At 34.3% G+C, this 55,998-nt stretch carries 76 protein-coding genes (1 of these 76 only partly in view); 64 read left to right on the top strand and 12 right to left on the bottom strand.

The window, feature by feature from the left end; genetic code table 11:
- Positions 1-523 carry the 3' portion of a biotin transporter BioY gene (locus KA845_RS00920; protein WP_210127742.1) on the top strand. Its footprint begins 29 nt before the window's first position, so 523 of the gene's 552 nt are visible here — the last part of the coding sequence; the start codon falls outside the window, past its left edge; it ends in the stop codon at positions 521-523.
- Positions 524-548: 25 nt separating this feature from the next.
- Positions 549-1,301, top strand: coding sequence for a GNAT family N-acetyltransferase (locus tag KA845_RS00915; RefSeq protein ID WP_210127741.1), 753 nt, complete (start codon positions 549-551; stop codon positions 1,299-1,301).
- Between the two features lie 34 nt (positions 1,302-1,335).
- Here KA845_RS00915 and fdhD read toward each other — a convergent pair whose 3' ends face one another.
- Entirely contained in the window at positions 1,336-2,136 is an 801-nt protein-coding gene (gene fdhD, locus KA845_RS00910; protein ID WP_103388508.1) for a formate dehydrogenase accessory sulfurtransferase FdhD, read from the bottom strand.
- A gap of 153 nt (positions 2,137-2,289) precedes the next feature.
- On the opposite strand from fdhD, the gene KA845_RS00905 reads away from it, so the two are divergent.
- The 9 genes from KA845_RS00905 (at position 2,290) to KA845_RS00865 (ending at position 11,083) form a co-directional block, all read left to right on the top strand.
- Positions 2,290-3,291 carry a LacI family DNA-binding transcriptional regulator gene (locus tag KA845_RS00905; RefSeq protein ID WP_210127740.1) on the top strand — a complete coding sequence of 334 codons (1,002 nt, stop codon included), beginning with the start codon at positions 2,290-2,292 and terminating at the stop codon, positions 3,289-3,291.
- 85 nt (positions 3,292-3,376) lie between these two features.
- Complete coding sequence (locus tag KA845_RS00900; protein ID WP_103388506.1) at positions 3,377-4,549, top strand: galactokinase; 1,173 nt, start codon at positions 3,377-3,379, stop codon at positions 4,547-4,549.
- A 26-nt stretch (positions 4,550-4,575) separates the two neighbouring features.
- Positions 4,576-5,574, top strand: a complete 999-nt coding sequence (gene galE / locus KA845_RS00895; RefSeq protein ID WP_103388505.1) for a UDP-glucose 4-epimerase GalE — start codon at positions 4,576-4,578, stop codon at positions 5,572-5,574.
- Between the two features lies 1 nt (position 5,575).
- Positions 5,576-7,066, top strand: a complete 1,491-nt coding sequence (gene galT, locus KA845_RS00890; RefSeq protein WP_167867849.1) for a UDP-glucose--hexose-1-phosphate uridylyltransferase — start codon at positions 5,576-5,578, stop codon at positions 7,064-7,066.
- 140 nt (positions 7,067-7,206) lie between these two features.
- A complete protein-coding gene (modA, locus tag KA845_RS00885; protein WP_371861093.1) occupies positions 7,207-7,980 on the top strand; it encodes a molybdate ABC transporter substrate-binding protein in 774 nt (257 codons plus the stop codon).
- Between the two features lie 18 nt (positions 7,981-7,998).
- Positions 7,999-8,670, top strand: coding sequence for a molybdate ABC transporter permease subunit (gene modB / locus KA845_RS00880; protein ID WP_103388502.1), 672 nt, complete (start codon positions 7,999-8,001; stop codon positions 8,668-8,670).
- Positions 8,670-9,287, top strand: coding sequence for an ATP-binding cassette domain-containing protein (locus KA845_RS00875; protein WP_103388501.1), 618 nt, complete (start codon positions 8,670-8,672; stop codon positions 9,285-9,287). The genes modB and KA845_RS00875 overlap by 1 nt, the downstream gene beginning before the upstream one ends.
- 269 nt (positions 9,288-9,556) lie before the next feature.
- Complete coding sequence (locus KA845_RS00870; protein WP_103388500.1) at positions 9,557-10,561, top strand: ThiF family adenylyltransferase; 1,005 nt, start codon at positions 9,557-9,559, stop codon at positions 10,559-10,561.
- A gap of 15 nt (positions 10,562-10,576) precedes the next feature.
- Positions 10,577-11,083, top strand: coding sequence for a MogA/MoaB family molybdenum cofactor biosynthesis protein (locus KA845_RS00865; protein ID WP_021458961.1), 507 nt, complete (start codon positions 10,577-10,579; stop codon positions 11,081-11,083).
- Positions 11,084-11,123: 40 nt separating this feature from the next.
- On the opposite strand, the gene moaC is transcribed toward KA845_RS00865, so the two are convergent.
- Positions 11,124-11,627: a cyclic pyranopterin monophosphate synthase MoaC gene (gene moaC / locus KA845_RS00860; protein ID WP_002509299.1), complete on the bottom strand. Its 504-nt coding sequence runs from the start codon at positions 11,625-11,627 to the stop codon at positions 11,124-11,126.
- 60 nt (positions 11,628-11,687) lie between these two features.
- Here moaC and KA845_RS00855 point away from each other — a divergent pair, with 60 nt between their 5' ends.
- From KA845_RS00855 to KA845_RS00825, 7 genes are all read left to right on the top strand, one after another.
- Entirely contained in the window at positions 11,688-12,947 is a 1,260-nt protein-coding gene (locus KA845_RS00855; RefSeq protein ID WP_103388498.1) for a molybdopterin molybdotransferase MoeA, read from the top strand.
- Positions 12,944-13,423: a molybdopterin-guanine dinucleotide biosynthesis protein B gene (gene mobB / locus KA845_RS00850; RefSeq protein ID WP_002509297.1), complete on the top strand. Its 480-nt coding sequence runs from the start codon at positions 12,944-12,946 to the stop codon at positions 13,421-13,423. The genes KA845_RS00855 and mobB overlap by 4 nt, the downstream gene beginning before the upstream one ends.
- The gene (locus KA845_RS00845; RefSeq protein WP_002509296.1) at positions 13,420-13,866 is read left to right on the top strand and encodes a molybdenum cofactor biosynthesis protein MoaE; all 447 of its coding nucleotides are present in this window, start codon (positions 13,420-13,422) and stop codon (positions 13,864-13,866) included. The genes mobB and KA845_RS00845 overlap by 4 nt, the downstream gene beginning before the upstream one ends.
- Before the next feature lie 2 nt (positions 13,867-13,868).
- Positions 13,869-14,102, top strand: coding sequence for a molybdopterin converting factor subunit 1 (gene moaD / locus KA845_RS00840; protein ID WP_002509295.1), 234 nt, complete (start codon positions 13,869-13,871; stop codon positions 14,100-14,102).
- A gap of 7 nt (positions 14,103-14,109) precedes the next feature.
- The gene (mobA, locus tag KA845_RS00835; RefSeq protein ID WP_103388497.1) at positions 14,110-14,715 is read left to right on the top strand and encodes a molybdenum cofactor guanylyltransferase MobA; all 606 of its coding nucleotides are present in this window, start codon (positions 14,110-14,112) and stop codon (positions 14,713-14,715) included.
- A gap of 13 nt (positions 14,716-14,728) precedes the next feature.
- The gene (gene moaA, locus KA845_RS00830; RefSeq protein ID WP_103388496.1) at positions 14,729-15,751 is read left to right on the top strand and encodes a GTP 3',8-cyclase MoaA; all 1,023 of its coding nucleotides are present in this window, start codon (positions 14,729-14,731) and stop codon (positions 15,749-15,751) included.
- Positions 15,752-16,166: 415 nt separating this feature from the next.
- Positions 16,167-16,517 (top strand): SarA family transcriptional regulator, encoded by a 351-nt coding sequence (locus KA845_RS00825; protein ID WP_002509292.1) that lies wholly within the window; start codon positions 16,167-16,169, stop codon positions 16,515-16,517.
- 99 nt (positions 16,518-16,616) lie between these two features.
- On the opposite strand, the gene KA845_RS00820 is transcribed toward KA845_RS00825, so the two are convergent.
- Entirely contained in the window at positions 16,617-17,819 is a 1,203-nt protein-coding gene (locus tag KA845_RS00820) for an MFS transporter (protein ID WP_002509291.1), read from the bottom strand.
- A 3-nt stretch (positions 17,820-17,822) separates the two neighbouring features.
- The gene (locus KA845_RS00815) at positions 17,823-18,257 is read right to left on the bottom strand and encodes a MarR family winged helix-turn-helix transcriptional regulator (RefSeq protein WP_021458965.1); all 435 of its coding nucleotides are present in this window, start codon (positions 18,255-18,257) and stop codon (positions 17,823-17,825) included.
- A 205-nt stretch (positions 18,258-18,462) separates the two neighbouring features.
- Here KA845_RS00815 and KA845_RS00810 point away from each other — a divergent pair, with 205 nt between their 5' ends.
- Positions 18,463-19,221 carry a VOC family protein gene (locus KA845_RS00810; RefSeq protein ID WP_167867851.1) on the top strand — a complete coding sequence of 253 codons (759 nt, stop codon included), beginning with the start codon at positions 18,463-18,465 and terminating at the stop codon, positions 19,219-19,221.
- Here the strand turns inward: KA845_RS00810 and KA845_RS00805 are convergent.
- Entirely contained in the window at positions 19,218-19,469 is a 252-nt protein-coding gene (locus tag KA845_RS00805; RefSeq protein ID WP_002509288.1) for a hypothetical protein, read from the bottom strand. The genes KA845_RS00810 and KA845_RS00805 overlap by 4 nt on opposite strands.
- Positions 19,470-19,589: 120 nt before the next feature.
- Between KA845_RS00805 and KA845_RS00800 the strand changes: the two genes are divergently transcribed.
- Entirely contained in the window at positions 19,590-20,840 is a 1,251-nt protein-coding gene (locus KA845_RS00800; protein ID WP_002509287.1) for a lipid II:glycine glycyltransferase FemX, read from the top strand.
- A 144-nt stretch (positions 20,841-20,984) separates the two neighbouring features.
- On the opposite strand, the gene mspA is transcribed toward KA845_RS00800, so the two are convergent.
- A complete protein-coding gene (gene mspA / locus KA845_RS00795) occupies positions 20,985-21,302 on the bottom strand; it encodes a membrane stabilizing protein MspA (protein WP_002509286.1) in 318 nt (105 codons plus the stop codon).
- Positions 21,303-21,365: 63 nt separating this feature from the next.
- The gene (locus tag KA845_RS00790; protein WP_002509285.1) at positions 21,366-21,542 is read right to left on the bottom strand and encodes an SE1832 family protein; all 177 of its coding nucleotides are present in this window, start codon (positions 21,540-21,542) and stop codon (positions 21,366-21,368) included.
- Positions 21,543-21,678: 136 nt separating this feature from the next.
- Here KA845_RS00790 and KA845_RS00785 point away from each other — a divergent pair, with 136 nt between their 5' ends.
- The gene (locus KA845_RS00785; RefSeq protein WP_103388494.1) at positions 21,679-22,587 is read left to right on the top strand and encodes an AEC family transporter; all 909 of its coding nucleotides are present in this window, start codon (positions 21,679-21,681) and stop codon (positions 22,585-22,587) included.
- A gap of 605 nt (positions 22,588-23,192) precedes the next feature.
- Here KA845_RS00785 and KA845_RS00780 read toward each other — a convergent pair.
- From KA845_RS00780 to KA845_RS00770, 3 genes are all read right to left on the bottom strand, one after another.
- Positions 23,193-23,984, bottom strand: coding sequence for a glucose 1-dehydrogenase (locus KA845_RS00780; RefSeq protein ID WP_002509283.1), 792 nt, complete (start codon positions 23,982-23,984; stop codon positions 23,193-23,195).
- Positions 23,985-24,009: 25 nt separating this feature from the next.
- Entirely contained in the window at positions 24,010-24,867 is an 858-nt protein-coding gene (locus KA845_RS00775) for a RhaT/GlcU family sugar-proton symporter (protein WP_021458966.1), read from the bottom strand.
- A gap of 456 nt (positions 24,868-25,323) precedes the next feature.
- Complete coding sequence (locus KA845_RS00770) at positions 25,324-26,193, bottom strand: GNAT family N-acetyltransferase (RefSeq protein ID WP_107380007.1); 870 nt, start codon at positions 26,191-26,193, stop codon at positions 25,324-25,326.
- 137 nt (positions 26,194-26,330) lie between these two features.
- Here KA845_RS00770 and KA845_RS00765 point away from each other — a divergent pair, with 137 nt between their 5' ends.
- Positions 26,331-28,469: a DNA topoisomerase III gene (locus KA845_RS00765; protein ID WP_210127739.1), complete on the top strand. Its 2,139-nt coding sequence runs from the start codon at positions 26,331-26,333 to the stop codon at positions 28,467-28,469.
- Between the two features lie 110 nt (positions 28,470-28,579).
- Positions 28,580-29,914: an NCS2 family permease gene (locus tag KA845_RS00760; RefSeq protein WP_002509279.1), complete on the top strand. Its 1,335-nt coding sequence runs from the start codon at positions 28,580-28,582 to the stop codon at positions 29,912-29,914.
- Between the two features lie 68 nt (positions 29,915-29,982).
- On the opposite strand, the gene KA845_RS00755 is transcribed toward KA845_RS00760, so the two are convergent.
- Entirely contained in the window at positions 29,983-30,372 is a 390-nt protein-coding gene (locus tag KA845_RS00755) for a hypothetical protein (protein WP_002509278.1), read from the bottom strand.
- 360 nt (positions 30,373-30,732) lie between these two features.
- Between KA845_RS00755 and rpsJ the strand changes: the two genes are divergently transcribed.
- From rpsJ to rpsI, 35 genes are all read left to right on the top strand, one after another.
- Positions 30,733-31,041: a 30S ribosomal protein S10 gene (gene rpsJ, locus KA845_RS00750; protein WP_167867853.1), complete on the top strand. Its 309-nt coding sequence runs from the start codon at positions 30,733-30,735 to the stop codon at positions 31,039-31,041.
- A gap of 27 nt (positions 31,042-31,068) precedes the next feature.
- Complete coding sequence (gene rplC, locus KA845_RS00745; protein ID WP_210127738.1) at positions 31,069-31,731, top strand: 50S ribosomal protein L3; 663 nt, start codon at positions 31,069-31,071, stop codon at positions 31,729-31,731.
- A gap of 26 nt (positions 31,732-31,757) precedes the next feature.
- The gene (gene rplD / locus KA845_RS00740; protein WP_002509276.1) at positions 31,758-32,381 is read left to right on the top strand and encodes a 50S ribosomal protein L4; all 624 of its coding nucleotides are present in this window, start codon (positions 31,758-31,760) and stop codon (positions 32,379-32,381) included.
- Positions 32,381-32,656, top strand: coding sequence for a 50S ribosomal protein L23 (rplW, locus tag KA845_RS00735; protein WP_002509275.1), 276 nt, complete (start codon positions 32,381-32,383; stop codon positions 32,654-32,656). Before rplD ends, rplW begins: the two co-directional genes overlap by 1 nt.
- Positions 32,657-32,684: 28 nt before the next feature.
- A complete protein-coding gene (gene rplB, locus KA845_RS00730; protein WP_002509274.1) occupies positions 32,685-33,518 on the top strand; it encodes a 50S ribosomal protein L2 in 834 nt (277 codons plus the stop codon).
- Between the two features lie 64 nt (positions 33,519-33,582).
- On the top strand, positions 33,583-33,861 hold the full coding sequence (gene rpsS, locus KA845_RS00725; RefSeq protein ID WP_002509273.1) for a 30S ribosomal protein S19: 279 nt from the start codon (positions 33,583-33,585) through the stop codon (positions 33,859-33,861).
- A gap of 28 nt (positions 33,862-33,889) precedes the next feature.
- Positions 33,890-34,243, top strand: a complete 354-nt coding sequence (gene rplV, locus KA845_RS00720; protein ID WP_002509272.1) for a 50S ribosomal protein L22 — start codon at positions 33,890-33,892, stop codon at positions 34,241-34,243.
- Between the two features lie 24 nt (positions 34,244-34,267).
- Positions 34,268-34,921 (top strand): 30S ribosomal protein S3, encoded by a 654-nt coding sequence (gene rpsC / locus KA845_RS00715; protein ID WP_002509271.1) that lies wholly within the window; start codon positions 34,268-34,270, stop codon positions 34,919-34,921.
- Positions 34,922-34,923: 2 nt separating this feature from the next.
- Positions 34,924-35,358 (top strand): 50S ribosomal protein L16, encoded by a 435-nt coding sequence (gene rplP, locus KA845_RS00710; RefSeq protein ID WP_002509270.1) that lies wholly within the window; start codon positions 34,924-34,926, stop codon positions 35,356-35,358.
- Complete coding sequence (gene rpmC / locus KA845_RS00705; RefSeq protein WP_002509269.1) at positions 35,348-35,557, top strand: 50S ribosomal protein L29; 210 nt, start codon at positions 35,348-35,350, stop codon at positions 35,555-35,557. Before rplP ends, rpmC begins: the two co-directional genes overlap by 11 nt.
- A 25-nt stretch (positions 35,558-35,582) precedes the next feature.
- A complete protein-coding gene (gene rpsQ / locus KA845_RS00700; protein ID WP_002509268.1) occupies positions 35,583-35,846 on the top strand; it encodes a 30S ribosomal protein S17 in 264 nt (87 codons plus the stop codon).
- 30 nt (positions 35,847-35,876) lie between these two features.
- Positions 35,877-36,245, top strand: a complete 369-nt coding sequence (rplN, locus tag KA845_RS00695) for a 50S ribosomal protein L14 (RefSeq protein ID WP_002509267.1) — start codon at positions 35,877-35,879, stop codon at positions 36,243-36,245.
- A gap of 39 nt (positions 36,246-36,284) precedes the next feature.
- Positions 36,285-36,602, top strand: a complete 318-nt coding sequence (gene rplX, locus KA845_RS00690; protein WP_002509266.1) for a 50S ribosomal protein L24 — start codon at positions 36,285-36,287, stop codon at positions 36,600-36,602.
- A gap of 25 nt (positions 36,603-36,627) precedes the next feature.
- Positions 36,628-37,167, top strand: coding sequence for a 50S ribosomal protein L5 (gene rplE, locus KA845_RS00685; protein WP_002509265.1), 540 nt, complete (start codon positions 36,628-36,630; stop codon positions 37,165-37,167).
- A 22-nt stretch (positions 37,168-37,189) separates the two neighbouring features.
- Positions 37,190-37,375 (top strand): type Z 30S ribosomal protein S14, encoded by a 186-nt coding sequence (locus KA845_RS00680; RefSeq protein WP_002482625.1) that lies wholly within the window; start codon positions 37,190-37,192, stop codon positions 37,373-37,375.
- A 30-nt stretch (positions 37,376-37,405) separates the two neighbouring features.
- On the top strand, positions 37,406-37,804 hold the full coding sequence (gene rpsH, locus KA845_RS00675) for a 30S ribosomal protein S8 (protein ID WP_002509264.1): 399 nt from the start codon (positions 37,406-37,408) through the stop codon (positions 37,802-37,804).
- A gap of 24 nt (positions 37,805-37,828) precedes the next feature.
- Positions 37,829-38,365 (top strand): 50S ribosomal protein L6, encoded by a 537-nt coding sequence (gene rplF, locus KA845_RS00670; RefSeq protein WP_002509263.1) that lies wholly within the window; start codon positions 37,829-37,831, stop codon positions 38,363-38,365.
- 31 nt (positions 38,366-38,396) lie between these two features.
- Positions 38,397-38,759 carry a 50S ribosomal protein L18 gene (gene rplR, locus KA845_RS00665; protein WP_002509262.1) on the top strand — a complete coding sequence of 121 codons (363 nt, stop codon included), beginning with the start codon at positions 38,397-38,399 and terminating at the stop codon, positions 38,757-38,759.
- A gap of 20 nt (positions 38,760-38,779) precedes the next feature.
- Positions 38,780-39,280 carry a 30S ribosomal protein S5 gene (rpsE, locus tag KA845_RS00660; RefSeq protein ID WP_002509261.1) on the top strand — a complete coding sequence of 167 codons (501 nt, stop codon included), beginning with the start codon at positions 38,780-38,782 and terminating at the stop codon, positions 39,278-39,280.
- Positions 39,281-39,295: 15 nt separating this feature from the next.
- A complete protein-coding gene (gene rpmD, locus KA845_RS00655) occupies positions 39,296-39,475 on the top strand; it encodes a 50S ribosomal protein L30 (RefSeq protein WP_002482630.1) in 180 nt (59 codons plus the stop codon).
- Between the two features lie 16 nt (positions 39,476-39,491).
- Entirely contained in the window at positions 39,492-39,932 is a 441-nt protein-coding gene (gene rplO, locus KA845_RS00650) for a 50S ribosomal protein L15 (protein WP_002509260.1), read from the top strand.
- Positions 39,932-41,224 (top strand): preprotein translocase subunit SecY, encoded by a 1,293-nt coding sequence (gene secY / locus KA845_RS00645; RefSeq protein WP_002509259.1) that lies wholly within the window; start codon positions 39,932-39,934, stop codon positions 41,222-41,224. Before rplO ends, secY begins: the two co-directional genes overlap by 1 nt.
- 17 nt (positions 41,225-41,241) lie before the next feature.
- Positions 41,242-41,892 (top strand): adenylate kinase, encoded by a 651-nt coding sequence (locus KA845_RS00640; protein WP_002509258.1) that lies wholly within the window; start codon positions 41,242-41,244, stop codon positions 41,890-41,892.
- A 201-nt stretch (positions 41,893-42,093) separates the two neighbouring features.
- Complete coding sequence (gene infA / locus KA845_RS00635) at positions 42,094-42,312, top strand: translation initiation factor IF-1 (protein ID WP_001118443.1); 219 nt, start codon at positions 42,094-42,096, stop codon at positions 42,310-42,312.
- A 31-nt stretch (positions 42,313-42,343) separates the two neighbouring features.
- Positions 42,344-42,457, top strand: coding sequence for a 50S ribosomal protein L36 (gene rpmJ, locus KA845_RS00630; RefSeq protein WP_002509257.1), 114 nt, complete (start codon positions 42,344-42,346; stop codon positions 42,455-42,457).
- Between the two features lie 22 nt (positions 42,458-42,479).
- Positions 42,480-42,845, top strand: a complete 366-nt coding sequence (gene rpsM / locus KA845_RS00625) for a 30S ribosomal protein S13 (protein ID WP_002509256.1) — start codon at positions 42,480-42,482, stop codon at positions 42,843-42,845.
- A 23-nt stretch (positions 42,846-42,868) separates the two neighbouring features.
- Positions 42,869-43,258 (top strand): 30S ribosomal protein S11, encoded by a 390-nt coding sequence (rpsK, locus tag KA845_RS00620; RefSeq protein WP_002509255.1) that lies wholly within the window; start codon positions 42,869-42,871, stop codon positions 43,256-43,258.
- Between the two features lie 75 nt (positions 43,259-43,333).
- Entirely contained in the window at positions 43,334-44,278 is a 945-nt protein-coding gene (locus KA845_RS00615) for a DNA-directed RNA polymerase subunit alpha (protein WP_002509254.1), read from the top strand.
- 19 nt (positions 44,279-44,297) lie between these two features.
- Positions 44,298-44,666, top strand: a complete 369-nt coding sequence (rplQ, locus tag KA845_RS00610) for a 50S ribosomal protein L17 (RefSeq protein WP_021458972.1) — start codon at positions 44,298-44,300, stop codon at positions 44,664-44,666.
- A gap of 287 nt (positions 44,667-44,953) precedes the next feature.
- Positions 44,954-45,766, top strand: coding sequence for an energy-coupling factor transporter ATPase (locus KA845_RS00605; protein ID WP_103388490.1), 813 nt, complete (start codon positions 44,954-44,956; stop codon positions 45,764-45,766).
- Positions 45,763-46,626: an energy-coupling factor transporter ATPase gene (locus tag KA845_RS00600; protein WP_167867854.1), complete on the top strand. Its 864-nt coding sequence runs from the start codon at positions 45,763-45,765 to the stop codon at positions 46,624-46,626. The genes KA845_RS00605 and KA845_RS00600 overlap by 4 nt, the downstream gene beginning before the upstream one ends.
- Positions 46,616-47,422 (top strand): energy-coupling factor transporter transmembrane component T family protein, encoded by an 807-nt coding sequence (locus KA845_RS00595; protein WP_002509250.1) that lies wholly within the window; start codon positions 46,616-46,618, stop codon positions 47,420-47,422. The genes KA845_RS00600 and KA845_RS00595 overlap by 11 nt, the downstream gene beginning before the upstream one ends.
- 3 nt (positions 47,423-47,425) lie before the next feature.
- Positions 47,426-48,229 (top strand): tRNA pseudouridine(38-40) synthase TruA, encoded by an 804-nt coding sequence (gene truA, locus KA845_RS00590; protein ID WP_002509249.1) that lies wholly within the window; start codon positions 47,426-47,428, stop codon positions 48,227-48,229.
- A gap of 210 nt (positions 48,230-48,439) precedes the next feature.
- A complete protein-coding gene (gene rplM, locus KA845_RS00585; RefSeq protein ID WP_021458974.1) occupies positions 48,440-48,877 on the top strand; it encodes a 50S ribosomal protein L13 in 438 nt (145 codons plus the stop codon).
- Between the two features lie 19 nt (positions 48,878-48,896).
- Positions 48,897-49,289 (top strand): 30S ribosomal protein S9, encoded by a 393-nt coding sequence (rpsI, locus tag KA845_RS00580; RefSeq protein WP_021458975.1) that lies wholly within the window; start codon positions 48,897-48,899, stop codon positions 49,287-49,289.
- Positions 49,290-49,411: 122 nt separating this feature from the next.
- Here rpsI and KA845_RS00575 read toward each other — a convergent pair whose 3' ends face one another.
- Positions 49,412-50,410 carry an LLM class flavin-dependent oxidoreductase gene (locus KA845_RS00575; protein WP_103388488.1) on the bottom strand — a complete coding sequence of 333 codons (999 nt, stop codon included), beginning with the start codon at positions 50,408-50,410 and terminating at the stop codon, positions 49,412-49,414.
- A 139-nt stretch (positions 50,411-50,549) separates the two neighbouring features.
- Between KA845_RS00575 and KA845_RS00570 the strand changes: the two genes are divergently transcribed.
- The 6 genes from KA845_RS00570 (at position 50,550) to KA845_RS00545 (ending at position 55,917) form a co-directional block, all read left to right on the top strand.
- The gene (locus tag KA845_RS00570) at positions 50,550-51,557 is read left to right on the top strand and encodes an NADP-dependent oxidoreductase (RefSeq protein ID WP_002509245.1); all 1,008 of its coding nucleotides are present in this window, start codon (positions 50,550-50,552) and stop codon (positions 51,555-51,557) included.
- A 17-nt stretch (positions 51,558-51,574) separates the two neighbouring features.
- Entirely contained in the window at positions 51,575-52,591 is a 1,017-nt protein-coding gene (locus tag KA845_RS00565) for a zinc-binding alcohol dehydrogenase family protein (protein ID WP_103388487.1), read from the top strand.
- A gap of 225 nt (positions 52,592-52,816) precedes the next feature.
- Entirely contained in the window at positions 52,817-54,361 is a 1,545-nt protein-coding gene (locus tag KA845_RS00560) for a BCCT family transporter (protein ID WP_167867855.1), read from the top strand.
- A gap of 188 nt (positions 54,362-54,549) precedes the next feature.
- Positions 54,550-55,086: an alkaline shock response membrane anchor protein AmaP gene (gene amaP / locus KA845_RS00555; protein WP_002509242.1), complete on the top strand. Its 537-nt coding sequence runs from the start codon at positions 54,550-54,552 to the stop codon at positions 55,084-55,086.
- A 12-nt stretch (positions 55,087-55,098) separates the two neighbouring features.
- Entirely contained in the window at positions 55,099-55,338 is a 240-nt protein-coding gene (locus KA845_RS00550; RefSeq protein WP_002509241.1) for a DUF2273 domain-containing protein, read from the top strand.
- A gap of 66 nt (positions 55,339-55,404) precedes the next feature.
- Positions 55,405-55,917, top strand: coding sequence for an Asp23/Gls24 family envelope stress response protein (locus tag KA845_RS00545; protein ID WP_103388485.1), 513 nt, complete (start codon positions 55,405-55,407; stop codon positions 55,915-55,917).
- The last annotated feature ends 81 nt before the right edge of the window (positions 55,918-55,998 follow it).

The following is a 55,998-nucleotide window of genomic DNA, read 5'->3' as shown; positions in this document are numbered from 1 at the left end:
ACTCATGACTGCTATAATTGCAGTAATGGGGGCGATCCCATCAATTCCTTTACCATTTATGCCTGTTCCAATTGTTTTACAAAATATTGGAATCTTTTTAGCTGGTATTATATTAGGGCGTAAATACGGTACGATTAGTGTATTGATTTTATTATTATTAGTTGCTACAGGGTTACCGTTATTATCAGGCGGTAGAGGTGGTATAGGCGTATTTGTCGTACCATCTGCAGGTTTTTTATTTATGTATCCTGTCGTCACATTTTTAATAGGATTACTGCGTGATTTGTATTTTGACAAAATAAATTTTGTCGTACTGTTAATAATTACTTTAGTAGTAGGTGTTTTACTATTAGATATTGTGGGAACTATGATTATGGGTCTTATTACTAATATTCCGGTAACGAAATCATTAACTTTAGCATTAGTGTTTATGCCAGGAGATATTATTAAAGCTATTTTAGCTAGTCTATTAGGTAATATTTTATTAAATCATAGTAGATTTAAACAATTATTGAAACAATAGTATATTTGGCGGGGAGAGAACATAGATGAAGCATATTTCAATGAAGGATATTTATCAAGGTGGACTAGTTTATAGTACAGATATGATGAAAACAATTTATTTAACACCGGAAGATAGTATCATTTTCGATGAAAATAAATGGATGTATCATCGCATGCCTTCATTACAACAATGGCTATCTGATATTGATACGCAATTACAAATGCATCATGTTCAAGGTTCGCATCATTTGTCGTTTACCTTTCCGGAAAATATAGATTTAAATGAACAGTTTAAAGCTGAAATAAAAAACAGAGGTTTTGAATTAGGTTGTTTAGAAATGTATGCGATTGATTCCAACCAAGTTCAATATGCTGAACACCCTGATATTACCGTGAAATTTGTATCTCATTCAGAAGTGGAAGACTATCTGAAAGTGTATCAAGTTTTTGCAGAACCTTTTGGCGATACATACGTACAACATAGTAGCCAAATGATTCGTAACACTCATGATTTGGACCATGTAGATCGTGTTATTGCTTATTACAATAACAAACCAGTAGGTATTTTAGATTTGATTATCACTTCAAAATGTGTGGAAATTGACGGTTTTGGCGTCATCCCTGAATTTCAACGACGCGGCATTGGCACAATAATGCAAAGTTTTGTCGCAGATGTTGCTCAAAATAAAATAATAATCTTAGTTGCTGACGGTGAAGATACAGCCAAAGATATGTATGTTAAGCAGGGCTACAGCTATATTGGCTTTTGCCAGCAAGTGTTAAAAGAAGATGTATAATAAATATAAAAGCTATTGAATCTAATGTGATTACTTAATTAGATTCAATAGCTTTTATACGTTCTGGATGACTATAAATATTAAAATTACCATCTCTTATAAACCCAACAGCTGTAATATTTAAATCTTTCGCAAGTTGTACAGCTAATGTAGTTGGAGCAGATTTTGATAATATCACCCCTACACCTATTTTAGTTGCTTTAATTAATATTTCTGATGAAATACGGCCACTAAAAATAAGTACTTTATCTCGAATAGATATATGGTTATAAATACAGTAGCCATAAAGTTTATCAAGTGCATTATGACGCCCGATATCTTGTCTATGTTCAAAGAAGTTGTCACCATCGCTAATAGCAGCATTGTGCAAGCCGCCTGTTTGTTTAAATACAGTGCTGGCGTTTTGTAAACCTTTCATCATTTCTAATACTTGGTGTGGAGAGATTGTAATATTGGACATGGAAGTTTTGGCGATGGCTGCATCATTCTTGAAATAAAATTCTCTACTTTTACCACAACATGAAGCAATCATTCGTTTAGTAGAATACTCGACGCGCTCACCTAAGTCTTTGGTAAGTTCAACGTGTGCAAACCCCTTACTATCGTCAATTTGTATTGATTTTAATTCATCTCTTTTTAGAATAACACCTTCAGATGCGAGAAATCCTACCACGAGCTCTGTTAAATTGTTAGGACTGCAAATAACAGTTGCAAACTCTTGACCATTAACCATAATTGTCAGCGGAAATTCAGTAACATAATGATCATGTGATTCTACTAACTCACCATTTTCATAGCGCACTATAGGTTGATTGTTTAACACATCTTTCGACATAGCTTTCACTCCTTATCCACCAATTATTTCTAGTTTAGCGTATCTAAAGTCTACTTTCAAAACAATAACCTTAGAAAAAAATAGTAATGAACTATTATTGCAAGACATCGAGTAAATAGGTAAACTTATAGTAAACAAAGCGAGGTGTTTAAATTGGCAAGTATAAGAGATATTGCACGTGAAGCTGGTGTAAGTCCAGGTACAGTATCACGTGTTTTAAATGATGATAAAACTTTATCAGTGTCACCGAAGACACGTAATAGAATTTTAACGATTACTGAGCAATTAAAATATCATAAAGTAGAAAGAAAAAATAAACGGATACAAATAATTACATACGCTTCAAAGGAACGAGAAATGACAGACCCATACTATCGTGAAATCCGTTTGGCTATTGAAAAAGAAATAAAACGATTGAATCTTTCATTGAAACGAACATTACGAATTGATGGGACGAATAAATTAGAGAACATTTCACAAATCGAGAAAGCTGGAGCAATCATTGTTATCGGCAAGTTTTCGAGTGATACATTACAGACCTTGCATGGTTATAATAATAATATGGTAGTTATTAATAATCCAGAAACCCCTAAAAATATAGATGCCGTTTATAGTGATTTAGGGGATGCAATGTATCAATTATTAGAAAAAGTCAAAGCACAAAATGTGACGCAAGTAACTTATGTAGGTGGTGTTAAAACAACCCGTGATTTAACTGGGACACCTACATTTTGTAATAATGATCCAAGATATATGAGTTATCAACAGTGGTGTAGGCACCATGATATAACTGAAGATGCGTATATAGTTGGTTGGGATAAAGAACATGGTCAACAAGTAATAAAAGACTTAGTAAAACAATACAACTTACCAGAAGTATTAATTGCGGGTAATGATATGTTAGCAATAGGTATGATGCAACAATTATTTGCTGAAAAAATTTCGGTACCTGAGCAAGTTCAACTTATTAGTTTCAACGATTTAGATATTTTGCAATATGTTAGTCCTAGTGTTAGTAGTGTACATATTGCTATTGATGAATTCGGTAGAAGTGCAGTGAAGATGGCTGAAGAACGTATTCATAATATACGTAGTGTAGCGCATCATATTGTAGTAGAAGCGCAATTAATTGAGCGGGAAACGTTTCATGCTTAAAAGTCATTTAATTGACAAAGTGTAGAGTAAACAAGTAAACTTTATTTATGTTTACTAAGTAGCTATATATAAAGGGGTGTGAAAGATGTTACAACAATTAAACTCTGATTTTGAGACACAATTCCAAACGCAGCCAACAGTTAATGCATTTGCGCCAGGGCGAATTAATTTAATTGGCGAACATACTGATTATAATGGTGGTTATGTTTTTCCTGCTGCTATTGAATTAGGAACATATGGGATGGCGTCGTTACGCACAGATCAAACTATACAATTATATTCAAAGAATTTTCCAGAACAAGGTATTGTTAAAGTTAATTTGAATCAGTTAGATTTTGATGCATCACATGATTGGGCGAATTATCCCAAAGGAGTTATTAAATATTTAAAAGAACAATATCCAGAGATTAATCGTGGTTTTAATTTGATTTTTGAAGGCACTATTCCTAATGGTGCGAGCTTATCATCATCTGCATCAATCGAATTAGTGACAGGTTGGATGATTAATGCATTATTTGAACTCGAACTAGATAAATTGGCACTTATTAAGATAGGACAACAAGTTGAAAATAACTACATGGGTGTAAATTCCGGTATCATGGATCAATTTATTATTGGTTTAGGTAAAGAAGAGCATGCTATTTTGTTAGATACGGCAACTTTAGACTATACATACGTACCGGCAAGGTTTGGGGATTATGTAATATCCATTATGAATACGAATAAACGTCGGTCTTTAACGGAATCTAAATATAACGAACGTCGGGCGCAATGTGAGGAAGCACTGTCTGATTTGCAGCAACAGTTAAATATTACCCAACTATGTGATATTGATTTGAAGACCTTTGACCAATATAGTCATTTAATTAACGATGATATTAATATTAAAAGAGCACGCCATGCTATAGCTGAAAATGAGCGAACGAAATTAGCACATGCAGCTTTAACAGAAAATGACTTACATCGTTTTGGACAATTGTTAAACGCATCACATCAATCATTGAAAAGTGATTATGAAGTTACTGGTATAGAATTAGATACTTTAGCCGAAACTGCACAGCAAGTAGATGGTGTACTTGGAGCACGAATGACAGGGGCTGGTTTTGCAGGGTGTGCAATTGCTTTAGTGCATAAAGATAGCATTAAGCAATTAGAGCAAGAAGTATCTACCATATATCAAGAAAAAATTGGCTATGCGCCAGCTTTTTATCATGTTCGAATTAGCGATGGTATGAAATTAATTACACATAACTCATAAGACGAATTAGGAGAAAGGATGTTTATATGTCTGTATTAGTATTAGGTGGCGCAGGTTATATTGGAAGCCATGCAGTCTATCAATTAATTGAACAAGGATATGATGTAGCTGTTGTAGATAATTTACAAACAGGACATCGTCAAGCCGTACATACGGCGGCGCGTTTTTATGAAGGAGATGTACGAGACAAAGAATTTCTCACTGAAGTTTTTACACATGAAGATGTAGAAGGGGTCTTTCATTTCTGTGCATACTCATTAGTAGGGGAATCAGTAGAGAAACCTTTGGCGTATTTCAATAATAATGTACAAGGATTACAAAGTGTATTAGAAGTAATGTATACATTTAATGTTAAACATATTGTGTTTTCTTCGACTGCTGCTGTCTACGGTGAACCTGACACTATTCCAATTAACGAAACAGATACTACTAATCCAACGAGTCCTTATGGTGAAAGTAAATTAGTGATGGAGAAAATGATGTGTTGGTGTCATGAAGCATATGGCGTTAATTTTGCAGCTTTACGTTATTTCAATGTAGCGGGTGCACATCCGGATGGAGTCATTGGTGAAGATCATAGACCTGAAACACATTTAATTCCAATTGTGTTGGAAGTGGCATTAGAACAACGAGAGCAATTAACAGTCTTTGGTGATGATTATAATACAGCTGATGGTTCATGCATTAGAGATTACCTGCACGTAGTCGATTTAATTGATGCACATATTTTAGCTTTTGATTATTTAAAAAATGGAGGCGCCTCTGGTGCATTTAATTTAGGTAGTAGCAATGGTTATTCAGTATTTGAAATCTTAGAAGCGGCTAGAGCAGTAACAGGCCACTCCATAAATGCGAGTGTAGGCAAGAGACGTGCTGGGGATCCTAGTGTATTAATTGCTGCAAGTGACAAAGCAAAGAATCAACTAGGATGGCAACCGCGCTTTGATGATATTAATGAAATCATTCGTCATGCATGGGAATGGCATCAACATCATCCTCATGGCTATGATAAAGAGGAGGTTTAACATGTTATTAAGCCAACAATTAGTTAAACGATTCATTGATGAAGCGGTACAACATGGAGATTATGAATATGAAGATGCTTACTACATTCAAAATCAATTATTGACTTATTTGAATGCAGAAGGTGTTACAACGACTGAAGAAGAAAGTAATTATGGACAGCTCGATGCTAATGAAATTACACAACTATGGATAACACAAGCCATCGACAATGAATTGCTAGAAGATAGTTTATATCGTAAAGAAATAACTGAAGCTAATATTTTAGATTTAATCACTCCGAAACCTTCACAAATAAATAAAATTTTTTGGGAAAAATATCAAAATGACCACAGTGCAGCGACGGATTATTTTTATGACATATCGAAACGTAACCATTATGTAAAAGAAGATGCAATTGCGAAAAATATTAATTATACGGTGCCAACTGAATATGGCGAACTAGAAATAACAATCAATTTATCAAAGCCAGAAAAAGATGCAAAACAAATCGCACGCGAGAAAGCTCAAAAAACTACTAACTATCCAAAATGTGCGTTATGTATGGAAAATGAAGGTTTTGAAGGTAGTGTGACTCAAGCAGCACGTCGCAATCATCGAATAATTAGATTGCAACTTGGTCAACATCGCTGGGGATTTCAATATTCACCGTACGCATACTTTAAAGAGCATAGTATAGTCTTGTCAGAACGTCATGAACCAATGAACATCAATAGAGAAACTTTTGTTAATTTATTAGATTTTATTGATCAATTTCCACATTATTTTATAGGTTCTAATGCGGATATTCCTATCGTTGGAGGATCTATTTTATCGCATAATCATTATCAAGCAGGTCGTTACACTTTTCCGATGGATTTAGCTGCACAACAAGAAGCTTTTGAGTTAACACCTTACCCAGCTGTTACAAGTTATACATTGCAATGGCCAATGAGTGTTATTAGATTAAAATCAAAGGATAAAGCTGAATTAATTGAAGCGGCTACATATGTGATGGAACAATGGAATAGCTATTCAGACATTCAAGCGGATATTAAAGCAGTAAGTGAAGATGGCCAACGTCATCACACAGTTACACCAATCGCACGTTATCGTGCACAGCAATATGAAGTGGACATCGTGTTGCGAGATAACCAGACCTCTGAGCAATATCCTGAAGGTATTTATCACCCACACCGAGATGTACAACATATTAAACAAGAGAATATAGGTTTAATTGAAGTTATGGGTACTGCTATTTTACCTGGTCGTCTAAAAAAAGAACTACAAGATGTAAAGCGTTATTTGCTAGGTGGTTATGCTATAGATATAGGATCACACAAAACATGGGCAGACCAAATGCTTAAGCAATATAATTTCACAAACTCTAACGTGGATAGCATTGTTGAACAAGAAGTTGGTAAAAAATTTACACGTGTATTAGAAGATGCAGGTGTATTTAAACAAACTGTTGAAGGAAAACAAGCCTTTCATAGATTTACATCAAAACTATAATAAACAACTAGAGATTTATGTACAACGCCTATTAACTTCAACGAAAGAGTGGTGTAGGAATCAAATTAAAAATTTGAATCCTACACCACTCTCTTTAATTTGAATATTAATACGGTTATAATTAATTTGTGGAAGGGGTAATATACATGAAAAGACTAATTACATTTTTACTAATTGGCATAATTATTTTAGCAGGTTGTGGCCAATCAACAGAGAAAAAGTCGAACAAAAGTTCAACACAAAAAGACACGCTAAATATTTCAGCAGCAGCTAGTTTAACTGACGTCACAAAAGAATTAGAACAAGCCTTTAACAAACAACATGACAAGGTAGCTATTAATTTTAATTACGGTGGTTCTGGGTCATTAAGACAACAAATTGAAAAGGGAGCACCTAGCGATGTTTTTATGTCAGCTAACATCAAAGATGTTAAAATATTAGCGGATAAAGACAAAGCGCATAATACATATAATTACGCTCAAAACGAACTGGTTTTAATTGGTAATAGTAAAACGGATAAACAAGATTTATCACAACTTAAAAACGATGAGAAAGTAGCCATTGGTGAGCCTAATTCTGTGCCAGCTGGAAAATATGCACAGCAATTTTTAAAAGACCAAAACTTATATGACAATGTGAAACCGCATCTAGTTTATGCTAAAGATGTACGTCAAGTTCTTAATTATGTAACTAAAGGTAACGCACAATTTGGTTATGTTTATCAAACCGATTTAGCACAGCATAAAAAGAATGGCCAAACCGATGTTAAAGAACTTGGAAAAGCAACTTTAAAAACACCAATTACGTATCAAGCTGCGACAGTGTCTAATAAAAAAGAAGCAAAAGCATGGATGAAATTTTTAAAAACCAAAGAAGCGAAAGAGATTTTAGAAAAGTATGACTTTAAAGTTTAACTATAGGAGGTAATTGAAGTGCCAGATATTACACCATTTTGGATTTCGCTAAAGGTTGCTATCACTAGTACTATAATTGTTACTATACTTGGTATTATCATGGCAAAATGGTTATATCAGCAAAAAGGTTGGTTTTCTAGAATAATGGAAAGTTTGATTATTTTACCAATCGTTTTACCTCCTACTGTGTTGGGATTTATTTTATTAATTATTTTTTCACCAAACAATTATATCGGTGGTTTTATAACTAATGTATTACATATACCTGTTATTTTTACGCTGACAGGCGCAGTTATTGCATCTGTTATTGTCAGTTTTCCATTAATGTATCAACATACAGTACAAGGGTTTCGTAGCATAGATAAAAAAATGTTGAATACCGCTAGAACTATGGGTGCTAGCGAAGGGAGAATTTTCTTTCGCCTCATTTTACCGTTAGCGAAAAGACCTATAATTTCCGGTATTATGATGAGCTTTGCTCGTGCAATTGGTGAATTTGGAGCGACGTTAATGGTTGCCGGATATATACCGAATAAAACCAATACGTTACCTTTAGAAATCTACTTTTTAGTAGAACAAGGCAAAGAAAATCAAGCATGGTTATGGGTACTTGTGCTTATTGCATTTGCAGTCTCAGTTATTGGAGCATTGAATTTAATGAATAGGTCACGTTATTTGGAGGGGGATTAATGTTACATATTGTTTTATCACATCAGTTACAATTAAACAAAATTCAAATTCAAATTAATGATGACGAACCTAAAATTTATGCTATACAAGGGCCATCAGGTATTGGTAAAACTACTATTCTTAACATTATTGCAGGACTAACTCAACCAGATTCAGCATTTATTAAAATCGGCAATAAAACTTTGACGGATACTAAAGTTGAACAGCAAGTGAAAATTCAAAAACGTAATATTGGCTATTTGTTTCAAGATTATCAATTATTTCCACATATGACGGTATTGCAAAATCTCACTTTTATGACTCCAATGTCACAACATATTACGCAGTTAATGCAGAAGTTAAATATTTCTGATTTAGTAAAACAATACCCCGCAACTTTATCTGGTGGTGAGGCGCAAAGGGTGGCATTAGCTAGAGCCCTGAGCACTAAACCTGACTTGATTTTATTGGATGAGCCGTTTTCTAGCCTTGATGACTTAACTAAAGAAAATAGTATGTCCATGGTAAGAACAATATTTGAATTATGGCAAATACCTATGATTTTTGTTACCCATTCAAATTTTGAAGCACAACAATTAGCAGATGAGATTATAACAATAGAAGGGGAAAAAGAGTAGCATATAAGGGTGTTACTCTTAGACTGTCGACAAGTATTGACTTTGTCGGCAGTTTTTTTGCACGCTTTCCGTGGACACTGTCTCATCTTGTAATCTTCGACGCGTGCTATTTCCACAGGAATCAGGTCAAAGCAATGCCAAAATTATGTTGCATAAATTAATTGTCAATTGAGATAAATATGAAATAAATCTATGATTTGTTTGAAACTATTGTTACAGGTGACTACAAGTTCTATAATGAAGTTAACGATAAAAAAAGGGGTATTAAGGTGACTAATGGACGTTATTCTAGGCAAATATTATTTCAAAACATAGGTCAGCAAGGTCAAACATTGATTGCTAAAGCACATATCTTAATTATAGGTATGGGTGCATTGGGTACACATGTAGCTGAAGGGCTAGTGCGCGCAGGTATAGGTGAAATAACTATTATAGATCGTGATTATATTGAGTATAGTAACTTGCAAAGACAAACATTATTTACTGAACAAGATGCGCTTGAAGCGCTACCTAAAGCAATAGCTGCCGAACAAGCATTAAAACAAATAAGCAGTGATGTCGATATTCACGCATATGTAGAACATGTGACACCTGCAACGTTAGAACAATATGGGCACAATATAACATTAATTATTGATGCTACAGATAATTTTGATACTAGACGTTTAATTAATGGTTTTGCATATAAGCAGCGTATTCCGTGGATATATGGTGGCGTAGTTCAAAGTACTTATGTTGAAGCTGTTTTTAGTCCCGGTAAGACACCGTGTTTTAATTGCTTGTTACCACAATTACCTGCCATTAATATGACGTGTGATACTGTAGGTGTGATTCAACCTGCAGTTACCATGACAACAAGTCTCCAAATTAAAGATGCACTCAAGTTAATCGTAGGTGCTGAAGTTGACACTAAATATACTTATGGGGACGTGTGGTCAGGAGAACATCATGCCTTTGGTTTTAGCAAAATGCATCGAGCAGATTGTGAGACATGTGGCGATCACCCACAATTTACCGAGTTAACACAAGCGAATAAACAATATGCAACGCTATGTGGAAGAGATACTGTACAGTTTGATAATCCAACTATTTCCCAGGAAATGTTGCATCAATTTTTAATAGCTAAAGCAATTCCATTTAAATCTAATAATTATATGATAATGTTTCAATATGAAGGACATCGTATTATAAGTTTTCAAAATGGTAGATTGCTCATTCATGGTATGACCAAGCCAGCACAAGCCGCCACTTTAGTGAATAAATTATTTGGTTAAAAGGGGGGGATAATAGTGCATACGAATGTGAAGTTGAATAGGCCAATTAATTGTGCCGTATTAACAGTTTCAGATACGAGAGATAAAACTACAGATAAGGGTGGGCAATTAATACAAGAATTACTTACTGAGATGTCGGATGAAGTAGTGATTCAGCAGTACGAAATTGTCAAAGATGATTTAGTGTCGATTCAGCAAGTAATTGAAACATGGAAAAGTTTAGCAATAGATGTGATTATTACCACTGGAGGTACGGGAATAGCTCCAAGAGATGTAACGATTGAAGCCGTGAAACCGATGTTGACCAAAGAAATAGAAGGCTTTGGTGAACTATTTAGATATTTAAGTTATACCGAGGATGTTGGTACCCGTGCGTTGTTGTCAAGAGCGTTGGGTGGAACGATGAATCAACAATTAATCTTTTGCCTACCCGGTTCTACAGGTGCAATCCGATTAGCCATAACCAAATTAATCCGTGTCGAATTGACACATTTAGTACATGAGATGACTAAAAAAAATTAAACGCATATCATTTCGTATATGCGTTTAATCGTATTCAATGCTATTCCAAGTCGTTGGTATTACCATTACGTTGATAGTCTCCGGACTTACCTCCAGATTTTGCTTCCAAATACGTGTTACCAATGATCATACCTTTATCTAGTGCTTTCGTCATATCATAAATAGTTAATGCAACTACAGATGCAGCGGTTAAAGCTTCCATTTCTACGCCAGTTTTACCGGTAGTAGAAACTGTTACTTCAATATTAAGTGTATATTCCGAATCAGTTGTATGCCAACGGTAATTAACATCGATACCTGTTAAAGGTAATGGGTGACACATAGGAATTATTGTAGCAGTATTTTTAGCAGCCATAATGCCTGCAATTTGAGCTGTATTAAGTACATTACCTTTGTGATTCGTATGCTCGATAATTTGCTGGTAAATATTAGCATTTACGGTAATACTTGAGTGTGCAGTTGCTGAACGTTTTGTAATATCTTTAGTGGAAACATCTACCATTTTAGCGTTACCTTGTTCATTTATATGTGTAAAATCAGACATAATTTACCTCCTCAACATGACATATTATAACATGAATTATATTTTGAAAGGAGCAATACAATGACTGTAGAAAAGAGAACGCCCATACCAGTTAAAGATGCAATTGAGCGTGTTGTAAAAGAAAGCTTTGTTATGCCTACTACTACAGTAGCATTAGATGAAAGTTTAGGTTACATTTTAGCGCAAGATATTATTGCAACTTATGACATCCCAAGATTTAATAAATCGCCATATGATGGATTTGCTATTAGAAGTGTTGACTCACAAAATGCGAGTGGAGAACATAGAAAAACATTTAGGGTGATTGATCATATCGGAGCAGGGTCGGTATCAGACAAAACATTAGCACAAGGTGAAGCTATAAGAATTATGACTGGTGCAGCTATTCCAGAAGGTGCAGATGCAGTCGTGATGTTAGAACAAACAATAGAAGATGACGACTCATTTTCTATTAGAAAACCTTTTGAACATCATGAAAATGTGTCATTACAAGGTGAAGAAACACAAGAAAATGATGTCGTTTTACAGCGAGGACAACATATTAATGCAGGTGCTATCGCAGTATTAGCTACATATGGCTATACTGAAGTTCCAGTTTATCGAAAACCAAGCGTAGCAATTATTGCTACTGGCAGTGAACTGTTAGATGTTGCTGACCCATTGGAACCTGGAAAAATAAGAAACTCTAATGGTCCAATGATTAATGCACTCATTACTAAACACAAGCTCACGAGTAAAGTGTATAAAATACAACATGATGATTTAGAGAGTAGTATTGCAGTGGTTAAACAAGCTACAGAAGAACATGATATTGTAATTACAACAGGTGGTGTTTCAGTTGGCGACTTCGACTACTTGCCTGCTATTTACGAGGCATTACAAGCAAACGTGTTGTTTAACAAAGTAGCGATGCGTCCCGGTAGTGTGACTACAGTTGCAGTAACAAAGGACACTTATTTATTTGGTCTATCCGGTAACCCATCAGCCTGCTTTACTGGTTTTGAATTATTTGTCAAACCAGCTGTATATGCCATGATGGGGGCAAATGCAATCTATCCTCAAATTGTACAAGCTACATTAATGGAAGCCTTTGCAAAGCCTAATCCTTTTAGTCGCTTTATCCGTGCCACAACAACGTTTAACGGCAAAGAAATGACCGTAGTACCTTCAGGCTTCAATAAATCAGGTGCCGTCATTGCTATTGCACATAGTAATGCGATGATTATGTTACCAGGCGGAACACGAGGGTATCAAAAAGGTTATACGGTTGATGTCATATTAACTGATTCTACAGCATTTGAAACGGAATTATTGTTATGATTTTGCAAATTGTAGGATATAAAAATTCAGGTAAGACGACATTAATGGAACATACAGTTGCGTTGTTGAAAGCACACAATTTGCGTGTTGTGACAATAAAAAATCACGGTCACATAGACGATGAAATCACTTTACAACATAGTAACGTGGATCATATGAAACATTTTAATGCCGGAGCTGATCAAGCTATTGTGCAAGGTAATTATGTTCAACAATCCGTTACACGCCAACCAAAGCAGAACCTTTCAACACTGATTGACTCATCTGTTACAATAGACTGTGATATTACATTGGTAGAAGGTTTTAAACATGAAGATTTTGATAAGGTTGTTATTTATCGAGATCAAGAAGCATTGACTGAACTATTAACGTTGACCAATGTTCAATATAGTTTAACATTGAATGATCAGGAAGCTTTAAACGATTATAATTTATGGTTACGGTCATTTATTACAGCTAAAGGGTTGATAACATGAAGCAGTTTGAAGTAATTGAGCAACCAATCGAACCAGAACAATATAGAGAATTTGTAGTCGATGCGCATAAAGGTGCTGTCGTAGTATTTACAGGACATGTCCGAGAGTGGACTAAAGGTGTGAAGACTCAATATCTAGAATACGAAGCATATATACCAATGGCAGAAAAAAAGTTAGCTCAAATAGGTGATGAAATTTCAAAAGAGTGGCCTGGTACGACTATAGCAATTGTACATAGAATTGGGCCATTGAATATTTCAGATATTGCAGTATTAATTAGTGTGGCTGCACCACATCGAAAAGCTGCATATCAAGCGAATGAGTACGCAATTGAGCGTATTAAAGAGATTGTACCTATTTGGAAAAAAGAAATTTGGGAAGACGGTGCACAATGGCAAGGTCATCAACGTGGTTATTATGATGATGCAGTTGAAAGGAGATAACTATGCAAATTCTGTATTTTGCCGAATTAAAAGAAATTTTGAAGAAAAATACTGAAATTATAGAAATAAATGATAGTATATCAGTTAAACAATTAAAAGAGACAATCAATGCTAAATATCCTGAAGTGTCAGAAAAAACGTATCAAATAGCTGTTAATGAAGAGTTCGTCCAAGACAATGATACGGTGAAAAATATGGATATTGTAGCATTGATTCCACCAGTTAGCGGAGGTTAATAGAGAAATGAAAGCAATTATCCTTGCCGGAGGCCAATCAGAACGTTTCGGCGATCAAAAAGCATTTGCACAAATACAAGGGCAATATTTTTATCAACGCATTATTGAAGTACTCAATGCTACTAATATGTTTAATCAAATTATTATTAGCACCAATGAACAATTAGAGAAAAAATTTGAACATTTAGATGTACTTGTCGACAATCCACTACATCGTGATAAAGGCCCTTTGGCAGGAATCTATACAGTTATGGGGCATTATAAAGAAGAAGAACTGTTTTTTGTAATTTCCGTAGACACACCTATGATAACGCAAAAAGCTATTAGTAACCTTTATCAATTTATGGTGGAACATTTAATTGAAGATCAATTAGATATAGCAGGTTTTATAGCAGATGAGCGACCGATACCAACAATTGCATTCTATAGTCCTAATACATTTAAAGTTATCGAGCGTGCTTTAAATTCCGGTGATTATAGTTTGAAAAATGTGTACACACGAGTGGCACATGATTGGTTAGATGTGAAAAAGATAAATGCACCTGACTATTGGTATAAAAATATTAACTACCAACAAGATTTAGCCTCTTTAGAGCAAACATTAAAGCAGTAAGGGGGGCTTTAAGATGAGCGAACAAATAACGGATAAATTAGGAAGACCAATTCGTGATTTGAGATTATCAGTAACTGATAGATGTAATTTTCGCTGTGACTACTGTATGCCAAAGGAAATATTTGGTGATGATTTTGTATTCTTACCGAAAGATGAATTGCTAACTTTTGATGAAATGACGCGAATAGCTAAGCTTTACACTGACTTAGGTGTGAAAAAGATACGTATAACTGGTGGCGAACCCTTATTACGCCGTGATTTATATAAATTTATTGAGCAGTTATCGCAAATTGAAGCGATAGAAGATATAGGCTTAACAACAAATGGATTGCTGTTAAAAAAACATGGTCAAAATTTATATAATGCGGGCTTACGTCGTATCAATGTCAGTTTAGATGCAATAGATGATGAGGTGTTCCAAGCGATTAACAATCGTAATATTAAAGCTTCAACCATCTTATCGCAAATTGACTATGCCATTGCAATTGGTTTTAAAGTTAAAGTTAATGTAGTTATTCAAAAGGGAGTCAATGATGATCAAATATTACCAATGATACAATATTTTAAAGACAAAAAAATCGAAATTCGGTTTATTGAGTTTATGGATGTTGGTAATGATAATGGTTGGGACTTTAGTAAGGTGGTTACAAAAGATGAGATGCTTAGCACAATCGAAGAAGCTTATGATATTACACCTGTTCCACCGAAATACTACGGAGAAGTAGCTAAATATTATCGTCATAATGATAACGGTGCACAGTTTGGATTGATCACAAGTGTATCACAATCTTTTTGTTCGACATGTACGCGTGCACGCTTGTCATCTGATGGCAAGTTTTATGGCTGTTTATTTAGTGCTGTTGATGGCTTTGATTTGAAAAACTTTATGCGAAATGGTGCCACAGATAGTGAGTTGAAAGCTAAGTTTAAAGCATTATGGGGTGTAAGAGACGATCGTTATTCTGATGAACGTACAGAACAAACTGTAGCTAACCGTAAACGCCAAAAAATTAATATGAACTATATAGGTGGTTAATATTACTTAACTTAAATTTGTAATAACTATCTATTATAATAATTAGCTATTCCCTTTAAAGTTTCGACTTTAAAGGGAATTTTTTATGCAAACAGATGAAATGCGTTTATTTTTTTCGCGGCAATTAAAGCTAAAGTTATTTTTATTAACGTACTACATTATTATCTTAGGTAATGTTCAAATAGTTGAATTTAAAAAATTACTATAATAAAAATTGTAACTTTATCAATGCTTAAGAAGTGAAATACATAATATTAATTTAAATAACATTGCAAAACACCTAGTTAAAACTAAAAACTAAAAATTATAGATTTAAAGATGGAACTGTTATATAATATTTTAAAAGCATATTACTATAAATAAAGCCATTTTAAATTTAAAAACAACTAGAAAATTACTGGAGGCTGGTCTTAATATGGAAAATAAAGTTCAACAATTTATCGCATCTGAAAAGGCTTTAAGTCAATTAAAGCACTGGCTTAAAACGACGCAAGGTTTATCAATGGAAGAATTCGTAGTATTATACAAAGTGTTTGAAGCAGAAAAAATTAGCGGCAAGGTATTGCGTGATACATTGCATTTTGAGATGTTATGGGATACAAGTAAAATTGATGTCATTATTCGTAAGATTTATAAAAAAGAACTTATTTCTAAAGTACGTTCAGAGTCAGATGAACGCCAAGTCTTTTATTATTTTGATGATAAACAATTAACATTGTTACAAGATATAACGTCAGCGATTGAAACGACACAATTAGTGAAATAACAATTTTATCTTGTTTAGTTAGAGTGTAATACCTACATAAAAAACAGATTATAAAAGCAGGTCAATGCGCATAGGCATTGACCTGCTTTTATTTTTATATTAGAGCTGACTGCGTTTGACTTTCCGTCCGTGAACAAAGAAATAGAGGAAGGTCGTAAATATGATCATAATAGCCATTATGCCATACAATTGACCATATGAAAGTGTAGATGTAATAAATCCTAATACATATGGTCCAAAACCAAGACCTAAATCTAAACCTATAAAATAAGTAGATGTGGCGATACCATATTTTGCAGGTGGTGATACTTTGATGGCAATTGCCTGCATACTCGATGATATATTACCGTAACCTGCTCCAAGTAATAACCCGGCAACTATAAGCATCCAACCAGTATCAGTTATACTTAAGACAAAGTAAGTTAGTATTAAGAATATAAATGCGGGATATACCACCACATTTTCATTTTTATCATCCATTAAGCGACCAGCTACTGGTCGTGTAATTAATGACGCAATAGCATAGAATATAAAGAAATAGCTTGATAACGTTACTAAATTAATCTCTTCAGCAAAAAATTGTAAGAACGTTAAAATTGAAGAGTAACTCAAGCCTGCAATCATCATAATAATAGCAACCGGTATAGCTTCTTTTGCTATATAATTATTAATGTCAAAGGCTTTTTTGGGAGTTGTTGATGGTGTTTTCGCAGGTTGTGTAATGTCAAATTGAATATTAATGAAGAAAGATATTAACAAACTAACGATGCCACACAATAAGCAAATAGTGAATAAGAAGCTAATAGGGAAAGCACCAATTAATAATAAACCAAAAAATGGCCCAATTGCGGCACCGATTACTAAACTTAATGAAAATAAACTGATACCTTCACTTTTACGTTCAGCTGGTGTTACATAAGCTGCAATAGTTCCTGTTGCTGTAGTTGTTACTCCGGTAGCAATACCATTAAGAATTCTAGTAATCATTAGAATAGTAATAGAACCTTCAATAAAATAAAATAATTGCGTTATAATTAACAAGATTAAACCAATTAATAAAATGCGTTTTGGTCCTATTTTATTAACATACTTCCCTGTAGCAAATCGACCAATTAATGAACCAATAATAAAAAGGCCAGAAACAAGTCCAGCCACGCTATCAGAAACATTGTAAGTTGATTTAGTATAACTAGCAATTATAACTATTAATAGATACATACATAAATAGACTAAAAAATTAGTTAGAAAATTAATATTAAAACTTTTTGTCCATATGGGCGATTTTAGTGTTGATTGAGCCACACATTATTCCTCCTCAAGTGTTGATAATTGTGAATGAATTGCTGTGACAGTTTTGATAGTTGTTGCTAAATCATCTGCTGTTAATCCTGTGTCTGCAACGATTTGTTCTTGCACAGATTCAATCTGGTTATTGATTTCGTCATATAGGGATTGACCTTGAAGTGATAAAGTCAAAATACGTTCTCTTTTGTCTTTACCTTGTGTTACAGATAACAAATTTTTTTCTGATAGTACTTTTAGTATTTTACGCGTTGTTGGTTTTTCAATTGCACGTCTCTTTGAAATTTGAACGAGTGTCGTCGGTGCATTGAGGCCAATATCTTTTAACACTAACCATTGGGCTGGATATAAATCATATCGCTCAAATATTGGTTGGAATAGTTTGACATAAGGTCTATATACAGCGGTTAAACTATTGAATAAATTTTTGGTATCCATAACAAACTCCTTCAAGAAATAGTTAGCTTTGCTAACCTTATTTTGTGACAAACCCCATTGTAAGGTAAATAGCAATATAAATCAATAGCTGTGTAATATATTTTGAGAATAGATAACTATAGTAAGTTATTACTTTTGTTTTTAACGGTAAAGTCAGCGTTGATTTGTTATGATTAAGGTGAATAAAGCAATAGGGGGAATTAAGTTGAATCTAAAATTAGATCACATGATTCATTATATAAATCAGCTTCAAACATTTAAATATCCGGGAGAATTACTGCGTATTTATGATGGGGGAAAACATGAAAAATTGGGAACTTTTAATCGCTTAGTGTACTTGGATAATGCGTATATTGAGTTATTGGATGTTTATAATGCTGAAATATTACGGAAAATTACTAAGTCAGAAGAAGGTAGAGTATCGTTTCCATCTAAAATAATTCAAGATAACTTTGCTCAAGGTTTAAAAACAGTGGCGTTTCAAACAGATGATTTAGATTTAGTAAAACAGCAATTAATTGCCAAAGATGTAGATGTTGTCGGACCTGTCAATATGCATCGTGTAGATGAAAAGGGGAATAAAATACATTGGCGCTTGTTGTACATAGCCGATCCAGATTATCGAGTAAAACCGCCATTTTTCATACAATGGGAGGAACCACTTGCTGTTAGAAATAAAAAGTTGGCCCCATTTCAGCAACAAGAATTCACTGTAAAGCAAATACGTATCGATAGTACTGAACGCGCAGTGACTGTTCAAAAATGGCAAACTTGGTTCGATATGGAAATTATTGATGATACAGAAACCTACACATCATTAAAATTACCCAATGACACTATAGTGTATGAAATATATGATGGTCAGGTTTCTAAGTACCATACTGTAATTTTAAAGGATGAAAAGGCTACTTCATCATACTCGCTTATTATTAGAGGGATCAGATATCGATTTGATGCAGATTAATAAATATATTCATATGCAGTATGTGCGATATAGATAATGTGTATTAGAGAAAAAATTAATGTTATAATTGATAAGTAGGTTGCAACCTTATTGCTTCTTAATAACAAAAAGAATGTTGACAATACTAACGTCAACGCAACAAGTAAAATACGTAAACTTAAATTATCAATTGATAACGTTTGTGATGCGGATTGTATAAATACAAACAAATTGGCAACTAATAATAACAGAATAATTATAATACGCATAACAAATACCTCATTTTAAGTGTTTCTTTAATTATAACAAAATTGAAGCTACAACGTGAAAGAAAGCGGCAAGCATTGTATAATTAAATCATCGTATAGACAAAGGAGAAAAAGAATAATATGGAAAAGATGAATATCACAAATCAAGACCATGATGCTTTTGTTAAAAATCATCCTAATGGTGATTTGCTCCAATTAACAAAATGGGCTGAAACGAAACAACTAACAGGTTGGTATTCTAAACGTATCGCTGTTGGAGAAAATGGCGAAGTTAAAGGAGTTGGCCAGCTGTTATTTAAAAAAGTACCGAAACTACCTTTCACACTATGTTATGTTTCTCGTGGTTTTGTCACAGATTATAATGATAAATTAGCACTTGAAGCGTTGTTAGAATATGCTATTCAAGTTGCCAAACAAGAAAAGGCCTATGCGATTAAAATTGATCCAGATGTTGAAGTGGAGAATGGCACAACAGCATTAAAACATTTAAAAGAACTAGGCTTTAAACATAAAGGCTTTAAAGAAGGCTTATCTAAAGATTATATTCAACCACGTATGACGATGATTACCCCAATAGATAAAGACGATGAAAGTTTAATTCAAAGCTTTGAACGTCGTAATCGTTCTAAGGTGAGATTAGCATTGAAACGAGGCACTACCGTAGAACGTGCAGGGCGTGATGGTTTAGAAACGTTTGCAAACTTAATGAAAATTACAGGTGAACGTGATGGTTTCTTAACACGAGATATTTCATATTTTCAAAATATATATGATGCATTACATGAAGATGGTGATGCAGAGCTCTTTTTAGTTAAATTAGAACCAAAACCTGTATTAACAGATTTGAGAGCAGAAATGATACAACTAGAACAAGAGCGAGCGAAGTTACTTGAGAAAAAACAAGATAAAAAAACTTTAAATAAAATAAATGATGTAGATAATAAGGTAGAAAAAACACAAGCGTTGATACAAGATATGGAGACTTTAGAGCAAAAGCATCCTGATGGTATGTATTTATCAGGCGCGTTACTCATGTTTGCAGGCGACAAATCTTATTATCTATATGGTGCGTCGTCAAATGAATATCGTGACTTTTTACCGAATCATCATATGCAATTTGCTATGATGCAATACGCAAGACAACAAGGCGCAAAAACTTATGATTTTGGTGGTACTGACAATGACCCTGACAAAGATTCAAGTCATTATGGCTTGTGGACTTTCAAAAAAGTGTGGGGCACATATTTAAGTGAAAAAATTGGTGAATTTGACTACGTACTCAATAAACCACTGTATCAAGTGATTGAAAATGTAAAACCTAAATTAACAAAAGCCAAAATAACAGTTTCTAAAAAAATAAAAAGAAAATAGTCAAACTTAACTTTGTGAAATGAATTATGCTTAGTTACCTTATTGAACAGTAAATAGCATCTCATTGAGTAACCATAGCTTTATATATAAATAAAACCACTGATANNGCTATATCAGTGGTTTTATTTTTTTAGTTCAAGCAAATTAATAAAGTACAAGTGTTAAAATGATATAGATAACGAGTAAAATCGCTGTTAAAATGTTTAAAATTTTAACACCTTTAATATCTTGCTTACCATATTTAAATGCAGTTACTTCTACATTACCTACGAGTAATAGTAATACTACAAATACCCACCAATTAGACAATGGGAAAGATAGTGTAGTGACTGCTACAACGAATAATAACAATAATGCCATTATTATTCGTAGAATGCGAGTGAATATTGTATTCATTTTATATATACTTATATAACTCACAATTAAGTAAAGTATAGGTAACAATACCAAGTAAAGTTGCATATCTAACATCCTTTCAAAGTTCGCCTTTAATCTTAGCATGAAACAAAAGTGCTGACTAGAATGTTATTCACTTTCTTTTTGACGCATTTTTGAACGAATATCAGCAATTTCATTTTCAATTTGAGCTAATTGACGGTGTAAAGGATCGGTATCTTGATTTACTGACTCTCTTTTATCTAAGTCATTTTGTAATCTAATATAATCATCTTTAAGTTCTGCTAATTTAGAATTTAAATCCATTATAATATCTCCTTTAATTTAATTATATATTAGATAAAATTATAACATGGAATTGAATGGTTCTAAAACAAGTACAAAAGTGTTATAGTATGAAAATGTATTGAAAACGAAATGTATGTTGGAAAGAAGGATTAAAGTGACGCAACAATTCATTATAATTATTTTACTTATTGCATTAGGGTATGGTCTAAAAAAGTTAAAATACTTTAAAGCTAATGATAGCCAAATATTTGCTACATTAGTACTTAATATTACGCTTCCTTCTTTAGTCATTGTTAATTTAAATAAAGCAGAATTGGACCTTTCATTATCAATTTTACCTATTATGATGATCATTTTTGGTGTTTTAGCAAAGATTATTGTGATTTGGTGTTTTTTAAATCATGATAACCAAGTTCGTGGGACAGTAGGAATGATGACAGCTTCTTTAAATATAGGTTTATTTGCGTATCCGTTAGTTGAGGCGATATGGCCTGAAAAAGGAATGATTTACTTTGGAATGGCAGACATCGGTGGCGCTATCATAATGTTTGGTGTTACTTATTTCGTTGGTAGCTATTTTAGTGAAGGACCGGATAGCTTTGATTTCAAATATTTAGGTAAAAATATTGTGAAATCTGTGCCTTTAATGACTTATATGATTATGTTTATTTTAAATTTGCTCAATATTCATTTTCCTAAGCCTGTTATTGACTTTTTCTCAGTATTGTCACAGGCTAACATGCCATTATCAATGTTATTACTTGGTTTAATGTTGAGTTTTAATATTGAAAAACGTTACTTACCATTGGTGTTAAAATATTTATCATTACATTATGGTTTAGGATTAATTGCAGGAATACTGGTGTATTTTTTCTTACCTGTAGATGATGCAATGATTAAAACAACATTATTGATAACATGGTTGTTACCAGTAGGTGTGTCTATTATTCCGTACTCTATACAATTTAAATATAAAACTTTACCGATTGTTGGCATGGTTACCAACTTGACGATAGTGATTAGTATAGTAATTATTTATGTTTATCAGGCGCTATTTATATAACAAAATGAGATTGGATATAAATTTCCATGCTCAAAATAAGAGGACCAATCCTTAATATGGATTGGTCCTCCTTATATATAAAACATTTGATTTTGATCGTGCATGTTTGCCTGGGGTATGGTTCGAGCCAATAGTCTCTCACGCATACTATTTCCCCGGACGTCAGCACGATTCAAAATCGGGACAATTTATATTTTTCTATTCAAAAAAGGTCAATTCGTACGAGTTGATTAATATTACGAAAATAAATAAACGATGTACTTTATGTATAAAGATTTTCGCAGTACATAATTTAAATTACCAATGAAAACTTTAATTTTATATTTGAAAACATTTGGTTTTGACCGTGCATGCTTGCTTGGTGTATGGTTCGAGCCTGTAGTCTCTCACGCATACTATTTTATTAGAAGTCAGTAGGTACAATTTACATTTTGTTATTTAAAACATAATAACCGTCGAAAACAAAATGTTAAAGAATAATTTTGAGTGATGATATTTCATAAATCTAAAGAAAACGCCAATTTCTATATCTTTTCAATAGAAATTGACGTTTATTTTTTAGTCAAAGACATGATTGTCTCGAACTTGTTTTTGCAATATTAGATTTATCCTTTTCCACCCATAAAGGCAGGGTAGTTCGTCATTCCACCGTCAACATAAATTGTTGTACCGTGAATGTAATTAGAGAAATCAGAAGCTAAAAATAGCGCGACGTTAGCAACTTGTTGTACTTCGCCTATTTCTTTAGCAGGAATCATCTCTAGAGTTTCAGCACGTGTTTCTGGATCAGAGAATTTTTCACGAGTATGTTCAGTAACAATAGCCCCAGGAGATATATTATTAATACGGATACCATATTGTGCATATTCCATAGACATGGTTTCCATCATTAATTTAAGTCCACCTTTACTTGCTGCGTAGTTAACGTAGTTTGGCCAAGGTATAGTGTCATGTACACTAGAGGTATTGATAATAACACCTTTTTTGTTCTCTTGTAGAAAATGATTCACAGCAGCTTTAGCTCCCATAAATGCTCCAGTTAAGTTAATATCAATTACTTTTTGCCATTCTGCAACAGACATTTCATGCGTAGGGATTGGTTTTTCAAATCCAGCATTGTTCATCATAATGTCTAACGTACCAAAATGTTCAATAGCTGTATTTACCAAACGATTAACATCGTCTTCTATTGAAACGTCCGCTTGAACTTTTATAGCTTGTCCACCAGCTTCTTCGATCAAACGAATTGAAGCATCTACATCTGGAATATGATGGTCAGATAAATAATTTAATACAACTTTTGCTTGAGCTTTACCAAATTCTTCGGCGAATGATTTTCCTAAACCACTACCAGCCCCAGTGATAACTACTACTTTGCCTTCTAAATCTTTAAACATAAAAACTCCTCCTTAAAACTGCAAGTTAACCTTTCAAATTACCTAAAATAAATGCGGCAATAATAATTAATATAATTCCTGCCCATATACCAATCATTTGGCGCTTATCTTTACGCTCTCCTAATAGGAAGATACCACCAAGTGTTGATACAATAACTAGTAATTGTGAAAATGAGAAACTTGTTGCTACTCCAACTCTTGGTTGAGAATAGAACATAAATAAATTACCGATACCCCACACGATACCAGGAATTAAATTTAAAGCTGTACTCTTGATTGATGTTTCGTGTTTCATTGATAAAATAAATCCACCAATGGCCATACCAATAGATTGGAAGAATAAAGCACTTGTACCATCTACACCGAAAATTTGAGCTACAACTACATATACAACATAACCAACAGTTGAAATTAATAAGATAACCATTGCTTTACTAAAGTTATTTGTAGTGTCGGCTGCTTCATTTTTTCCTTTAATAGAAGTTAATGCAATACCGATAACTAATAACAACATTGAAACTAAGCCAAGTGTTACTTGTGTCCCTGTACTCCATTCTCCTAAGAATATGGCACTAAACAATGTTGTACCAACTAATTGTAAACCAGTTGATATAGGCATTGTTTTAGATACACCGATTAAGTTAACTGATTTTAATTGGTAGCCTTGACCTAATGCCCAAAAGGCACCGGAGATCAGACCGACGATAATGACAATTGGTTTGTCAAATTCTGTATTACCAGTTAACAATAAGATAATCCCGATAATTAACGCACCTAAAGTAGTACCTCTGATTTGGTTGAAAGGGCCACCACCGACATATACGTTAATTAAAACAACACTACCCCAAAATAGTGCAGGTAATAGTGCAATTAATAAGTCCATGCTATTACTCACTTCTCTCTCTATGAATTTGTACGTTCAGCCATCCACAATTTGAATAGCTACAAATATATATTTTAAAGGAAAATTATAACTTAGTAAAAAGAAATTTATTTTGAAAGCGTTTTAATTTAGAACGTTTATATTTTTCCTTGAATGAATAGTCTGAAGAATAAACATAAAAGGGCAGAAGACGTGAGGATAAATACCTTATTTTAAGGTGAAAGTATATTTGAGGGAATGATGTTTGTTCTTTTCGTGTAACGGATAATGCTACGCCATAAAAAACGAGGGTAGTACAATATTTGGGTGTCGTTGTAACTACTAAAAATTGTATTTAAAACAATGTAAAAGGTAGGCTAAGACATCATAAGTGTCTCGACCTACCTTTATATAGTAGTTATATAATGTTAAGTTACAAACATTAGTGATTTAGAAATAATAAATATTAAGACAGTATTAAACATTGGCAAGTACAAATTTAAATTTTTTAAATTCATTATTTATGTGAAAACCTAATTCATCAAAACGCTCAACTAGTGTTGCATTCTTGCTGCGTATCTTAAATGAAATTTTTGATAAGTTATAGTGTGCAAATGCATAATGCAAAGTATATTTAAGTAAATCGAAGGCGATTCCCATAAAGCGATAATCTGAATGGGAGGTAAAGTATTTAATTTCAGCAGTTTGAGCATTTTCAAATACTTGTAAATATACATAACCTTTTAACACACCTTCTGACATGAATGTAAATAAGTGGTTGGTTTGTTTTAATGAATTAATGATTTCATCAGTTGTCATGGCATCATGATAAAATGTATGTTCATGTAGTTTGCCAAAAGAACGATAATAAGCAGGATGATATTCGGTAATGTTTTGTTCATGAGTTAATTCACCTACATCAGAAGTTGCCTCTAAATGATAATCTGTAAAGTTGTAGTAGGCATTAATTGTTTTCATCGCTTCAGTGAAATCTTGTTCTGTTTCTTCAAAAGTGAAATTAAAGTTTGCTGTCGCTGGATATGCTTGGTACATTGCTGTGAATAGTGTATTAAATTCATTTATTACATCAGTAAGTCCATGTGCTATGAAAGGACCAATCATCTTAAATTTATTTTCACCATAGGCGACAGCTAACAGTAACATCTGAACTTGATTATTGTCGTTAACGCGTGCATAAACACCTGGTGCCTCGATTGATTGTTCAATTAATGAGAGCAATGCATCTTCTTGTTGTGGCAATTTATATAAATATGAAGCCATATGTCGATCTGCGCTATTAATAAATGATTGAATTTGAGTGATATTACTTAGTTTAATTGTGTCCATGATATATACCTCCTTTATAAAAAGACCTAGCCTAAATATATTACTTTAATTATAGGTATATTTGATGAGAATTGAAAGCTAAGATGTGCTATATACATGTTACAATAATATTATTATAAATTTGAAAGGGCGAAATTATGAAATCTCTTATATTAGCTGAGAAGCCTTCAGTAGGAAAAGATATCGCGAAAGCGTTAAATATAAACGAAGGAAAAAATGGTTATTTTGAAAATAATCGTTATATAGTAACTTGGGCATTAGGTCATTTAGTAACAAATGCAACTCCTGAACAATATGACAAAGCGTATCAAGAATGGAAATTAGCAGATTTACCTATTATTCCGTCGACAATGAAAACAGTAGTAATTGCTAAAACTAAAAAACAATTTCAAACAGTTAAAGCATTAATCAATAAACAAAGTGTAAATGAAATAATTATTGCGACTGATGCTGGTAGAGAAGGGGAACTCGTCGCACGATTAATATTAGATAAGGTGCATAATACTAAACCAATTAAACGATTATGGATTAGTTCTGTAACACCTAAAGCTATTAAAGATGGTTTTAATAAACTTAAAGACGGTAGACAATACAATAATCTTTATCAAGCAGCATTAGCAAGAAGTGAAGCAGACTGGATTGTTGGTATAAATGCGACTCGTGCACTTACGACAAAATATGATGCGCAACTTTCCTTAGGACGTGTCCAAACACCAACGATTCAATTAGTGCAAATGCGTCAAAATGAAATTAATCAATTCCAACCAGAAACATACTATACATTAAATATAGAAGTAGAAGGTTTGAAATTTAACTGTACAACTCCGAAACAACATAAAAATAAAGACGTTTTTGCGGATATAAGTGAGAAAGTTAAACATCAAACTGCAAGTATCCAGTCAATTGAGCGTAAAGCTAAAAAAGCATATCCTCAAAAATTATATAATTTAACGGATTTGCAACAAGATGCCTATAAGCGTTTTCGATTTAATCCTAAAGAAACGTTAAATACATTACAAGTATTGTATGAACGCCACAAATTAGTAACTTATCCACGTACAGATTCTAATTATTTAACGGATGATATGGTTTCTACTTTGAAAGATCGATTAAAGGCAATTATGGGGACAGATTTAAAAGAGCATGCCAAAGCACAACTGTCACGTTCATTTAACACAAGAGACAAATTTATTAATAATCAAAAAGTCTCAGATCACCATGCAATCATTCCAACTGAAGTACGAGCAGATTTAAACACGCTCTCACCTAAAGAACAAAAAGTTTATATGCTGATTGCTCAAAGGTTTTTAGAAAATATAATGCCACCATATCAATATGAAGCGGTTGATATAGTAATTAATATAGGTGAGTATAGTTTCTCCTTTAATGGGCAAGTACCACAACAATTAGGTTTTAAAGCGTTGTATGATAACGAGCAACATAACTTTGCATTGAACAGCAACTGGCAGCAAGGAACAACATTATCAGTGAGTCGGACACATATCGCTGAACATGAAACTACTGCACCATCGTATTTTAATGAAGGTTCATTACTGAAAGCGATGGAAAATCCACAGAAATTTTTTGATTTTAAGGATAGCAAGCATGCACAATCGTTAAAACAAGCTGGAGGTATAGGTACAGTAGCTACCCGTGCAGACATTATTGATAAACTGTTTAATATGAATGCTATTGAGTCTCGCGATGGCAAAATTAAAGTGTCACAAAAAGGTAAACAAATATTAGAATTAGCACCTCAAGCATTAACATCACCAATATTGACAGCAGAGTGGGAAGATAAATTAACAAGAATTGAGAAAGGTCAATATAGTGCGAAACAATTTATGGTTGAAATGCGGGACTTTACACAAACTGTAGTTACAGACATTAAAAATAACGAGCAAAAATATAAACATGATAATTTAACTACTACAGAGTGCCCGACATGTGGGAAATTTATGATTAAAGTAAATACAAAGCAAGGTTCCATGCTCGTATGTCAGGATCCAAAATGTAAAACAAAGAAAAATGTCCAACGAAAAACCAATGCACGTTGCCCTAATTGTCATAAGAAAATGACGCTTTTTGGTAGAGGTAAGGATGCCACTTATCGTTGTGTGTGTGGTCATACGGAAACACAAACCCAAATGGATCAACGTCACAAAAATAAAAAGAATGCAAAAGTATCCAAAAAAGATATGAAAAATTATTTGAATAATAATGAAGGAATAGAAAACAACCCGTTCCAGGATGCATTGAAAGGGCTCAAATTTTAGATAATTCGAACTTAAAAACATTTAAAAAACAAAAAGTTCGGATTTACTATTGTGTTTTAGCAATTTGGGTATTAAAATATTAAGGTATTTTAATTAAAGGAGAATTAACCGTGAGAAAATACTTTAAGTTTGATAAGTATGAAACAAACTATAAAAAAGAAGTCCTGGGTGGTTTAACTACGTTTTTATCCATGGCGTATATTTTAGCCGTCAACCCACAAGTATTAAGTTTAGCAGGCGTCGATGGCGTTTCTGACAATATGAAAATGGATCAAGGTGCGATATTTGTTGCAACTGCGCTTGCTGCATTTGTAGGGTCATTATTTATGGGGCTCATAGCACGTTATCCTATCGCTTTAGCTCCAGGAATGGGACTAAATGCATTTTTTGCCTTTACAGTCGTCTTAACAATGGGGATTCCATGGCAAATAGGATTAACCGGAGTACTATTTTCCGGCATATTCTTCGCCATATTAACACTGACCGGATTACGAGAAACCATAATTAACGCAATACCGCATCAGATGAAAATGGCAGTATCAGCAGGAATTGGACTCTTTATTACATTTGTAGGTTTACAAAGTTCAGGTATTATTACGAATAACGATTCAACATTAGTTACTTTAGGTCAAATTACAGATGGACCAGTATTATTAACAATTTTTGGAATTATTGTTACGGTCATTATGTATGCAAGAAAAGTACCGGGAGCTATTTTTATTGGTATGATTTTAACTTCTATTGCCGGTATGATTACAGGATTAATTGATCCACCAAGTAGTGTGGTAGGTAAAGTTCCAAGTATTGAGCCAACTTTCGGAGCGGCTTTTGAAGCTTTCAAAGATCCAAGCCAGTTATTTACGGTTCAATTTTTAATAGTAATTTTAACATTTTTATTTATCGACTTTTTCGATACAGCCGGTACGTTAGTAGCTGTAGCAACTCAGGCTGGTATAATGAAAAATAACAAATTACCACGTGCTGGTAGAGCACTATTTTCAGATTCATTAGCGACAATTGTTGGTGCTATCTTTGGTACGACAACAACGACTTCATATATAGAGTCAACTTCTGGAGTTGCTGTAGGAGCTCGTACGGGATTTGCCAGTGTAGTAACCGGCCTTTGTTTCTTATTGGCTATCTTCTTCAGTCCATTAATGGAAGTAGTTACTAGTGCGGTTACAACACCAGCATTAATTGTAGTAGGTGTTTTAATGGCTGCTAACTTCGCTGAAATAGAGTGGCGTAAATTTGAAGTAGCAGTACCATCATTTATTACTATAATAATGATGCCACTGTCATATTCTATAGCGACAGGTATCGCATGTGGATTCATTTTTTATCCGATAACAATGCTTATTTCCAAACGACATAAAGAAGTACATCCTATGATGTATGGATTAATGGTCTTATTCATTCTATATTTTGTATTTGTTCATGGTTAATAATAAAGAGCATTCGGCATCAAACCGAATGCTCTTTTTATATAATGTATAGTTCCAACATAAATAAACTAATATCTATTGCCATAACGATCTTGCGTATAAACTACTTTAGCATGTTTGTTTGGTACGTATATTGGTGAGGACAGTACAACAAGTATGAAAAATAGCATTAAAAAGAATAGTATCCAATGCACAATCATTCCTATAAATGGTATGAAGGCGATAAACGTACCAATAATACCAAGTAACGGGATGATAAGCATAGGCTTGATTGAATTTTGGCGATCAACAAACAAAATTAGTACGATTATAAAATAAAGAAAAATATTTATAAGCAGCGGCTGCCAGCCAAAACTCAAAATTAAACTACCACCTAAAAAAGGAATGCCATAAATAAGCTCACTTAAAATTAGAACAGTACTAAGGATAAGCAAAGTTATTCTTATTCCGTTCTTCATTATCATTCACCACCTATCAATAACTATTATATAGTAAGAACAGAAAAATTTATAACAATATGGAATGGTTTAAACCTAAAATAATTATATAAATTTCATAAATTTTAGGTAAATGGTTGAAGTGAGCTACAAATTCAAGTACAATATCAAAGTATGTGTTAGACAAAAGTTATAAAAGTTTTGTAGAAAAGCTTGATAAATCAATGCTTTTCGTGTAACATATCTAATGTTGGACTTTAAGGAAACGCGAGGAAGCGAAAGGTTACTGACACACCCGGCCGCTTTGCCATGGCGTTGTGTGAGATAGTTTTCGTGGAGAAGTCTATCAACTTAAATGTAGACGAATAAGGAGGGAAAATTATGGCAAAACAAAAAATCAGAATCAGATTAAAAGCTTATGATCACCGCGTTATTGATCAATCAGCTGAAAAAATTGTTGAAACAGCGAAACGTTCTGGAGCAGATGTTTCTGGACCGATTCCATTACCAACTGAAAGATCAGTTTATACAATTATCCGTGCCGTGCATAAGGACAAAGATTCACGTGAGCAGTTCGAACAACGTACTCATAAACGTTTAATCGACATTGTTAACCCTACACCTAAAACAGTAGACGCTCTAATGGGCTTAAACTTACCATCTGGTGTAGACATCGAAATCAAATTATAATAGAAAAAATTAGGAGGTGGACTTTCGATGACCAAAGGAATCTTAGGAAGAAAAATCGGGATGACACAAGTTTTCGGAGAAAACGGTGAATTAATCCCAGTAACAGTAGTAGAAGCAAACCAAAACGTTGTATTACAAAAGAAAACTGAAGAAGTTGACGGATACAACGCAATCCAAGTAGGCTTTGAAGATAAAAAAGCTTATAAAAAAGATAGCAAAACAAACAAATATGCTAGTAAACCAGCTGAAGGTCATGCTAAAAAAGCTGACACAGCACCTAAGCGCTTCATTCGTGAATTCAGAAACGTTAATGTTGATGAATACGAAATAGGTCAAGAAGTCTCAGTTGATACATTTGAAGCTGGCGACGTTATTGATGTAACAGGCGTATCTAAAGGTAAAGGTTTCCAAGGCGCAATCAAACGTCATAACCAAGCACGTGGACCAATGGGTCACGGTTCTCATTTCCACAGATCACCAGGTTCAGTTGGTATGGCTTCAGATGCTTCAAAAGTTTTCAAAGGACAAAAAATGCCTGGACGTATGGGCGGTAACACTGTAACAGTACAAAACTTAGAAGTAGTTCAAGTAGATACTGAAAACAATGTTATTTTAGTTAAAGGTAATGTACCTGGTTCTAAGAAAAGCTTATTAGAAATCACAACTTCAATTAAAAAAGGTAATAAATAATAAAGACGAAAGGAGGAAAAAGCATAATGGCTAATTATGATGTAGTAAAAGTAGACGGAACTAAATCAGGTTCAGTAGAATTAAATGATGCAGTATTTGCAATCGAACCAAACAAAGACGTTCTATTTGAAGCAATCACTTTACAACGTGCTTCATTACGCCAAGGTACTCATGCTGTTAAAAATCGTTCAGCAGTACGTGGTGGTGGACGTAAACCATGGAGACAAAAAGGTACAGGACGTGCGCGTCAAGGTACAATTCGTGCGCCACAATGGCGTGGTGGTGGTATCGTATTCGGACCAACTCCAAGAAGTTATGCTTATAAAATGCCTAAGAAAATGCGTCGTTTAGCTTTACGTTCAGCATTATCTTACAAAGTACAAGAAAATGCGTTAACAGTAGTTGATGCAATTAACTTTGAAGCTCCTAAAACTAAAGAGTTCAAAACAGTACTAGCAAACTTAGAACAACCTAAAAAAGTATTAGTAGTTACAGAATCAGAAGATGTGAATGTTGCATTGTCAGCACGTAACATCCCTGGAGTACAAGTTTCTACAGCACAAGGTTTAAACGTATTAGACCTAACAAGCGCTGATAGTGTTGTAATCACAGAAGCAGCTGCTAAAAAAGTTGAGGAGGTGCTCGGATAATGGAAGCAAGAGACGTTCTTAAGCGCCCCGTAATCACTGAAAAATCTTCTGAAGCTATGGCTGAAGATAAGTACACATTCGACGTTGATACTCGTGCGAACAAAACGCAAGTTAAAATCGCAGTTGAAGAAATCTTTGATGTAAAAGTTGATAATGTAAATATCATTAACTACAAACCAAAGAAAAAACGTATGGGCCGTTACCAAGGCTATACAAATAAAAGACGCGTAGCAATCGTGAAATTAAAAGAAGGATCAATCGATCTATTCAACTAAAAAATTACCAATAAGGAGGTAAACGACAATGGCTCTAAAAAAATATAAGCCAATTACTAATGGTCGTCGTAATATGACTACGTTAGATTTCGCTGAAATCACGAAAACTACACCTGAAAAGTCATTATTACAACCGCTACCGAAAAGAGCGGGACGTAACAACCAAGGTAAATTGACAGTTCGCCATCATGGTGGAGGACACAAACGTCAATACCGTGTTATTGATTTTAAACGTAACAAAGATGGAATTGCTGCAAAAGTAGATTCTATCCAATATGACCCAAACCGTTCAGCTAACATTGCATTACTAGTTTATGCTGATGGTGAAAAACGCTACATCATTGCTCCTAAAAACTTACAAGTAGGTCAAGTTGTTGAGAATGGTGAATCAGCTGATATTAAAGTAGGTAATGCGTTACCACTTCAATTCATTCCAGTAGGTACTGTTATTCACAATATCGAATTAAAACCTGGTAAAGGTGGACAACTTGCACGTTCTGCAGGTACAAGTGCTCAAGTACTTGGTAAAGAAGGTAAATATGTATTAGTAAGATTAAGATCTGGCGAAGTACGTATGATTCTTTCAACTTGTCGTGCGACAATTGGTCAAGTTGGTAATATTCAACACGAACTTGTTAACGTTGGTAAAGCTGGACGTTCAAGATGGAAAGGTATTCGCCCAACTGTTCGTGGTTCTGTAATGAACCCTAACGATCACCCACACGGTGGTGGTGAAGGTCGTGCACCTATCGGTATGCCATCTCCAATGTCACCTTGGGGCAAACCTACACTTGGTAAGAAAACACGTCGTGGTAAGAAATCATCAGATAAACTTATCGTTCGTGGTCGTAAGAAAAAATAATAATAACTTATTTGGGTGTGCGGCTTAAAGGCTGCACGCACATAATAAGAAGGGAGGCGCCAATATGGCTCGTAGTATTAAAAAAGGACCTTTCGTCGATGATCATTTAATGAAAAAAGTCGAAGCTCAAGGCGAAAGCGAGAAAAAACAAGTAATTAAAACTTGGTCACGTCGTTCAACTGTATTCCCTAATTTCATCGGTCACACATTCGCTGTATACGATGGACGTAAACATGTACCTGTATTTGTAACTGAAGATATGGTTGGTCACAAATTAGGAGAATTCGCTCCAACTCGTACATTTAAAGGACACGCTGCAGACGACAAAAAAACTAGAAGATAATTTCTAACAAGTAGAGGAGGAAATCCGAATGGAAGCAAAAGCGGTTGCTAGAACTATAAGAATCGCACCTCGTAAAGTTAGATTAGTATTAGATCTAATTAGAGGTAAAAGCGCTGGAGAAGCTATTGCAATTTTAAAATTAACTAACAAAGCTTCATCACCAGTTGTTGAAAAATTATTAATGTCCGCTTTAGCAAATGCAGAGCATAACTATGACATGAATACAGATGAGTTAGTTGTGAAAGAAGCATATGCTAACGAAGGACCAACATTAAAACGTTTCCGTCCACGTGCACAAGGCCGTGCAAGTGCGATTAACAAACGTACAAGCCACATTACAATCGTCGTAAGTGACGGTAAAGAAGAAGCTAAAGAAGCTTAATAAAAAATTTAAGGAGGGAACACTGTGGGTCAAAAAATTAATCCAATCGGACTTCGTGTCGGTGTAATTCGTGATTGGGAAGCTAAATGGTATGCAGAAAAAGACTTCGCTTCACTATTACATGAAGATTTAAAAATCCGTAAATTCATTGATAACGCATTAAAAGAAGCATCAGTTTCTCATGTAGACATCGAACGTGCTGCTAACCGTATCAACATCGCTATTCATACTGGTAAACCAGGTATGGTAATCGGTAAAGGCGGTTCAGAAATTGAAAAACTTCGTAATAAATTAAATTCATTAACTGATAAAAAAGTACACATCAACGTAATCGAAATTAAAAAGGTTGACTTAGATGCTCGTTTAGTTGCAGAAAACATCGCGCGTCAATTAGAAAACCGTGCTTCATTCCGTCGTGTACAAAAACAAGCTATTACAAGAGCTATGAAACTTGGTGCTAAAGGTATTAAAACACAAGTATCAGGTCGTTTAGCTGGAGCAGACATCGCTCGTGCTGAACAATATTCAGAAGGAACTGTTCCACTTCATACATTACGTGCTGACATTGGTTACGCACACGCAGAAGCTGACACTACTTACGGTAAATTAGGTGTCAAAGTATGGATCTATCGTGGAGAAGTTCTTCCTACTAAGAACACTAGTGAAGGAGGAAAATAATAATGTTACTACCAAAACGTGTAAAATATCGTCGTCAACATCGTCCTAAAACAACTGGTCGTTCTAAAGGCGGTAACTATGTAACATTTGGTGAGTATGGTTTACAAGCAACTACAACTTCTTGGATAACATCTCGTCAAATCGAATCAGCTCGTATTGCAATGACACGTTACATGAAACGTGGCGGGAAAGTTTGGATTAAAATCTTCCCTCATACACCATATACGAAAAAACCTTTAGAAGTACGTATGGGTGCTGGTAAAGGTGCTGTAGAAGGCTGGGTTGCAGTAGCAAAACCTGGTAGAATTTTATTTGAAATTGCAGGCGTTAACGAAGACGTTGCGCGTGAAGCATTACGTCTAGCAAGTCACAAACTTCCAGTTAAAACTAAGTTTGTAAAACGTGAAGAATTGGGTGGTGAAACAAATGAAAGCTAAGGAAATTAGAGACTTAACCACTTCAGAGATTGAAGCACAAATCAAATCTTCGAAAGAAGAGCTTTTTAACCTACGCTTTCAGTTAGCTACAGGTCAATTAGAGGAAACTGCACGTATTCGCACAGTCAGAAAAACGATTGCCCGTCTAAAAACTGTTGCTCGTGAAAGAGAAATTGAACAAGGTAAAGCTAATCAATAATTAATTGAAAGAGGAGGTTACAAAAGTGAGCGAAAGAAATGATCGTAAAGTTTATGTAGGTAGAGTCGTTTCAGATAAAATGGACAAAACTGTAACTGTACTTGTAGAAACATACAAAACACACAAATTATACGGTAAACGAGTAAAATACTCTAAAAAATATAAAACTCATGATGAAAACAACTCAGCTAAGTTAGGGGACATCGTTAAGATTCAAGAAACTCGTCCTTTATCAGCTTCTAAACGTTTCCGTTTAGTCGAAATTGTTGAAGAATCAGTAATCATATAATAAACACTATAGATAAAGGAGGTTTAACTCATGATCCAACAAGAAAGTCGCTTAAAAGTAGCAGATAACTCTGGTGCTCGTGAAGTTCTTACAATCAAAGTATTAGGTGGATCTGGTCGTAAAACAGCTAATATTGGTGACATTATCGTTGCTTCTGTTAAAAATGCTACACCAGGTGGCGTTGTTAAAAAAGGCGAAGTAGTTAAAGCTGTTATCGTACGTACAAAATCTGGCGTACGTCGTAACGATGGTTCATATATCAAATTTGATGAAAATGCATGTGTCATCATCCGTGACGACAAAGGCCCACGTGGTACTCGTATTTTCGGTCCTGTTGCTCGTGAATTACGTGAAGGTAGCTTCATGAAAATCGTATCATTAGCTCCAGAAGTACTATAATAATCTTTTATAATATATAAGCTTAAGGAGGTGCCACACATGCATATCAAAAAAGGTGACAACGTAAAAGTTATCGCAGGTAAAGACAAAGGTAAAGAAGGTAAAGTATTATCAACTGAACCTAAAAAAGACCGTGTCGTTGTGGAAGGTGTCAACTTTATCAAAAAACACCAAAAACCAACTCAATTTAACCCTGAAGGTGGAATCTTAGAAACAGAGGCAGCTATCCATGTTTCTAACGTACAATTATTAGATCCAAAAACGAATGAACCTACTCGTGTTGGATATAAATTCGAAGATGGTAAAAAAGTTCGTATCGCTAAAAAATCAGGCGAAGAAATCAAATCTAATAATTAATAACTAGTTGAAAGGAGGATCCACTGTGAACCGTTTAAAAGAAAAATTCAATACAGAAGTTGCTGAAAGCTTGGTTAAGAAATTTAATTATAGTTCAGTAATGGAAGTACCAAAAATCGAAAAAATCGTTGTAAATATGGGTGTCGGTGACGCTGTTCAAAACTCTAAAGTGTTAGATAACGCTGTAGAAGAATTAGAACAAATCACTGGTCAAAAACCATTAGTTACAAAAGCTAAAAAATCAGTTGCAACATTCCGTTTACGTGAAGGTATGCCAATCGGTGCTAAAGTTACTTTACGTGGCGAAAGAATGTATGACTTTTTAGATAAATTAATTGCTGTATCATTACCACGTGTTCGTGACTTCCGCGGTGTTTCTAAAACTGCATTCGATGGTCGCGGTAACTACACATTAGGTGTTAAAGAACAATTAATTTTCCCTGAAATTGACTATGACAAAGTATCAAAAGTACGTGGAATGGATATCGTTATCGTAACTACTGCTAACACTGACGAGGAAGCTCGTGAATTGTTAACACAATTCGGTATGCCATTTCAAAAATAATCTCTAAAAGGAGGCTAATTAAGTGGCTAAAACTTCAATGGTTGCTAAGCAACAAAAAAAACAAAAGTTCCAAGTACGTGAATATACTCGTTGTGAACGCTGTGGTCGTCCACATTCTGTATATCGTAAATTCAAATTATGCCGTATTTGTTTCCGTGAATTAGCTTATAAAGGCCAAATCCCTGGCGTTCGTAAAGCTAGCTGGTAATTAAAAGAGTCTGAAAGGAGGCAACAATCAATGACAATCACAGATCCAATTGCAGATATGCTAACTCGTGTAAGAAACGCAAACATGGTTCGTCACGAAAAGTTAGAATTTCCTGCTTCTAATATCAAAAAAGAAATTGCCGAAATCTTAAAAAGTGAAGGTTTCGTAAAAAACGTTGAATTTGTAGAAGACGATAAACAAGGTGTAATTCGTTTATTCCTAAAATATGGTCAAAACAATGAACGTGTTATCACAGGATTAAAACGTATTTCTAAACCAGGTTTACGTGTATATGCTAAAGCTAACGAAGTACCTAAAGTACTTAACGGTTTAGGTATTGCTCTAGTATCAACTTCTGAAGGTGTTATCACTGACAAAGAAGCTAGAAAACGTAATATCGGTGGAGAAATCTTAGCATACATTTGGTAATAATAAATAAGGAGGTGCGATAACATGAGTCGTGTTGGTAAAAAAATTATTGACATCCCTAGCGACGTAACAGTTAGCATAGAAGGTAACAATGTAACTGTTAAAGGTCCAAAAGGCGAATTATCTAAAACTTTAAACGAAAGAATGACATACAAACAAGATGAAACTACTTTAGAAGTTGTTAGACCTACTGATTCTAAAGATGACAGAACAGTACATGGTACAACTCGTGCTTTAATTAACAATATGATCCAAGGTGTTTCTCAAGGTTTCACAAAAACACTTGAACTTGTTGGTGTTGGTTACCGTGCACAAATGCAAGGTAATGACTTAATTTTAAACGTTGGTTACTCTCACCCAGTAGAAATTAAAGCTGAAGATGGCATTACTTTCACTGTTGAGAAAAACACAACTGTAACTGTAACTGGTATTTCTAAAGAACGCGTAGGTGCTTATGCTTCTAACATCCGTTCAACTAGACCACCAGAACCATACAAAGGTAAAGGTATCCGTTACCAAGGTGAATACGTTCGCCGTAAAGAAGGTAAAACTGGTAAATAATAAATAACTTTCTACAGAAAGGAGTATTGAAATGATCAGCAAAATTGATAAAAACAAAGTACGTTTGAAAAGACATGCACGTGTTCGTACTAAATTATCTGGTACAGCTGAAAAACCTCGTTTAAACGTTTACCGTTCAAACAAACACATCTATGCACAAATCATCGATGATGTTAAAGGTGTAACTTTAGCTCAAGCTTCAACTCAAGATAAAGAAATTGCTAATGCAGAATCTTCAAAAGTTGAATTATCAGCAAAAGTAGGCGAAACAATTGCTAAAAAAGCAAGCGACAAAGGCGTATCAACAATAGTATTCGATCGTGGAGGATATTTATTCCACGGACGTATTAAAGCATTGGCAGATGCAGCTCGCGAAAACGGTTTAGAATTTTAATTTAAAGGAGGGACAATTACATGGCTCGTAGAGAAGAAGAAACTAAAGAATTTGAAGAACGCGTTGTAACGATCAATCGTGTTGCAAAAGTTGTAAAAGGTGGACGTCGTTTCCGTTTCACTGCTTTAGTAGTAGTGGGAGATAAGAATGGCCGCGTTGGCTTTGGAACAGGTAAAGCACAAGAGGTTCCAGAAGCAATCAAAAAAGCTGTTGAAGCAGCTAAAAAAGATTTAGTTGTAGTTCCACGTGTTGAAGGTACTACACCTCATACAATTACAGGAACTTTCAGTTCAGGTAGTGTATTCATGAAACCAGCTGCACCTGGTACAGGTGTTATCGCAGGTGGCCCAGTTCGTGCCGTATTAGAGTTAGCTGGTATTACTGACATCTTAAGTAAATCATTAGGATCTAATACTCCAATTAATATGGTTCGCGCCACTCTTAATGGATTACAAAATCTTAAAAATGCTGAAGAAGTTGCGAAATTACGTGGCAAATCAGTAGAAGAATTATACAATTAAGGAGGGAATAGAGTTATGGCTAAATTACAAATTACCCTCACTCGTAGTGTTATTGGTCGTCCGGAAACACAACGTAAAACTGTTGAAGCTTTAGGTTTGAAAAAAACTAATTCTTCAGTAGTTGTTGAAGATAACCCTGCTATCCGTGGGCAAATCAACAAAGTAAGTCACTTAGTGACTGTAGAAGAAAAATAATTAAGGAGGTGCCGAAATGAAATTACATGAGTTAAAACCAGCTGAAGGTTCTCGTAAAGTACGTAACCGTGTCGGTCGTGGAGCGGCTACAGGCAACGGTAAAACAAGTGGACGTGGACAAAAAGGTCAAAAAGCGCGTTCAGGTGGTAGTGTAAGACCAGGTTTCGAAGGTGGACAATTACCTTTATTCCGTCGTTTACCAAAACGAGGTTTCACTAACATTAATCGTAAAGAATATGCTATTGTTAACTTAGACCAACTTAATAAATTTGAGGAAGGTACTGAAGTAACTCCAGCTTTATTAGTAGAATCTGGCGTAGTTAAAAGTGAAAAATCTGGTATTAAAGTACTAGGTAACGGTTCACTAGAGAAGAAATTGACAGTAAAAGCTCATAAATTCTCTGCTTCTGCAGCAGATGCTATTGATGCTAAAGGTGGAGCACACGAGGTGATCTAATGATTCAAACGCTTGTGAGCTTCTTTAAAACCAAAGAAGTTCGTAACAAGATCTTTTTTACACTCGCAATGTTAGTTATATTCAAAATAGGTACTTATATTCCAGCACCTGGTGTTAATCCAGCTGCCTTTGATAGTCAACAAGGTTCTCAAGGTGTCACTGACTTGTTAAACACGTTTGGTGGCGGTGCCTTGAAGAACTTTTCAATCTTTGCAATGGGTATCATGCCATATATCACTGCATCAATTGTAATGCAGTTGTTACAAATGGATATTGTACCTAAATTCACTGAATGGGCAAAACAAGGTGAAGCTGGAAGGAAAAAATTGAATAATTTTACACGGTATTTTGCAATAATACTTGCGTTCGTCCAATCTATAGGGATGGCGTTCCAATTTAATAACTACTTAAAAGGTCAATTGATCATGGATCAATCGATTACAAGTTATTTATTAATTGCTGTAGTATTAACAGCTGGAACAGCATTTTTAATATGGTTAGGTGAGCAAATTACGCAATTTGGTGTTGGTAATGGTATTTCAATTATTATCTTTGCAGGAATATTATCAACGCTTCCATCATCATTAATTCAATTTTATCAACAAGCATTCGTCGGACAAGATGACGTAACTATGGCTTGGTTAAAAGTAATTGGATTACTAGTTGGAATGGTTTTATTAACGGTTGGTGCAATTTTCGTACTACAAGCTGTACGTAAAATACCAATTCAATATGCGAAGAAACAAACAGCGCAACGATTAGGTTCACAAGCAACATATCTACCTTTAAAAGTCAATTCAGCAGGGGTAATTCCAGTTATCTTTGCAATGGCATTCTTTTTACTACCTAGAACATTAACACTGTTCTTCCCTGATGCTGATTGGGCACAAAAAGTATCAGATGTAGCAAATCCATCTAACAATATTGGAATGATCGTATATGTAGTACTAATTATTGCGTTTACGTATTTCTATGCGTTTGTACAGGTTAATCCTGAAAAGATGGCAGAAAACCTTAAGAAACAAGGAAGTTACGTTCCGGGTATTAGACCTGGAGAACAAACTAAAAAATATATTACTAGAGTACTCTATCGATTAACATTCGTTGGATCAATCTTCTTAGCTGTCATTGCAATTCTACCGATAATTGCAACTAAAGTGATGAGTTTACCGCAATCTATTCAGGTTGGCGGAACGAGTCTTTTAATTGTAATTGGTGTAGCAATTGAAACAATGAAAAGTCTTGAAGCTCAAGTGGGCCAAAAAGAATATAGAGGCTTTGGTGGTAGATAAATTGTAGGAGGGCACTTATGAATATCATTTTAATGGGTTTACCTGGAGCAGGTAAAGGAACTCAAGCGAGTGAAATTGTAAAGAAATTCCCGATTCCACACATATCTACTGGTGACATGTTCAGAAAAGCGATTAAAGATGAGACAGATTTAGGGAAAGAAGCTAAATCGTACATGGATCGTGGAGAATTAGTTCCTGATGAAGTTACTGTGGGTATCGTTAAAGAAAGAATTTCTGAAGACGATGCAAAAAAAGGATTCTTATTAGATGGCTTTCCTCGTACTATTGAACAAGCTGAAGCTTTAAATGACATTATGCAAGAGCTAGGCAGAAGCATTGATGCAGTTATCAATATAGAGGTACCTGAAGAAGAATTAATGAACCGCCTTACAGGTCGTAGAATTTGTGAGACATGCGGTACAACTTATCATCTTGTATTCAATCCTCCAAAAGTAGATGGCGTTTGTGATCTTGATGGTGGTAAATTATACCAACGTGAAGATGATAACCCTGAAACAGTTGCAAATCGTTTAAGCGTTAATGTAAAACAATCTAAACCAATTTTATCTTACTATCAAGATAAAGGTGTACTTGAAAACATTGACGGTTCTAAAGATATTAAAGAAGTTACTTCTGACGTTATTAATATCTTAGACGACTTAAAGTAGAATCAACTTAGTACGGTCTATGTATTGCAGTCATCATAGTTTGAGTAAGTATTAACGTATTGAAAAAATAAATGTGAGTGAGCTATAGCGAAAGTAATTCTTTTATTTTTGTTGAACTTATTAACACGCACTGATAGACACGTATGGTTATAGTTGATTGTTCACGATAACCAACTATAGTAAAAAGGGGGAAGTTAATAAATGGCTAAACAAGATGTAATCGAATTAGAAGGTACAGTATTAGATACTTTACCAAACGCTATGTTTAAAGTAGAATTAGAAAATGGTCACGAGATTTTGGCACACGTAAGTGGTAAAATTAGAATGAATTATATTCGTATTCTACCTGGCGACAAAGTAACAGTAGAAATGTCTCCGTATGATTTAACACGCGGCAGAATTACTTATCGTTATAAATAATCGTCACTCCATAATATAGGGAGGTATAAAAATGAAAGTAAGACCATCAGTAAAACCAATTTGCGAAAAATGTAAAGTCATTAAACGTAAAGGTAAAGTCATGGTAATTTGTGAAAACCCAAAACACAAACAAAAACAAGGTTAATAAAAGAGAGGTGTAAATAAATATGGCACGTATAGCAGGAATTGATATCCCACGTGAAAAGCGTATTGTTATTTCTTTAACTTACGTATATGGTATCGGTACTACAACAGCACAAAAAATTGTAGAAGAAGCTAATGTTTCAGCAGATACTCGCGTAAAAGACTTAACAGACGATGAATTAGGTCGTATCCGTGAAGTTGTAGATAGTTATAAAGTAGAAGGTGACTTACGTCGTGAGCAAAACTTAAACATCAAACGTTTAATGGAAATCTCATCTTATCGTGGAATCCGTCACCGTCGTGGATTACCAGTGCGCGGACAAAAAACTAAAAACAACGCACGTACTCGTAAAGGCCCAGTTAAAACTGTAGCTAACAAGAAAAAATAATAGGTAAAGGAGGCAAATTTTAAATGGCACGTAAACAAGTATCTCGTAAACGTAGAGTGAAAAAGAATATTGAAAATGGTGTGGCACACATCCGTTCAACATTCAACAATACAATCGTAACAATCACTGATGAATTTGGTAATGCTTTATCATGGTCATCAGCAGGTGCACTTGGATTCAAAGGATCTAAAAAATCAACTCCATTTGCAGCACAAATGGCAGCTGAAACTGCATCAAAATCAGCAATGGAACATGGTTTAAAATCTGTAGAAGTTACAGTAAAAGGACCTGGACCAGGCCGTGAATCAGCTATCCGTGCATTACAATCAGCTGGTTTAGAAGTAACTGCAATCCGTGACGTTACTCCAGTACCACATAATGGTTGTCGTCCACCAAAACGTCGTCGCGTATAATTTATTGTTATTGTCGCAGGTCACTGAGAAATACAGTATTAATCTAGTCGACGTACTTAAGGAGGATATTTGTAAATGATAGAAATCGAAAAACCTAGAATTGAAACAATTGAAATTAGTGAAGATGCTAAATTCGGTAAGTTCGTTGTTGAACCACTAGAGCGTGGCTATGGTACTACACTAGGAAACTCCTTACGTCGTATCCTACTATCTTCATTACCAGGTGCAGCCGTAAAATATATCGAAATTGAAGGTGTACTTCACGAGTTTTCTGCAATAGATAATGTGGTTGAAGATGTTTCTACAATCATAATGAACGTTAAAAAATTAGCGTTAAAAATCTATTCTGAAGAAGATAAAACACTAGAAATCGATGTTAAAGATGAAGGCGAAGTAACTGCAAGTGACATTACTCATGATAGTGATGTTGAGATTTTAAATCCTGAACTTAAATTGGCAACTGTATCTAAAGGTGGTCATTTAAAAATCCGTCTTGTTGCAAATAAGGGTAGAGGTTACGCATTAGCTGAACAAAATAACACTAGTGATTTACCAATTGGAGTAATTCCTGTTGATTCACTTTATTCACCTGTTGAGCGTGTAAACTATACAGTAGAAAATACACGTGTAGGACAAAGTAGTGATTTTGATAAACTAACATTAGATGTGTGGACAAATGGATCTATTACACCACAAGAATCAGTTTCATTAGCTGCTAAGATAATGACTGAACACTTAAACATCTTTGTTGGATTAACTGATGAAGCACAAAATGCTGAAATCATGATTGAAAAAGAAGAAGATCAAAAAGAAAAAGTACTAGAAATGTCTATTGAAGAATTAGACTTATCCGTGCGTTCATACAATTGTTTAAAACGTGCAGGTATTAATTCTGTTCAAGAATTAGCTGATAAATCTGAAGCTGATATGATGAAAGTACGTAATTTAGGTCGTAAATCTTTAGAAGAAGTGAAATACAAACTTGAAGATTTAGGTTTAGGCTTAAGAAAAGAAGATTAATTAAAAAGGAGGTCAACTCATGGGTTACAGAAAATTAGGTCGTACTTCTGATCAACGTAAAGCAATGTTACGTGATTTAGCTACTTCACTTATCGTTAGTGAGCGTATCGAAACTACAGAAGCACGTGCAAAAGAACTACGTAGTATTGTAGAGAAATTGATCACTTTAGGTAAAAAAGGCGATTTAGCTTCTCGTCGTAATGCTATTAAAACTTTGCGCAATGTTGAAATTCTAAACGAAGATGAAACTACGCAAACTGCAGTACAAAAATTATTCGGTGAAATTGCTGAACGTTATGCTGAGCGCCAAGGTGGCTACACTCGCATTCTTAAAGCAGGTCCACGTCGCGGTGACGGTGCTGAATCAGTAATTATCGAATTAGTATAATTTTAATATAAAATATACGTGCTACTACGTATAAAGCAAATGAGTGCAACGATAATGTTTGCCACATACAAATATTGTCTAGCTCAGAGTACCCCATCTAACCAAATAATGTTTAAAGCGTGAACTCAATATTTGATGGGGTGCGCGCTTTTTTATTTAAGCTATAGTGTGAGCTATGGCTTTTTTTATTTATATAAGTAAATCATCTTATCTATTCAGAAGATATACATTGACTATAAAATCATGTAAAATAGAGCAGGTATATAAAGCTTTTAGGAGGAGTCTAAATGGGAGACATATCAACACCTATAGTACAATTTAACGATGTTTCATTTAACTATAAAAGTGATGAACCTTTAGCATTGAGTGATGTCTCCTTCTCTATTCCTAAAGGAAAGTGGACATCTATTGTAGGACACAATGGTTCCGGCAAATCTACTATTGCAAAATTAATGGTAGGTATTGAGAAGGCCACTAGTGGAGAGGTATTATATGATGGCCAAGTAGTAAATGAAAATTTATTAACGGAAGTACGTCAAAATGTAGGAATCGTCTTTCAAAATCCAGAAAATCAATTTGTTGGTGCTACAGTTGAGTTTGATGTTGCCTTTGGGTTAGAAAATCAAGGAATCTCACATGCTGAAATGCATCAAGTGGTTCCGCAGGCATTGGCAGAAGTAGATATGACTGATTATGCTCAAAATGAGCCGCAATCGTTATCTGGTGGGCAAAAACAACGTGTAGCAATTGCAGGGGTTTTAGCGTTAAATGCGCAAGTTATCGTATTGGATGAGGCTACTTCAATGTTAGATCCTGAGGGAAGACAATATTTGAATCAATTAATTAGACAAGTAAACGCAGAAAAAGAAGTAACGATTATTTCAATCACACATGATTTGTCTGAAGCTATGGAGGCGGATCACTTAATAGTGTTAGATAAAGGGACGGTATTCCATAGTGGTTCCCCAGAGGAGATATTTAATCAAGGTTCAGCTCTTAAAGATATCGGCCTCGATTTACCATTTTCTATGCGCATACATGAACTATTAGGATATCCTTTAGAATACGTTACTTATCAAGGATTGGTGGATAAACTATGACTGTTAATTTTAATCACGTTAATTTCATTTATCAACAGGGAACGCCTTATGAGTATCAAGCACTTAATAATATAGTGACTGAATTCCAAGATGGTAAATATTATGCGATTATTGGACAAACAGGTTCCGGAAAATCTACTTTAATTCAACATTTTAATGGTTTGTTAAAACCGACATCTGGCAAAATGCAATTTAAGGAAGTAACAATTCAGCGTAAAACCAAAGATAAGCACTTACGTACGATTCGTAAAAATGTAGGTATGGTTTTTCAATTTCCTGAATCTCAATTATTTGAAGATACAATTGAGAGAGAGATAACATTTGGACCGAAAAATTTTGGCATGGATGTTGAAAAAGTTAAGCACAAAGCCTTTCAATTATTGTTAGACTTTGGTTTTACAAGAGAAGTGATGTCACAATCGCCCTTTCAAATGTCAGGTGGTCAAATGCGCAAAATAGCATTGACTGCTATTTTAGCAATGGACCCTGATATTATTATTCTTGATGAACCGACTGCTGGATTAGATCCACAAAGCCGCAAGCAAATTATGGAAAAAATTAAGCATTTACAGCAACAAGAACAAAAAACTATTATTTTAGTTTCACACGAAATGAATGACGTTGCACGTTATGTCGAAGAAGTAAAGATAATGAGGCAAGGACATATTGTACACACATGTACGCCAGAAGAGTTATTTGCTGATAAAGCATATGTTGAACAATTACATTTAGCAGTACCAGATATTGTCCAATTACAAAGAGATATTGAGCAGAAACATAATATACATTTTGATAAATTGGCATTAACAGAACAGTCGTTTGTAAAAATGTATAAGGAGTGGCAAAACAATGAAAGATAAGTTTATTATTGGAAGATATTTGCCGCTTAATACTTTTATTCATCATATAGATCCTAGAGCAAAATTAATATTTGTCTTTCTCTTCATTATTTTAATTTTTCTGGCACATTCATTTGCTACATATGCATGGTTATTTGTATTAATTATTTCCATTTTAAAAGCTGCGAGGATACAGTTGTGGTATCTTATTAAAGGTTTAACACCAATTTGGATTTTTCTCATATTCACATTTATCATGCATTTATTTTTAACTAAAGGTGGCACACGGTTAGTTGAAATAGGCTTTATATCTATTGATACAGAGGGTATTTTAGAGGGTATATTTATTGTTTTGAGACTGATGTTTATTATGATGATTTCAACAATTATGACACTCACAACAAGCCCTATAGATCTGACAGATGCCTTTGAAAAATTATTAGCCCCCTTAAAACTAATTAAGATACCTGTACATCAATTAAGTATGATGATGTCGATTGCATTGAGATTTATACCTACGTTAATGGTTGAACTAGATAAAATTATCTTATCACAAAAATCACGGGGGTCTGAAATTAGCGCAGGCAGTATAGTGAATCGAGTACGGGCATTTATTCCTTTACTAATTCCATTATTTATATCTGCATTTCAACGTGCCGAAGATTTGGCTATTGCTATGGAAGTGAGAGGCTATGATACTAACGCTATTAGGTCTAGTTATCGCAAGCTAGAATGGAAGCAAACTGACACATTAGTTATATTAACAATTATACCCATTATAATTGTTTTAATTTTGTTGAAATATTTAGGAGTGTAAATCATGCGTATATTAGTTAAAATTTCATATTTAGGAACACAGTTTATGGGTTTTCAAATTCAGCAATCAGGTAGAACTGTGCAGCAACAATTTGAAAAAATCTTAAAACGCATGCATAAGCGACATGTTCGTATTCACCCGACAAGTAGGACTGATAGAGGTGTCCATGCGTTAGAACAATATTTTCATTTTGATACGGAGTTAAATATTGCACCAGAAAAGTGGAAATATGCTATGAATAGTGCCTTACCAGATGATATACTTGTGCATGATGTAACTGTTGTGGATGATGAATTTCATTGTAGATATGACTGTTTAGGAAAGTCGTATCGTTATAAAGTGTATCAAACTTCACAGCGTGATCCATTCCAAAGTGGCTTAAAAACGCACGTAAATGTCCAGTTAGATTTAACTAAAATGAATCAAGCTGCACAAGCTTTTGTTGGCACACATGATTTCACAGGATTTTGTTCCCAAAAAACAGAAGTAGAAAGTAAAGTTAGAACTTTATATCAAAGTGAAATTATAGCTAACTCAGATGGTTTTGACTATGTCGTTACCGGATCAGGTTTTTTATATAATATGGTTAGAGTATTGGTGGCATTTTTAATTGAAGTAGGTAAAGGCAAACGGCAGCCTGAAGATGTTCCCCGCTTGCTCGAATCTAAAGATAGAAATGAAGTGCCATTTACTGCACCTGCAGAAGGACTTTATTTAGAGCATGTTTATTTGTCAGAAGCAACACTATTAGAAGATTTTGGAAATGACATAACAATTCACAGAAAAAAATCATTACAAAATGACTAAATTAGATTGACAAATAGACATAAAAATTATAAGATTACTAACGGTATTGTTTTATATCACCCCACGATAAGCCCCGGAAACTTATTGTGTTACTAGATATATAAGCAGGTAGAACAACAGTTAACAAATAAATGAAATCTCAGCTTTACATCGTAACAAATTATGTACTAACAAAAGACGAAACATTTATTTCTTAGGAGGACAATTATTATGCGTCAAACATTTATGGCTAATGAAGCAAACATTGAGCGCAAATGGTATGTTATTGATGCTGAAGGACAAACATTAGGTCGTTTATCTTCAGAAGTAGCAACTATCTTACGCGGTAAAAATAAAGCAACTTACACACCACACGTTGATACAGGTGATTATGTAATCATCATCAATGCTGGTAAAATCCAATTCACTGGAAACAAAGCACAAGACAAAGTTTACTATCGTCACTCAAATCACCCAGGCGGTATCAAATCAGTTACTGCTGGTGAATTAAGAGAAAAAAATCCAGAACGTTTACTTGAAACTTCAATTAAAGGTATGTTACCAAGCACTCGTTTAGGCGAAAAACAAGGCAAAAAATTATTTGTATATGGTGGCGCTGAACATCCACACGCTGCACAACAACCAGAAAACTACGAGTTACGTGGTTAATTAGAAGGAGGAAATTACATTGGCACAAGTTGAATATAAAGGCACAGGCCGTCGTAAAAACTCAGTAGCACGTGTACGTTTAGTACCAGGTGAAGGTAACATGACAGTTAATGGTCGTGACGTACGTGACTACTTACCATTTGAATCATTAATTTTAGACATTAACCAAGCATTCGACGTTACAGAAACAAAAGGTAACTACGATGTATTAGTAAATGTTCACGGTGGAGGATTCACTGGACAAGCACAAGCTATCCGTCACGGAATCTCTCGTGCATTATTAGAAGCAGATCCTGAATACAGATCTTCATTAAAACGTGCTGGATTACTTACACGTGACCCACGTATGAAAGAACGTAAAAAACCAGGTCTTAAAAAAGCACGTCGTTCACCACAATTCTCAAAACGTTAATTATTGGTGTCATTTCAAAGCACTTCCCAATTGGGAAGTGCTTTTTTTATGTTTTAATTTCACTCTGAATAAAATAAAAGAACTAACCCCAAATTTCTGGCTAGTTCTTTTAAATATATTACTTAGTTGTCATCATTTAATTGTCCTAAAAGTTCAACTAAACGAATACGATTATTTGTTCCATATACATGGGGAAGTATCATAATTTCATCAGCGTTATATTCTGTAGCTAATGATGACAATCGCTGTCTAACATTATTAGGGGTATCAGCTATGACTCGACGTTTATTTTGTTCGAATTTTTGATATTCACGTGCAGAAAAACCACGATTGACAGTAAAGTCAATAGAAGGATAAACAGTAGGTTGATCTAAATAATTTATCCGTAATAACCATAAATGAAAAGGCTGCTCTAAAGCGGAGACTTGTTCTTGAGTATCAGCTGTAATGACAAAAGTAGCAACGATGACATAAGGTGGTTGTTCGTGACGATATTGCAAGTATTCTTGCTTGTAAGTTTGAATCATTTGTTTAATTTTCGTTGTCGGTTGTCCCATCAATGCTACTACTAGAGGTAAGCCTTGTTTAGCAGCTAATTTTGCACTATCTATACTAGTAGAAAGTAAATACATTGAAGGTTGTGTACTAATCATAGGTGTAGCATACAATGCGTGAAAACGATTGTGTGTGTTTATGTCATCATTAAAATATGTCGATAAATCGATGAGTTGTTGCTCGTAATTTACAGTTGCTGTTTTGTTTTCGTTTAATGCAGCGTTAACGTTTGGAAAACTCGGTGAACGTCCTATACCTAAGTCAACACGACCGGGGTGTCTAGCTTCCATTGTTTTAAATTGTTCTGCTACTTTATATGCACTATAATGTGGCAACATAACACCGCCACTACCTATATTAATTGATGTTGTATTTTCTAACAGTGACATCATAATCATTTCAGGAGCACTCGAAGCAACCGAAAATACTTGGTGATGCTCTGCAATCCAATAGCGATGATAATGATACTGTTCAGCAACTTTAGCTAAGGCAATAGTATGATTTAATGCAGATGTGGCATTTTCGCCCTCAAAAATTGGCACATAATCTAAAATACTTAATTTCATCCCACACGTTCCTCCATATTGACCATAATAATATGATTATCATAACATTCACTAATTAATTAATCACTTTGATTGATTCCAGTAAGAAGTAAATATAGAATTAACTTGAAATATTATTTTTATACGGAGGCGATAAATTATGAAAGCTGAACAAATTCTATTAGCCAAAAGACCTCAAGGTGTACCTACGGACGATGTGTTTAAATATGAAACCGTGGATTTAGCAGACCCTAGTGACGGAGAAATACAAGTTGAAGCAATTTATATTTCTGTAGATCCTTATATGAGAGGGCGAATGAATGAAGGTAAGTCTTATGTACAGCCATTTGAAGTAAATAAACCTTTAAATGGTCATATTGTCGCTCGAGTAATAAAGAGTAAAGCACAAGGGTTTAGTAATGGTGACATTGTAGTCGGCCGTTTACCGTGGCAAACAGCTGTTAATATTCAACCTGATGATGTAACTAAAGTAACTCAAACTGACATACCTCTACATTTATATTTAAGTGTTTTAGGTATGACAGGTCAAACGGCGTATCATGGTTTATTAAAAATTGGGCAACCTAAAGCAGGTGAAACTGTAGTTGTTTCTGCGGCGTCTGGTGCAGTCGGCTCTGTAGTAGGTCAAATTGCCAAATTAAAAGGTGCACGTGTTGTTGGTATAGCGGGTGGTAAGGAAAAAACTGATTATCTCGTTACAGAATTAGGATTTGACGCAGCCGTTGATTATAAAGATTCACAATATGCCTCATTATTAGCAGATGCTGTGCCAGATGGTGTAGACGTATACTTCGAAAATGTTGGTGGGCATGTCGCTGATGAAGTATTGAAGCATTTAAATCAATTTGCACGTATTCCTGTCTGTGGAGCGATTTCAGGATATAATGACGTAGAAATAGATCATGGTCCTAGAATTCAGCCGATATTAATTAAATCACAAGCACTAATGCAAGGTTTCATTGTTGCAAATTATGCAGATGATTTTGCAAATGCTAGTAAAGAACTTGCACAATGGGTAACAGAAGATAAAATTAAAAGTAAAACATCAATTATGGATGGCTTTGAGCATTTACCACAAGCATTTAGAAATTTATTTACTGGTGATAATTTTGGTAAACAAGTTGTACGTGTAAAAGATCTCGAATAGAAAGGAAATGACATAACATGAAAGCAATAGTTGCAGATCGTGCTTTTTCATTAGAAGAAGGTAATCATTTTTACGAATTAGATATTGATACACCTCAACCACAAGATAAAGAATTACTGGTTCGTGTCGAAGCGATTAGTGTGAATCCTGTTGATACTAAAATTAGACAATCACCGGTACAAAACGGACCAAGGATTCTAGGCTATGATTGTGTTGGTACAATAGAGGCCATAGGTGATAATGTAACACTGTTTGATATTGGTGACACCGTGTATTATTCAGGCTCACCAGACTGTCAAGGTTCGAATCAAGAATATCAACTTGTTAATGAGCAGCTTGTTGCTTTGAAACCTCAAAATTTATCCAATATAGAAGCTGTAGGCATTCCATTAACTGCGTTAACAGCGTCAGAAACTTTATTTGATGTATTCGGTATTTCTCATATTGCTGAAGATAATGTAGGTAAGTCTATACTTATTATCAATGGAGCTGGTGGAGTAGGAAGTATTGCTACCCAAATTGCTAAACAGTATGGACTCTACGTTATTACAACTGCTTCTCGTGATGCGACAGTAGAATGGTCGCAACAAATGGGTGCTGACGTAGTACTTAACCATAAAGAAGATTTGAGAGCAGCGTTTAAATCACATGAGTTAGCAGAAGTAGATTTTGTATTTTGTACATTTAGTACTGACATGTATTACGAAGTTATGATTGATTTAGTCAAACCACGTGGAAAAATTGCTACTATTGTAGCATTTAATGACAAACAAGATTTAAACTTATTAAAAAATAAAAGTGTGACCTTTACACATGAATATATGTATTCAAGACCTTTGCATAAAACTGATGATATGATTATGCATCATCGTTATTTAAATGATGTAACAGCTAACTTGGAAGCGGGAATCTACCAACCTACCACAAATAAAGTCATTGAAGGTTTAACGGCAGAATCACTTTATACTGCACATGAACTATTAGAGTCTAATCAGATGATTGGAAAATTAGTTATTAACTTAATAAATGATTGAACTAACAACTAATAGTAAACTCGAGAGTTAATGTATCAAGTGAATACAATTATATAGAGTTACACAATTTATTAGCTTTGTTAAAATATGAAGGCGAATATAACAATCTATTCCAATTATAGATTGTTATGTTCGCCATTTTTATTAGTTAAACATGCATTAAATGTATAATTTGCATGTCGTAGGGTATAAGTTATATATCAAATTAACCGGAGTGAATGGATTATGCGAATGAAATCAATTACGGGAGTATTTTGGGTTGCATTACTTATCTGTACTGGATTTGTAATATACGGTGCAATATGGCCAAAAACACTGGAAACTATAACTCAAAATATTACTTCCTTTATAGCAGTTAATTTTGGCTGGTACTATTTACTATTAGTATTATTTATTTTAATAGTTTGTATTTATTTATTATTTTCTAGATATGCCAGTATTACTTTAGGAAAAGAAGGGGAAGATCCTGAATTCTCACTAAAATCATGGTTTGCGATGTTATTTAGTGCTGGTATGGGTATTGGTTTAGTCTTTTGGACTACTGCAGAACCTATAAGTCATGCTTTCACTATGACACCAATACATAAAGCAGGAACACAAACAGCTATCAATGAAGCAATGCAATTTTCATTTTTTCATTGGGGTATTCATGCTTGGGCTGTGTACGGGATTGTGGCTTTAATATTTGCTTATTTTAGTTTTCACAAAGGTTATCCCGGTCTTGTTAGTGCAACTTTAATGCCATTGTTTGGCGAAAAAACTATGCGTGGTCCTCTAGGACAAGCGATAGATGTACTGGCCATTATTGCGACAGTTACTGGAGTGGCAGCTACATTAGGTTTTGGAGCTTTACAAATTAACGAAGGTTTAAACTTTTTATTCAATATACCATCTAATTTTGGTGTTCAAGTTGTTATTATAATTATTGCTACTATCTTATTTACTTGGTCAGCGTGGTCAGGTATAAATAAAGGAATTAAAAGCCTTAGTAATATTAATATGGCATTAGCTTTTGTCGTATTAGTTGCCTTATTCTGTGTAGGACCAACATTGAGTATTTTAAATACTTTCACTAATGGCTTGGGAGATTACATTGCCAACTTTTTCAAAATGAGTTTACGTATTCCACAATCTGGTGGAGAGAAATTCCAATGGCTACAAAATTGGACTATTTTCTACTGGGCATGGTGGATTTCATGGGCACCATTTGTTGGTATCTTTATTGCACGTGTTTCACGCGGTAGAACTATCAAAGAATTTATCTTAGGTGTGTTATTCGTACCGGCACTTGTTTGTTTCATATTCTTTGCAGTATTTGGCACATCAGCTATTTATTTGCAGCAGCATGGTATAGCAGATATAGCTAAGTATGCAACTGAAACGGCTACTTTTGCTACATTAGAACATTATCCGTTAGGATTTATATTAAGTTTAATAACATTAGTAGTTATCATGATTTTCTTTGTTACTTCAGCTGATTCAGCTACCTATGTGTTAGGAATGCTCAGCTCGAAAGGACATATTAATCCTACAGGTTTTGTCAAAGTAAGTTGGGGCGTAATTTTAGCGCTATTTGCAATGATCATGATTTATACAGGTGGTACTCAATCCATACAAAATTTACTGATTATTGCTGCACTACCATTTTCAATAGTAATTATGTTAATGATATGGTCGTTATTTAAATCTTTAGCGATTGAAAAGCCAAGAAATCAACAGTTTAAGTTATCTCAGTCAAAACATCAGGAATTAAAAATGAATGAAGACTAAATGAGACAGGTACAATTTGATAGCTAAGTTATTTTATATGACGAAATTTTATCTACTAGTACATGTTTAAAAAGAAAATTGTAATAAAAAAAATAAAATAACGTTTTTAAGATTAACAAACGGGGTAATACTTCTGTATGGCTCGTTGTACTTGTACATAATAAAAATGCATAGGAGGTGTCATACGGGTGAAAAGACTAAAAAACTTTATTTTAGGGCTCTTAATTGTCGTCATTGTTGGTTTCTTATTGTTTATGTACCTTGACGATTCTAGAATAACAAAATATCAAGATTACTTATTACAATATAGTTGGTTCAAACCTACATTGATTGGGTTAGCAGCCTTTCTAATTTTAATAGGTTTGATTTTAGTATTTAGCTTATTTAAACCGACACACAGAAAGCCAGGATTATATAAAAATTACGCAGATGGACATATTTATGTCTCCCGTAAAGCAGTTGAAAAATCGGCTTATGACACAGTAGTGAAATATGACGAAATTAGACAACCGAATGTAGTCGCAAAGCTTTATAATAAAAAGAAAAATCCGCATATAACAATCAAAGCAGATTTCTTTGTACCAGGTGACGTACAAGTTGGTAGTTTAACTGAACAAGTGAGAGAAGACATTAAACAAAATGTTGAACACTTTACAGAAATTCCAGTTAAAAAATTAGAAGTTAACGTTAGAGATCAAAAATCTTCAGGTCAACGCGTGTTGTAAGGGAGGGTAATCATGACTAACAATAACAATCAAAATGAACAAGATTCAACACAAGTAGTAGTGGATTTTTTCAAAACATTTAAATGGCGTATTATCGGTTTTCTAGCCTTCTTAATTATCGCAATATTATTTTTAACACTCGGCTTTTGGAAAACTATATTAATTATTATATTGTGTTTAATCGGTATTGGTATCGGGTATACTAAAGACCGTAAGCAAGATTTCTTAAACTTCCTTAACCGGTGGAGTTAAAGCTATAGTCTTCATCGGAAGCAATAATAATAAATGATTAATTTCATAAAAAAAGGAGAAATAAATATGGCAGTAGATAACAATAAAGCTAAACAAGCTTATGACAACCAAACAGGTGTAAATGAAAAAGAACAAGAATTACAACAACAACAGCAACAAGAAAAACAAGAACCAGAATTCTCAAACAAATTAACTTTCTCAGATGAAGTAATTGAAAAAATTGCTGGTATTGCAGCTCGTGAAGTTAATGGTATTTTAGAAATGAAAGGCGGATTCGTCGACAGTATTTCTAATTCATTTGGAAATAATAGTGGTAACGTAACACGTGGTGTAAGCGTTGAAGTCGGTGAAAAACAAGCTGCAGTTGATTTAAAAGTTATCGTAGAATATGGTGAATCAGCACCAAAAATCTTCCGCAAAGTGACTGAATTAGTGAAAGAACAAGTTAAATACATTACAGGTTTAGACGTTGTGGAAGTTAATATGCATGTTGAAGATGTAATGACTAAAAAAGAATGGTCACAAAAAAATGAAAAAAGCCAAAGTTCAAGCAATAGCCAAGACAAAGGCTTACAATAATTAATAGTAAATAAGAGGTTGGAACAATATTGATTTGTTCCAATCTCTTTTCATATTGGTAGTAGCTGAATGTTTGGTATA

Source organism: Staphylococcus sp. GDX8P114P-2 (genome assembly GCF_017892945.1).
Classification (GTDB): domain Bacteria; phylum Bacillota; class Bacilli; order Staphylococcales; family Staphylococcaceae; genus Staphylococcus; species Staphylococcus arlettae.
Note: the sequence above shows the minus strand (reverse complement) of the source record. Positions and strands in the feature narration are given on the sequence as shown.

Excerpts from the sequence above, each read along its gene's own strand:
- infA (WP_001118443.1), top strand. The coding sequence starts at position 42,094 with ATGGCTAAACAAGATGTAATCGAATTAGAAGGTACAGTATTAGATACT.
- rplW (WP_002509275.1), top strand. The coding sequence starts at position 32,381 with ATGGAAGCAAGAGACGTTCTTAAGCGCCCCGTAATCACTGAAAAATCT.
- KA845_RS00600 (WP_167867854.1), top strand. The coding sequence starts at position 45,763 with ATGACTGTTAATTTTAATCACGTTAATTTCATTTATCAACAGGGAACG.
- mspA (WP_002509286.1), bottom strand. The coding sequence starts at position 21,302 with ATGCAACTTTACTTGGTATTGTTACCTATACTTTACTTAATTGTGAGT.
- rplB (WP_002509274.1), top strand. The coding sequence starts at position 32,685 with ATGGCTCTAAAAAAATATAAGCCAATTACTAATGGTCGTCGTAATATG.
- KA845_RS00845 (WP_002509296.1), top strand. The coding sequence starts at position 13,420 with ATGAAGCAGTTTGAAGTAATTGAGCAACCAATCGAACCAGAACAATAT.
- rplO (WP_002509260.1), top strand. The coding sequence starts at position 39,492 with ATGAAATTACATGAGTTAAAACCAGCTGAAGGTTCTCGTAAAGTACGT.
- KA845_RS00780 (WP_002509283.1), bottom strand. The coding sequence starts at position 23,984 with ATGTTTAAAGATTTAGAAGGCAAAGTAGTAGTTATCACTGGGGCTGGT.
- rpsH (WP_002509264.1), top strand. The coding sequence starts at position 37,406 with ATGACAATCACAGATCCAATTGCAGATATGCTAACTCGTGTAAGAAAC.
- rplN (WP_002509267.1), top strand. The coding sequence starts at position 35,877 with ATGATCCAACAAGAAAGTCGCTTAAAAGTAGCAGATAACTCTGGTGCT.
- KA845_RS00595 (WP_002509250.1), top strand. The coding sequence starts at position 46,616 with ATGAAAGATAAGTTTATTATTGGAAGATATTTGCCGCTTAATACTTTT.
- moaA (WP_103388496.1), top strand. The coding sequence starts at position 14,729 with ATGAGCGAACAAATAACGGATAAATTAGGAAGACCAATTCGTGATTTG.
- KA845_RS00545 (WP_103388485.1), top strand. The coding sequence starts at position 55,405 with ATGGCAGTAGATAACAATAAAGCTAAACAAGCTTATGACAACCAAACA.
- rplQ (WP_021458972.1), top strand. The coding sequence starts at position 44,298 with ATGGGTTACAGAAAATTAGGTCGTACTTCTGATCAACGTAAAGCAATG.
- galE (WP_103388505.1), top strand. The coding sequence starts at position 4,576 with ATGTCTGTATTAGTATTAGGTGGCGCAGGTTATATTGGAAGCCATGCA.
- KA845_RS00615 (WP_002509254.1), top strand. The coding sequence starts at position 43,334 with ATGATAGAAATCGAAAAACCTAGAATTGAAACAATTGAAATTAGTGAA.
- rplF (WP_002509263.1), top strand. The coding sequence starts at position 37,829 with ATGAGTCGTGTTGGTAAAAAAATTATTGACATCCCTAGCGACGTAACA.
- KA845_RS00770 (WP_107380007.1), bottom strand. The coding sequence starts at position 26,193 with ATGGACACAATTAAACTAAGTAATATCACTCAAATTCAATCATTTATT.
- KA845_RS00775 (WP_021458966.1), bottom strand. The coding sequence starts at position 24,867 with ATGGACTTATTAATTGCACTATTACCTGCACTATTTTGGGGTAGTGTT.
- KA845_RS00815 (WP_021458965.1), bottom strand. The coding sequence starts at position 18,257 with ATGGATACCAAAAATTTATTCAATAGTTTAACCGCTGTATATAGACCT.
- rplC (WP_210127738.1), top strand. The coding sequence starts at position 31,069 with ATGACCAAAGGAATCTTAGGAAGAAAAATCGGGATGACACAAGTTTTC.
- KA845_RS00640 (WP_002509258.1), top strand. The coding sequence starts at position 41,242 with ATGAATATCATTTTAATGGGTTTACCTGGAGCAGGTAAAGGAACTCAA.
- rplX (WP_002509266.1), top strand. The coding sequence starts at position 36,285 with ATGCATATCAAAAAAGGTGACAACGTAAAAGTTATCGCAGGTAAAGAC.
- KA845_RS00915 (WP_210127741.1), top strand. The coding sequence starts at position 549 with ATGAAGCATATTTCAATGAAGGATATTTATCAAGGTGGACTAGTTTAT.
- KA845_RS00605 (WP_103388490.1), top strand. The coding sequence starts at position 44,954 with ATGGGAGACATATCAACACCTATAGTACAATTTAACGATGTTTCATTT.
- rpmD (WP_002482630.1), top strand. The coding sequence starts at position 39,296 with ATGGCTAAATTACAAATTACCCTCACTCGTAGTGTTATTGGTCGTCCG.
- rplD (WP_002509276.1), top strand. The coding sequence starts at position 31,758 with ATGGCTAATTATGATGTAGTAAAAGTAGACGGAACTAAATCAGGTTCA.
- rplV (WP_002509272.1), top strand. The coding sequence starts at position 33,890 with ATGGAAGCAAAAGCGGTTGCTAGAACTATAAGAATCGCACCTCGTAAA.
- KA845_RS00765 (WP_210127739.1), top strand. The coding sequence starts at position 26,331 with ATGAAATCTCTTATATTAGCTGAGAAGCCTTCAGTAGGAAAAGATATC.
- KA845_RS00805 (WP_002509288.1), bottom strand. The coding sequence starts at position 19,469 with ATGCGTATTATAATTATTCTGTTATTATTAGTTGCCAATTTGTTTGTA.
- moaD (WP_002509295.1), top strand. The coding sequence starts at position 13,869 with ATGCAAATTCTGTATTTTGCCGAATTAAAAGAAATTTTGAAGAAAAAT.
- rplR (WP_002509262.1), top strand. The coding sequence starts at position 38,397 with ATGATCAGCAAAATTGATAAAAACAAAGTACGTTTGAAAAGACATGCA.
- KA845_RS00565 (WP_103388487.1), top strand. The coding sequence starts at position 51,575 with ATGAAAGCAATAGTTGCAGATCGTGCTTTTTCATTAGAAGAAGGTAAT.
- KA845_RS00800 (WP_002509287.1), top strand. The coding sequence starts at position 19,590 with ATGGAAAAGATGAATATCACAAATCAAGACCATGATGCTTTTGTTAAA.
- mobA (WP_103388497.1), top strand. The coding sequence starts at position 14,110 with ATGAAAGCAATTATCCTTGCCGGAGGCCAATCAGAACGTTTCGGCGAT.
- rplP (WP_002509270.1), top strand. The coding sequence starts at position 34,924 with ATGTTACTACCAAAACGTGTAAAATATCGTCGTCAACATCGTCCTAAA.
- rpsS (WP_002509273.1), top strand. The coding sequence starts at position 33,583 with ATGGCTCGTAGTATTAAAAAAGGACCTTTCGTCGATGATCATTTAATG.
- KA845_RS00570 (WP_002509245.1), top strand. The coding sequence starts at position 50,550 with ATGAAAGCTGAACAAATTCTATTAGCCAAAAGACCTCAAGGTGTACCT.
- KA845_RS00790 (WP_002509285.1), bottom strand. The coding sequence starts at position 21,542 with ATGGATTTAAATTCTAAATTAGCAGAACTTAAAGATGATTATATTAGA.
- rpmJ (WP_002509257.1), top strand. The coding sequence starts at position 42,344 with ATGAAAGTAAGACCATCAGTAAAACCAATTTGCGAAAAATGTAAAGTC.
- KA845_RS00855 (WP_103388498.1), top strand. The coding sequence starts at position 11,688 with ATGACTGTAGAAAAGAGAACGCCCATACCAGTTAAAGATGCAATTGAG.
- KA845_RS00755 (WP_002509278.1), bottom strand. The coding sequence starts at position 30,372 with ATGAAGAACGGAATAAGAATAACTTTGCTTATCCTTAGTACTGTTCTA.
- KA845_RS00560 (WP_167867855.1), top strand. The coding sequence starts at position 52,817 with ATGCGAATGAAATCAATTACGGGAGTATTTTGGGTTGCATTACTTATC.
- rpmC (WP_002509269.1), top strand. The coding sequence starts at position 35,348 with ATGAAAGCTAAGGAAATTAGAGACTTAACCACTTCAGAGATTGAAGCA.
- KA845_RS00550 (WP_002509241.1), top strand. The coding sequence starts at position 55,099 with ATGACTAACAATAACAATCAAAATGAACAAGATTCAACACAAGTAGTA.
- mobB (WP_002509297.1), top strand. The coding sequence starts at position 12,944 with ATGATTTTGCAAATTGTAGGATATAAAAATTCAGGTAAGACGACATTA.
- rplM (WP_021458974.1), top strand. The coding sequence starts at position 48,440 with ATGCGTCAAACATTTATGGCTAATGAAGCAAACATTGAGCGCAAATGG.
- truA (WP_002509249.1), top strand. The coding sequence starts at position 47,426 with ATGCGTATATTAGTTAAAATTTCATATTTAGGAACACAGTTTATGGGT.
- rpsE (WP_002509261.1), top strand. The coding sequence starts at position 38,780 with ATGGCTCGTAGAGAAGAAGAAACTAAAGAATTTGAAGAACGCGTTGTA.
- galT (WP_167867849.1), top strand. The coding sequence starts at position 5,576 with ATGTTATTAAGCCAACAATTAGTTAAACGATTCATTGATGAAGCGGTA.
- KA845_RS00900 (WP_103388506.1), top strand. The coding sequence starts at position 3,377 with ATGTTACAACAATTAAACTCTGATTTTGAGACACAATTCCAAACGCAG.
- KA845_RS00575 (WP_103388488.1), bottom strand. The coding sequence starts at position 50,410 with ATGAAATTAAGTATTTTAGATTATGTGCCAATTTTTGAGGGCGAAAAT.
- secY (WP_002509259.1), top strand. The coding sequence starts at position 39,932 with ATGATTCAAACGCTTGTGAGCTTCTTTAAAACCAAAGAAGTTCGTAAC.
- KA845_RS00875 (WP_103388501.1), top strand. The coding sequence starts at position 8,670 with ATGTTACATATTGTTTTATCACATCAGTTACAATTAAACAAAATTCAA.
- rpsM (WP_002509256.1), top strand. The coding sequence starts at position 42,480 with ATGGCACGTATAGCAGGAATTGATATCCCACGTGAAAAGCGTATTGTT.
- KA845_RS00825 (WP_002509292.1), top strand. The coding sequence starts at position 16,167 with ATGGAAAATAAAGTTCAACAATTTATCGCATCTGAAAAGGCTTTAAGT.
- fdhD (WP_103388508.1), bottom strand. The coding sequence starts at position 2,136 with ATGTCGAAAGATGTGTTAAACAATCAACCTATAGTGCGCTATGAAAAT.
- rpsJ (WP_167867853.1), top strand. The coding sequence starts at position 30,733 with ATGGCAAAACAAAAAATCAGAATCAGATTAAAAGCTTATGATCACCGC.
- moaC (WP_002509299.1), bottom strand. The coding sequence starts at position 11,627 with ATGTCTGATTTTACACATATAAATGAACAAGGTAACGCTAAAATGGTA.
- rpsK (WP_002509255.1), top strand. The coding sequence starts at position 42,869 with ATGGCACGTAAACAAGTATCTCGTAAACGTAGAGTGAAAAAGAATATT.